Source organism: Flammeovirga yaeyamensis (assembly GCF_018736045.1).
GTDB lineage: Bacteria > Bacteroidota > Bacteroidia > Cytophagales > Flammeovirgaceae > Flammeovirga > Flammeovirga yaeyamensis.
Map to the genome: position 1 here is coordinate 4,380,117 of NZ_CP076132.1, position 57,671 is coordinate 4,437,787.

At 35.7% G+C, this 57,671-nt stretch carries 45 protein-coding genes and 1 tRNA gene (2 of these 46 cut by a window edge); 27 read left to right on the forward strand and 19 right to left on the reverse strand.

Annotated elements, in window-relative coordinates; all coding sequences use genetic code 11:
- Positions 1-971, reverse strand: partial view of a pyridoxal phosphate-dependent decarboxylase family protein gene (locus KMW28_RS17315; protein WP_169662890.1) — the 5' portion only. Its footprint begins 547 nt before the window's first position; only the first 971 of its 1,518 coding nucleotides appear in the window; the start codon lies at positions 969-971; its stop codon lies beyond the left edge, outside the window.
- A gap of 269 nt (positions 972-1,240) precedes the next feature.
- On the opposite strand from KMW28_RS17315, the gene KMW28_RS17320 reads away from it, so the two are divergent.
- The 8 genes from KMW28_RS17320 to creD all read left to right on the forward strand — a co-directional run bounded on the left by KMW28_RS17320 (position 1,241) and on the right by creD (position 10,462).
- On the forward strand, positions 1,241-3,589 hold the full coding sequence (locus KMW28_RS17320) for a TonB-dependent receptor (protein WP_169662891.1): 2,349 nt from the start codon (positions 1,241-1,243) through the stop codon (positions 3,587-3,589).
- A 15-nt stretch (positions 3,590-3,604) separates the two neighbouring features.
- Entirely contained in the window at positions 3,605-4,852 is a 1,248-nt protein-coding gene (locus tag KMW28_RS17325; RefSeq protein WP_169662892.1) for a DUF4374 domain-containing protein, read from the forward strand.
- Between the two features lie 201 nt (positions 4,853-5,053).
- Positions 5,054-6,214: a PepSY-associated TM helix domain-containing protein gene (locus KMW28_RS17330; RefSeq protein WP_169662893.1), complete on the forward strand. Its 1,161-nt coding sequence runs from the start codon at positions 5,054-5,056 to the stop codon at positions 6,212-6,214.
- A 261-nt stretch (positions 6,215-6,475) separates the two neighbouring features.
- Entirely contained in the window at positions 6,476-7,084 is a 609-nt protein-coding gene (locus tag KMW28_RS17335; RefSeq protein ID WP_169662894.1) for a hypothetical protein, read from the forward strand.
- A complete protein-coding gene (locus KMW28_RS17340; protein WP_169662895.1) occupies positions 7,084-7,374 on the forward strand; it encodes a winged helix-turn-helix domain-containing protein in 291 nt (96 codons plus the stop codon). The genes KMW28_RS17335 and KMW28_RS17340 overlap by 1 nt, the downstream gene beginning before the upstream one ends.
- Positions 7,375-7,471: 97 nt before the next feature.
- The gene (locus KMW28_RS17345; RefSeq protein ID WP_169662896.1) at positions 7,472-8,935 is read left to right on the forward strand and encodes a B12-binding domain-containing radical SAM protein; all 1,464 of its coding nucleotides are present in this window, start codon (positions 7,472-7,474) and stop codon (positions 8,933-8,935) included.
- Positions 8,936-8,947: 12 nt separating this feature from the next.
- Positions 8,948-9,076 carry a hypothetical protein gene (locus tag KMW28_RS28585; RefSeq protein ID WP_262899376.1) on the forward strand — a complete coding sequence of 43 codons (129 nt, stop codon included), beginning with the start codon at positions 8,948-8,950 and terminating at the stop codon, positions 9,074-9,076.
- 72 nt (positions 9,077-9,148) lie between these two features.
- Positions 9,149-10,462 (forward strand): cell envelope integrity protein CreD, encoded by a 1,314-nt coding sequence (gene creD, locus KMW28_RS17350; protein ID WP_244994467.1) that lies wholly within the window; start codon positions 9,149-9,151, stop codon positions 10,460-10,462.
- 108 nt (positions 10,463-10,570) lie between these two features.
- Here the strand turns inward: creD and KMW28_RS17355 are convergent, their stop codons facing one another.
- From KMW28_RS17355 to KMW28_RS17375, 5 genes are all read right to left on the reverse strand, one after another.
- Positions 10,571-12,649, reverse strand: a complete 2,079-nt coding sequence (locus KMW28_RS17355) for a L,D-transpeptidase (protein WP_169662898.1) — start codon at positions 12,647-12,649, stop codon at positions 10,571-10,573.
- Positions 12,650-12,970: 321 nt separating this feature from the next.
- Complete coding sequence (katG, locus tag KMW28_RS17360) at positions 12,971-15,160, reverse strand: catalase/peroxidase HPI (RefSeq protein ID WP_169662899.1); 2,190 nt, start codon at positions 15,158-15,160, stop codon at positions 12,971-12,973.
- A 181-nt stretch (positions 15,161-15,341) separates the two neighbouring features.
- Positions 15,342-16,214, reverse strand: a complete 873-nt coding sequence (locus KMW28_RS17365) for a helix-turn-helix domain-containing protein (RefSeq protein ID WP_169662900.1) — start codon at positions 16,212-16,214, stop codon at positions 15,342-15,344.
- A 222-nt stretch (positions 16,215-16,436) separates the two neighbouring features.
- The gene (locus KMW28_RS17370) at positions 16,437-16,952 is read right to left on the reverse strand and encodes a hypothetical protein (RefSeq protein WP_169662901.1); all 516 of its coding nucleotides are present in this window, start codon (positions 16,950-16,952) and stop codon (positions 16,437-16,439) included.
- Positions 16,953-16,955: 3 nt separating this feature from the next.
- Complete coding sequence (locus KMW28_RS17375) at positions 16,956-17,726, reverse strand: hypothetical protein (protein WP_169662902.1); 771 nt, start codon at positions 17,724-17,726, stop codon at positions 16,956-16,958.
- A 202-nt stretch (positions 17,727-17,928) separates the two neighbouring features.
- On the opposite strand from KMW28_RS17375, the gene KMW28_RS17380 reads away from it, so the two are divergent.
- A complete protein-coding gene (locus KMW28_RS17380) occupies positions 17,929-19,287 on the forward strand; it encodes a serine hydrolase domain-containing protein (RefSeq protein ID WP_169662903.1) in 1,359 nt (452 codons plus the stop codon).
- Positions 19,288-19,418: 131 nt separating this feature from the next.
- On the opposite strand, the gene KMW28_RS17385 is transcribed toward KMW28_RS17380, so the two are convergent.
- The 5 genes from KMW28_RS17385 to KMW28_RS17405 all read right to left on the reverse strand — a co-directional run bounded on the left by KMW28_RS17385 (position 19,419) and on the right by KMW28_RS17405 (position 26,894).
- Complete coding sequence (locus tag KMW28_RS17385; protein ID WP_169662904.1) at positions 19,419-20,789, reverse strand: histidine-type phosphatase; 1,371 nt, start codon at positions 20,787-20,789, stop codon at positions 19,419-19,421.
- A gap of 82 nt (positions 20,790-20,871) precedes the next feature.
- On the reverse strand, positions 20,872-22,305 hold the full coding sequence (locus KMW28_RS17390) for a hypothetical protein (protein WP_066212394.1): 1,434 nt from the start codon (positions 22,303-22,305) through the stop codon (positions 20,872-20,874).
- Positions 22,306-22,364: 59 nt separating this feature from the next.
- Positions 22,365-25,148 (reverse strand): TonB-dependent receptor, encoded by a 2,784-nt coding sequence (locus KMW28_RS17395; RefSeq protein WP_169662905.1) that lies wholly within the window; start codon positions 25,146-25,148, stop codon positions 22,365-22,367.
- A gap of 502 nt (positions 25,149-25,650) precedes the next feature.
- The gene (locus tag KMW28_RS17400; RefSeq protein ID WP_169662906.1) at positions 25,651-26,298 is read right to left on the reverse strand and encodes a peroxiredoxin-like family protein; all 648 of its coding nucleotides are present in this window, start codon (positions 26,296-26,298) and stop codon (positions 25,651-25,653) included.
- Between the two features lie 2 nt (positions 26,299-26,300).
- Positions 26,301-26,894, reverse strand: a complete 594-nt coding sequence (locus tag KMW28_RS17405) for an NAD(P)H-dependent oxidoreductase (RefSeq protein WP_169662907.1) — start codon at positions 26,892-26,894, stop codon at positions 26,301-26,303.
- Between the two features lie 106 nt (positions 26,895-27,000).
- On the opposite strand from KMW28_RS17405, the gene KMW28_RS17410 reads away from it, so the two are divergent.
- Positions 27,001-27,360, forward strand: a complete 360-nt coding sequence (locus KMW28_RS17410; RefSeq protein ID WP_169662908.1) for a winged helix-turn-helix transcriptional regulator — start codon at positions 27,001-27,003, stop codon at positions 27,358-27,360.
- Here KMW28_RS17410 and KMW28_RS17415 read toward each other — a convergent pair whose 3' ends face one another.
- A complete protein-coding gene (locus KMW28_RS17415) occupies positions 27,361-28,347 on the reverse strand; it encodes a helix-turn-helix transcriptional regulator (protein ID WP_169662909.1) in 987 nt (328 codons plus the stop codon).
- A 213-nt stretch (positions 28,348-28,560) separates the two neighbouring features.
- Between KMW28_RS17415 and KMW28_RS17420 the strand changes: the two genes are divergently transcribed.
- The 8 genes from KMW28_RS17420 to folE all read left to right on the forward strand — a co-directional run bounded on the left by KMW28_RS17420 (position 28,561) and on the right by folE (position 41,320).
- Positions 28,561-28,896: an antibiotic biosynthesis monooxygenase family protein gene (locus tag KMW28_RS17420; protein ID WP_169662910.1), complete on the forward strand. Its 336-nt coding sequence runs from the start codon at positions 28,561-28,563 to the stop codon at positions 28,894-28,896.
- A gap of 256 nt (positions 28,897-29,152) precedes the next feature.
- Positions 29,153-30,124 carry a linear amide C-N hydrolase gene (locus KMW28_RS17425; RefSeq protein ID WP_169662911.1) on the forward strand — a complete coding sequence of 324 codons (972 nt, stop codon included), beginning with the start codon at positions 29,153-29,155 and terminating at the stop codon, positions 30,122-30,124.
- A gap of 236 nt (positions 30,125-30,360) precedes the next feature.
- A complete protein-coding gene (locus KMW28_RS17430) occupies positions 30,361-31,335 on the forward strand; it encodes a linear amide C-N hydrolase (protein ID WP_169662912.1) in 975 nt (324 codons plus the stop codon).
- Between the two features lie 202 nt (positions 31,336-31,537).
- Entirely contained in the window at positions 31,538-32,932 is a 1,395-nt protein-coding gene (locus tag KMW28_RS17435; protein WP_169662913.1) for a glycoside hydrolase family 30 protein, read from the forward strand.
- A gap of 341 nt (positions 32,933-33,273) precedes the next feature.
- Positions 33,274-38,574, forward strand: coding sequence for an Ig-like domain-containing protein (locus KMW28_RS17440; RefSeq protein WP_169662914.1), 5,301 nt, complete (start codon positions 33,274-33,276; stop codon positions 38,572-38,574).
- 202 nt (positions 38,575-38,776) lie between these two features.
- Positions 38,777-39,976, forward strand: a complete 1,200-nt coding sequence (locus KMW28_RS17445; protein ID WP_169662915.1) for a hypothetical protein — start codon at positions 38,777-38,779, stop codon at positions 39,974-39,976.
- 237 nt (positions 39,977-40,213) lie between these two features.
- Complete coding sequence (hisI, locus tag KMW28_RS17450; protein WP_066212373.1) at positions 40,214-40,627, forward strand: phosphoribosyl-AMP cyclohydrolase; 414 nt, start codon at positions 40,214-40,216, stop codon at positions 40,625-40,627.
- Entirely contained in the window at positions 40,628-41,320 is a 693-nt protein-coding gene (folE, locus tag KMW28_RS17455; RefSeq protein WP_169662916.1) for a GTP cyclohydrolase I FolE, read from the forward strand.
- Positions 41,321-41,491: 171 nt separating this feature from the next.
- Here folE and KMW28_RS17460 read toward each other — a convergent pair whose 3' ends face one another.
- The 3 genes from KMW28_RS17460 to KMW28_RS17470 all read right to left on the reverse strand — a co-directional run bounded on the left by KMW28_RS17460 (position 41,492) and on the right by KMW28_RS17470 (position 43,922).
- Positions 41,492-42,208 (reverse strand): hypothetical protein, encoded by a 717-nt coding sequence (locus KMW28_RS17460; RefSeq protein WP_169662917.1) that lies wholly within the window; start codon positions 42,206-42,208, stop codon positions 41,492-41,494.
- Positions 42,209-42,411: 203 nt separating this feature from the next.
- Positions 42,412-43,644: a type II toxin-antitoxin system HipA family toxin gene (locus KMW28_RS17465; protein WP_169662918.1), complete on the reverse strand. Its 1,233-nt coding sequence runs from the start codon at positions 43,642-43,644 to the stop codon at positions 42,412-42,414.
- A complete protein-coding gene (locus KMW28_RS17470; RefSeq protein ID WP_169662919.1) occupies positions 43,641-43,922 on the reverse strand; it encodes a helix-turn-helix domain-containing protein in 282 nt (93 codons plus the stop codon). The genes KMW28_RS17465 and KMW28_RS17470 overlap by 4 nt, the downstream gene beginning before the upstream one ends.
- Before the next feature lie 435 nt (positions 43,923-44,357).
- Between KMW28_RS17470 and KMW28_RS17475 the strand changes: the two genes are divergently transcribed.
- From KMW28_RS17475 to KMW28_RS17500, 6 genes are all read left to right on the forward strand, one after another.
- Entirely contained in the window at positions 44,358-45,761 is a 1,404-nt protein-coding gene (locus KMW28_RS17475; protein ID WP_169662920.1) for an RtcB family protein, read from the forward strand.
- Between the two features lie 2 nt (positions 45,762-45,763).
- Positions 45,764-46,402 (forward strand): peptide chain release factor H, encoded by a 639-nt coding sequence (gene prfH / locus KMW28_RS17480; protein WP_169662921.1) that lies wholly within the window; start codon positions 45,764-45,766, stop codon positions 46,400-46,402.
- Between the two features lie 185 nt (positions 46,403-46,587).
- Positions 46,588-47,187, forward strand: coding sequence for a hypothetical protein (locus KMW28_RS17485; RefSeq protein WP_169662922.1), 600 nt, complete (start codon positions 46,588-46,590; stop codon positions 47,185-47,187).
- Between the two features lie 87 nt (positions 47,188-47,274).
- Positions 47,275-47,526 carry a hypothetical protein gene (locus KMW28_RS17490; RefSeq protein WP_169662923.1) on the forward strand — a complete coding sequence of 84 codons (252 nt, stop codon included), beginning with the start codon at positions 47,275-47,277 and terminating at the stop codon, positions 47,524-47,526.
- Between the two features lie 142 nt (positions 47,527-47,668).
- Positions 47,669-48,577 (forward strand): glycerophosphodiester phosphodiesterase, encoded by a 909-nt coding sequence (locus tag KMW28_RS17495; RefSeq protein WP_169662924.1) that lies wholly within the window; start codon positions 47,669-47,671, stop codon positions 48,575-48,577.
- A 565-nt stretch (positions 48,578-49,142) separates the two neighbouring features.
- A complete protein-coding gene (locus tag KMW28_RS17500; protein ID WP_169662925.1) occupies positions 49,143-50,801 on the forward strand; it encodes an alpha/beta hydrolase-fold protein in 1,659 nt (552 codons plus the stop codon).
- A gap of 5 nt (positions 50,802-50,806) precedes the next feature.
- On the opposite strand, the gene KMW28_RS17505 is transcribed toward KMW28_RS17500, so the two are convergent.
- Positions 50,807-51,637: an agmatine deiminase family protein gene (locus tag KMW28_RS17505; protein ID WP_169662926.1), complete on the reverse strand. Its 831-nt coding sequence runs from the start codon at positions 51,635-51,637 to the stop codon at positions 50,807-50,809.
- Positions 51,638-51,777: 140 nt separating this feature from the next.
- Here KMW28_RS17505 and KMW28_RS17510 point away from each other — a divergent pair, with 140 nt between their 5' ends.
- Positions 51,778-52,473, forward strand: coding sequence for a hypothetical protein (locus KMW28_RS17510; protein ID WP_169662927.1), 696 nt, complete (start codon positions 51,778-51,780; stop codon positions 52,471-52,473).
- 137 nt (positions 52,474-52,610) lie between these two features.
- Here KMW28_RS17510 and KMW28_RS17515 read toward each other — a convergent pair whose 3' ends face one another.
- Together KMW28_RS17515 and KMW28_RS17520 are read right to left on the reverse strand one after the other, a co-directional pair.
- The gene (locus tag KMW28_RS17515; protein ID WP_169662928.1) at positions 52,611-53,048 is read right to left on the reverse strand and encodes a PDDEXK nuclease domain-containing protein; all 438 of its coding nucleotides are present in this window, start codon (positions 53,046-53,048) and stop codon (positions 52,611-52,613) included.
- Positions 53,032-53,475, reverse strand: coding sequence for a DUF1016 N-terminal domain-containing protein (locus KMW28_RS17520; protein WP_262899386.1), 444 nt, complete (start codon positions 53,473-53,475; stop codon positions 53,032-53,034). Before KMW28_RS17520 ends, KMW28_RS17515 begins: the two co-directional genes overlap by 17 nt.
- Before the next feature lie 526 nt (positions 53,476-54,001).
- Here KMW28_RS17520 and KMW28_RS17525 point away from each other — a divergent pair.
- Positions 54,002-55,534, forward strand: a complete 1,533-nt coding sequence (locus tag KMW28_RS17525; protein WP_169662930.1) for a HEPN domain-containing protein — start codon at positions 54,002-54,004, stop codon at positions 55,532-55,534.
- Between the two features lie 250 nt (positions 55,535-55,784).
- Here the strand turns inward: KMW28_RS17525 and KMW28_RS17530 are convergent.
- A tRNA-Arg gene (locus KMW28_RS17530) sits at positions 55,785-55,857 on the reverse strand.
- 122 nt (positions 55,858-55,979) lie between these two features.
- Between KMW28_RS17530 and KMW28_RS17535 the strand changes: the two genes are divergently transcribed.
- On the forward strand, positions 55,980-57,671 hold the 5' portion of the coding sequence (locus tag KMW28_RS17535; RefSeq protein ID WP_169662931.1) for a DcaP family trimeric outer membrane transporter. It continues 54 nt past the right edge of the window; 1,692 of the gene's 1,746 nt are visible here — the first part of the coding sequence; its start codon is at positions 55,980-55,982; the stop codon falls past the right edge of the window.

The window sequence follows — 57,671 nt, forward strand, 5'->3', positions numbered from 1 at the left end:
GTTTGGAAGAAGGTTTTATGATAATCTACCGTTACAGAATCCGCTTTGTTTATTCCATCTAACATATATTTATATTCGCTAGACAGTAAAAGGCCTCCTCCAATTGCAGCATCAACATGTAGCCATATTTGATATCTCGAAGCGATGTCAGCAATTTGATGAATGGGGTCAATACTTCCATAATCCGTAGTACCGGCAGTGGCCACCACTCCAATGGGAAATTCACCACGGATTAATGTTTGAAGTATTGCTGACTCCAATTCATCTACTTTCATCTTAAAATTTTCATCAGTTGGTATGCTGATAACGGCATCTTGTCCTAAACCTAGAATAGCAGCACTCTTTTTTGTGCTAAAATGACTATGTTCAGAACAGAAGATCTTCAGTTTCTCTTTTGGTAGGCCTTCAATATCTATATCGTGATTTAGATTCTTATAGGTGAAAGCGTCTCTCATCAGCAAGGCGGCCATTAAATTTGACTGCGTTCCTCCACTAGTGAAAACCCCATCACCTTTTTCAAAACCAATTTCTTTAGCCGTCCAATCGATTAGTTTTTGCTCAATTAATGTCCCACCTGCACTTTGATCCCAAGTATCTAGAGATGAGTTTATCGCAGCAATAATCTGTTCCCCTACAAGAGAAGGTACAACTACGGGACAATTTAGATGTGCGATATATTTTGGTAGATGAAATGCTACCGCATGGTCGAGATACAGATGTTTTAGTTCATCCAATACCTCTTCCAATGGCTGCGGTTCATCATTCAGATTAATTTTTTCGAATAACGGTTTTAAATCGTTCGGCTGTACTCCGCTAAAAGGTTTTGTTCTATCTTTTAGAAAACCTAAAACCCTATCTGTTGCCTTCCCTATGTCTTGGATGTACCGTAATCGGCTTTCCGGATCTTGAGAGAACAAAAATGAGAGGTCTAGTTTTACAGTTTGTGTTTGTTCTGTTGCAGTATTAAACATAGTAGTTTAAAGTTATGAGGTGTCGTATATTATTTAGATTGATTTTAAATAACACTGCAATTTTAGAGCATAAAACTGATAGAATAACAACGAATTGAGATACAAAAACTACGAAACAGGAAATTAATATTTCGGATATCACAAAAAATACAATAGATAATTATGTATAACAATTTATAGAATTACTAAATCGGAAATACTTTTTACGAATTCGAAAAATTCGATAAATCTCTATTGTTAAGAATAATTCTAAATAAGAGATTTGCTGTATGAATTATCTCATCCAAGTTTGTCGAGGAGTTTTCGTGCTACTCATTATGATCTCTTCGACAAGTTATGCACAAGAAATAAAAGGAAGAATTCAAGATAAAGAAGGGAATCCTATCTCTTTTGCCACAGTAAAAGTTTTAGAAAAAAACATTGGGGCAATTACCAATGAAAATGGACAATTTTCTATTGATGGTTTACCGCTTCCTGCTACATATACATTTGAGGTAGCTTCTCTTGGTTATCTGACTACGACTAGTAAAAAGAAAGTAACATCAAATAGTCTGTTGAAATTCGTATTGAAGGAGGATGTGAATCAGCTTCAGGAAGTTCAAGTGACAGGGGAATCTCAAGCGCAGCAACATCAGAATGCAGGGTATGAAATATCAACTATTAATACCGACCAATTATTAAATCAATCGACTGATATCAATCAGATATTAAAAACGACTTCTGGGATAAATATTCGAGAAACAGGTGGCTTGGGTTCTGGTTTCAGTTTATCGTTGAATGGCTTAACGGGAAATCAGGTAAGGTATTATATCGATGGAGTGCCCATGGAAAGTTATGGTTCGGCACTCACTTTAAATAATTACCCAGTCAATCTGATAGAAGACATTGAGATTTACAAAGGAGTAGTACCTATCAATTTTGGTGCGGATGCTTTGGGTGGTTTGATCAATATTAAAACGCCAAATATTCATTCTACTTACCTCGATGCTAGTTATTCTGTCGGTTCATTTAATACACATCGATTGGCATTAAATGGTCAGTTTTCCGATCAAGAAAAAGGATATTTTGTTTCTGTGCAGTCGTTTTTTAATCACTCAGATAATGATTATCTGATGAAAAAAGCACCATTATACGACGATTTGGGTAATGCAAAGGGCGATATCGAAGCTAGAAGATTCAACGATCAATATACCTCGGGGATGATTACCGCAAAGACAGGTGTTTTTAATAAATCGTATGCGGATGAACTAACGCTAAGTCTGACTTACGCTGAGAATAAAAACAATATCCAACATCCACCGAATACTATTAATGTAGTTTTTGGTCATTTACACGAACGATCAAAAACGATGTTGGCCAATGCTCGATATAAAAAGGCTTTCGGGAAATTAAATGTAGATGCATTTATCAATGGCGGTCTTATTCAAAACTCTGCCATCGATACGGTTGGAAAAATTTATCGTTGGGATGGTTCATCAGTAGACCGAGATCCTTCTACGGGGAAAGGAGAATATTATCCTCAGAAATCACTTTTGGTAATTGATGATAAAGTGGTTCGAAGTAATATCAATTTAAGTTATGATTTAAACGACAATCATACTTTTGCTGTAAATGCCGGGCAAAACTATTTGCAAAGAGTAGGTGATGATAAAGTGAACCCGAATAATAAAACCTTTCGATCGCCAAATCATATTAATAAAACTACTTTAGGAGCCGCTTGGTTAGCGAAGACCAATAATGAGAAATTCGAATTTTCACTTTTTGCGAAACAATACCTTTACAACGGACAAATTGTAATTCAGGATTACGAAAACAACGATGTAACTACGGATATCGAAAATGGAGGAACTGGCTTTGGAGGTACTTTTACCTACAATGTCAATGACAATTTTAGACTAAAAACTTCTTACGAGAAAGCCTTTAGAATTCCAGAAGCTGCAGAGCTTTTAGGAGATGGTATTTTTATTCTTCCTAATCCGATTCTTGAGCCCGAGAAAAGCCATAATGCCAACATAGGTTTATCGTACGACAATCAGTTTTCACTTTGGTACTTTAAGGCAAATTCTAATTTATTCTATCGTAACTCAGAAGATTTTATTCGATTCAGGCCAATGGGACCTCAGGGTACTTACGAGAATATTTCTAATGTGAGAAGCATGGGAATGGAGCTTGGTTTGTACTCAGAATACAATCGAAAATTCTTTATCAGTACCAACTTCACCTATCAAGATATTACGGATCAAACTGCTTTGGACGAAGGATTACCTAATGTCAATTATCAAAGTAAAGTTCCGAATATACCTTACCTGTTTGGTAACCTAAGTCTAGGATATAACATCGTCCAAACGAGCAACAAAAAGCTGACAACCTCATGGACATCAAAATATGTACATCAATTTTTCTTGAACTGGGAAAGCAGTGGAGATCCGGCTGAAAAGTTAACCATCCCTACTCAGCTCACTCATGATTTAAATATTGAATACAGCTTCGAAAGAGGTAAATACAATACCACTCTTACAGTAAGTAACATTACTGATGCAGAGGTGTATGATAATTTCAAAATTCAAAAACCGGGTAGAGCCTTCTACCTGAAGTTTAGATATTATTTTAATCGTTAAAAATTCACTAGAACAATGAAACACAACTATTTTATCGGAATAATCTTGCTGTTAGTCGCTACGCTAACAAGTTGTAATGATGACAACAATAACACTACACCTGCACCAAAAGATGCTGGAATTACCATGGGATTTAAAGTAACAGGAACTCCTGAAACAGAATATGTTTTGACACAAAAAGACATTATGAACTCAGAAGTTACTGTTTCGGGAACTGGTACTGAAACACAAGGATGGAACTTCTTTTACAATGTAGGAAATACATTGTTCGTATCGGGTTACGATGAGGCAAAAACTTGTCAGGCATATACCGCAGATGCTGATGGTAATATTCAGAAAGGTGGATCTTTTGTCTATGATGATCCGATTCAGATGTTTGGTCATTCATCAGATAATACTTTGTTCTTTGGTATGGACAATTTTTATGGGGGTACATCATCAAAAACACTTTATATCGTAGATGTTGCTTCTGGACAAATCACTAAAAAAGTTACTGTAAATATCGACGAAAGAGAAGACGAAGGATTGACTGCCTGGGCGACTGCATTGGTTCAAAATGGCGATAAATTCTTCATCCCTTATCACTTGATTACAGCAGACGGAAATGTTGGAACACCTGAGATAAACACTGCTTATGTTGCTGTTTATAGCTATGATGCACTAATTAATGCTGGTAGCGAAGCTGTTTCTCCTGAGAAAATTATTACTGATACACGTACTTCTCATATTGGTACAAACGGTCATACTTCTTCTATTATCCGTACGGAAAGTGGCGATTTATATTCGTACTCTTCTGGTTTTGAAATGGCGGGTGTGTATCCTGCTGCGACTGTTCCTTCTGGTATTCTAAAAATTAATAATGGAGAAACAGACTTTGATGCAGATTATTTCATGAACATCAAAGAGTTGACAAATGGTGGATCTATTTTTTGGTTTGACTATGTTGGAAACAACAAAGCAATTGCAAGAATCTTAACTGAAGATACAGGTGGACCTTGGGCAGCTTACGGTAGAGATGTTTTCAATCAGAAATTAGTGATTATCGACCTTGTGGCCAAAACAGTCACTGATGTCGCTAATGTTCCACTTCATGCAAAACGTTATACTTCTCCAGTTGAAACAATCAACGGTAAAGTATATGTAAGTATCGAAACGGCTTCTGATGCTTATGTATATGAAGTAGATGTAGATAATGCTACAGCTACTAAAGGAGGGAAAATCGTGGGTAAAACGATTAAAGGATTTTTTGATTTAGTAAACTAAGCTGAGGCTTTGAACATGTAGTAAGATCTTTAGTCTTAGGAGTTTTTTTTGCGATGGGTTGAAACCCATCGTTGAGCATAATATTCGAATTAAAAATTTATGTTTTCCCAATCTTCAACAAGACAAAAAGTGATTAGCTACATTCTTTAACGAGGGGTTTAAAACCCCTCGTTTTTGCCAAAAAATATATTTAAACATTCTATGGAAAAGAAAAAGCTGAAAAAGGTATTTCGAAAAATTCATCTCTATTTAGGGTTTGCTACAGGTCTAGTCGTCTTCATTCTTGGAGTGACCGGTTGTGGTTGGGTTTTTCATGATGAGTTCAAAAACCTTTTTGATGATTATTCCAAAGTTCAGGTAGAAAACAAACCTTTTATTACACCATTACAAGCCAAAGAAAAAGCATTAACGGTCTACCCAGAACATCATATTCATGGCATTGCTTATAACCAACCCGATGAAGCTTTAGAAGTCATTTTCTACGAGGCTGACCCAGAATTTTATCGCTCAGTTTATCTCAATCCTTACAATGGAGCTGTACTTCACAAAGAAGACAACCTAAGTGGATTTTTCGCTTTTATGCTCAAAGGACATATGCGACTTTGGTTACCAAAAGACATTGGTCAGCCGATCACTTCTTACAGTACTTTACTTTTCTTATTCATCATAGTATCTGGTATAGTATTGTGGTGGCCTTCTTCTAAGAAACAAAGAAAGCAACGCTTCACATTCGATTGGAATGACAAGACAAAATGGAAAAGAAAGAACTACGATTTACACAGTGTCGTCGGTTTCTACAGTTCATTTTTTGTCTTTCTGATCGCTTTCACCGGAGTTGGCATTGGCTTAGGTTGGGTCGCATTTATTACTTATAAAGTGATAGGTGGTGAAAAATCACTTTACTTCTTACAACCCAATAATCAAACAGAAATTGCACTAAAACTAGAAGATCCAAACAATGCACTTCACAAAGTATTTGATATCACCAAAGAGAAATTCCCCGATTACAAAACGGTGGAAGTCCATCTTCCTGAATCCGATTCACTTTCTATTCTTGTCGAAGTACTTTATGGAGAAGGACAGTTTCATGATGTCGATTACCTCTTCTTCGATCAGAAAACAGCCGAACTAATCCCCACTGAAAGTATCTATGGCACTTATGCAGATGCCGACTTCTCTGATCTCGTCCTTCGAATGAACTACGACATTCATGTAGGAACAATTTTCGGTTTACCTGGGAAAATCCTTGCCTTCCTCATTAGTCTTTTGGTTACTACTTTTCCTATAACAGGAGGGGTGATTTGGTATGGAAAGAATTATGGGAAGAAATCGAAGTCTAGGGAATTGGTAATGAAAAATTAAAAATGAAAAACGTAGTTAGTGGGGCTAAGGTTGGAATGTAAAATAAATCTTTTTTGGCCCTCATTTCCATTATTATAATGAGTTTTTAAAAAGTGAAAAGCGAAGAGTGAAAAGTGAAGAACGTAGTTAGTGGGGCTAATTATGGAGTTAAAAAGGAGTCTTTCTTTGGCCCTCGCGTTAGCTCAACATCTCAAGTTTTTCATTTTTCATTTTTAACTTTTAATTTATTTCACTTACTTTGAGTTACAAAGTACTTTTCAAATGGAGAATCAACAAGAATATATCAACGACCTTAAGGAGATCAAAGACATCATGAATCGTTCTACTCGATTTATGTCTTTGAGTGGTTTATCTGGCGTAAGTGCAGGAATTTGTGCATTAATTGGGGCTTATTTTGCTTATGAGCATCTGTATAAGATTGGCTATGAGCGAAACGAATTGGCAACGATTAATGTCAATTATCTTATTTTAATTGGTGCACTTACTTTTGTTTCTGCTGTGGTTTCCTCTTTTTTCTTTACGCATATTGAGGCAAAGAAAAATGGACAGAAGCTGTGGGATATGCAGGTAAAACGACTTGTAGGTAGTTTCTTGATTCCTCTGGGAACTGGAGGTATTTTAACCTTAATTCTCGTAGCAAAGGGTTTTGTAGGGTTGGCCGCTCCGCTGACGTTAATCTTTTACGGATTAGCTTTAGTTAACGGAAGCAAGTACACATTTTCTGATATAAAAAGCTTAGGAATTCTCGAAATTGTATTAGGTTTGTTGGCTACTCAATTTATAGGTTTTGGTATCTATTTTTGGGCTGTCGGATTCGGTGTATTGCACATCGCTTACGGGATATACATGTACTTTACAAATAACAGATAGTGAAAGACTTATTAAATAATTTAGATAAAGCTTTCGAAAATAAGGTTCGAATGGGGATTATGGCCGCTCTTGTTGTCAATGAGTACTTGGACTTTAATTCCCTAAAAGAACTACTGGGTGTGACGGATGGCAATTTGGCCTCACACCTTAAAAACTTGGAGAAAGTGGAATATGTCTCTGTCAAAAAAGAGTTTTTAAACCGTAAACCCAATACAAAATATTCGGCCACTGATATGGGGAAAATTGCCTTTAAAAAGCATATCAAGGCTATTGAAGATTTATTGAAATAATTTTTTTATTCATTCACTTTGAAATACAAAGTACTTTCAAAAAAATATAATTACATGAAGCTCTTACAAATGTTGCAAATCAAAAAATAGAAATACTATGAAAGTAAAAATGATCTTACCTGCTTTAGCGGAAGCAGAAAGTCCTTTCTGGAGACCTATCAAATACTCTCTATTTCCACCATTGGGTTTGGCCACTTTAGCCGCTTATTTATCGGATGATGACGAAATTGATTTACAGGACCAACATGTAGAAACATTAGATTTAAATGATTCTCCAGATTTAGTGATCATACAAGTGTATATCACCAATGCTTATCGTGCTTATAAAATAGCCGATCATTATAGAACAAAAGGAGCTTATGTGTTATTGGGTGGGCTACATGTCACTTCCCTACCAGAAGAAGCAGCACCACATGCTGATACTATTTTCTTGGGTCCTGGTGAAGAAACATTCCCTCAATTTCTCAAGGACTTTAAGAATAAGCGACCCCAAAAAAGATATAGTTCCTCTATAAGAACGCTGGAAACCATCCCTCCCATTCGAAGAGATTTAATTAAAAGAGAACGCTACCTAGTGCCTAACTCTATTGTGGTTACTCGAGGGTGTCCGCATCATTGCGACTTCTGTTATAAAGATGCTTTTTTCCAAGGTGGAAAAGGGTTTTATACCCAACGAGTGGATGATGCACTTTCCGAAATCGATCGACTTCCTGGTAAGCATTTGTACTTTCTCGACGATCATCTTTTAGGAAATGCCAAGTTTGCTACCCAACTTTTTGATGGCATGAAAGGTATGAATCGTGTCTTCCAAGGAGCAGCCACTGTCGATTCAATTCTTAGAGGCAATTTGATAGAAAAAGCAGCAGAAGCGGGTTTACGAAGTGTTTTTGTTGGTTTTGAAACCTTTTCCCCAGAAAACTTAAAGCAAAGTAATAAAAAACAGAACCTTCAAAAAGATTATATCAAAGCAGTAAATCGTCTGCATTCCTTGGGCATAATGATTAACGGAAGTTTCGTTTTTGGTTTGGACGATGATGATCAGGATGTTTTTAAACGTACAGTGGATTGGGGTGTTGAAAATGGAATCACCACTTCGACCTATCATGTGCTTACTCCTTATCCGGGAACAAAACTATTTTCTGATATGGAATCCCAAGGAAGAATAATGAGCAGAAATTGGGACTTATATGATACTCGAAATGTAGTGTACAAAACCAACAAATTAACGGCACAAGAATTAAAAGATGGGTACGATTGGGCTTATAAAGAATTCTATTCATGGTCGAATATTTACACAGCTAGCATGAGTCACGATTCTATTAAACACAAGGTAAAACATCTCATGTACAGTGGAGGGTGGAAAAAATTTGAGCCACTTTGGAACTTCATTATTAAATCAAGAAGTCTCAATAATATGCTTCCTCTCCTTGAATCAATTTTATCGAAAGTCAATTATTCTAAAGCAGATGATGAGACTGTAAAGAGTATCATTCAAGCAGAAAAGAAAATCAATGCTCGACCTATTATCAAAAAGTTAAATGAGGAGTATAAAGCCTCTTAAACATCAAATACCATGAAGTTATACATGCATCTCGTTTTCTATTTAGTCTATCAGTCCTTCTATTTTATCGAAAGAAAATACCTAAGGCTAAAATCTAGAATCATCAATAAAAGCATCGACTTATTATTGAAAACGCTTTAATCTAAAAAATTTATTCAATCACTTTGAAATTCAAAGTACTTTTAAAATCACAAAATGGAACATATAGATAAAATGAAAAACTCGAACTTTAATCCGGTTATGGTCAAATTAGCTATCATTATAGTCATGATACTCTTGCTTTTGATCCCAGTTTCCATGATCAAATCGATCATCACTGAAAGGGAATCACAAAATGAATTGGTGACCGAACATGTTTCTTCCAAGTGGGCGGATAAACAAGAAATTAAAGGACCCATTCTAACCATTCCTGTTTCTTTTCAGACCATAGATAAAGAAGGTCAACTCTTCAATTATGAGAAAAATTGGTACATCCTTCCGGATCAATTAAATATTAAAGGAGACGTTTCTTCTAAGTCGCTAGAGAAAAGTATTTACGAGGTGATCGTCTATGGTTCTATCATTGAATTAGATGGACATTTTGATCTGAAAAAGAACTTAAATGAACCTCAAATTAAAGAAATACATTATGACAATGCCTTTCTTACCATCGGAGTATCTGATTTAAAAGGGATTAAAAATCAATTAAAACTACACTGGAATGATGAGGCTATTTTAGCTCAACCGGGTAGTCAGATTCAAGGTGTAGTTAAGAAAGGGGTGACTGTTCCTGTAAAAATTCAACAGGGAGAGAATTACAATTTCAAACTAAAAATGGATCTTCAGGGTAGTCAGAATCTCTCTTTTATTCCTTTGGGAGCCACGACCAATGTTGACATTACCTCCAATTGGACAGCACCTAGTTTTGTTGGAAACTTCCTTCCGGATAACAGAGAAATCAGCAGCGAAGGATTTACTGCTTCATGGAAGGTGCTTCAATTGAATAGAAATTTCCCTCAGGAATGGTTGGACGATAGAGCCAATAATCATCAATTGTATATGGATCAATCACGTTTTGGAATGGACTTGATTGTGCCTTTGGACGACTACCAAAAAGCCATGCGTTCTTCTAAATATGGAATCATGACGATCGCCCTGACTTTCCTTATTTTCTTCCTCGTGGAGATCATGAATAAAACGAGAATCCACCCTTTGCAATATGCTATGGTTGGCTTGGCCTTATGTCTATTTTATATCCTTTTAGTTTCCATTTCAGAACACAGTAATTTCAATTTTGCTTTTGGTATTTCTAGTGTTGGTATTATTGGTATGATTTCCCTTTACTCCCTCACCCTATTTAAAAACAAGAAACTAAGCTTAATGCTCTCGCTTATTCTAATTGGTATTTATTGTTTCCTATTCACTACGCTACAAATGGTGGATTATGCTTTACTGTTAGGTGGAATTGGTCTAACAATAATACTAGGTGCAACCATGTTCTATACCCGAAAAATCAACTGGTACCAATTACAAATTGACACGAATTAAGTAGTTGTACAAGAGCTTAATAACAAAAAAGACCAAGAATATTTCCTGATCTTTTTTAACTCTATTCATCTTACAGGGAGGTGGCAAATTTTGTCACCTCCTATTTCTTTAATCAGACAATACTGCATAATCTCCATCTACCTCAGTGGTAATCATATAAGTATTCGATTGCCATTTAAACTGACTGTAATACGATTCTGCTAACAACAATATTCCCCTCATCATATCTCTTTTGGGTTGATGTGCACTTTCCATTCCCATCTTGATATAATTTTCAGACGATCTTGAAAACTCAAACAGGTACCAAAGGCCCTGTTCATCCAATATATTAAGTGTCTTTGATAACCCATACTTACTTAACAGGTCGCCCTCAATCTTGCTTTCATTCAACGATGCATTCTCATGTAACCTTAGCTGAATATGATACAATTCTTCTTCTCCTAAAGCATATAGATACGATTGTACAAGTAAGGCATCGTAATAATCGGGCACATCAGAATTTTCGAAAATACCGTGTTCCCTTTGGTTCACAAATTCTTTCATCCAACTCAAATGTTCTAATTCTTCTATCATTTCCGGATGATGCACAATCACCGAATCCAACACTTCCATATAGTGCAATACCCGTTTTCTTTCATCAGAAATAGAATAAAAATTAAACAATTCAGATCGGGTTTTCTCAGAGAAATAATGATCGGTATATTCTTGTTCTGTAATCTCTAAGATGTTCTCTAAAGAGTCGGTGTCCATTTCTTTTTGCTTCATAGAATATGCCAACGTTCCGGTAAGCACCCTTCGAAACTCTTGCATCCTCGACTGAAAATAGACATCTAAAAACTCGGGTGAATAGGCGCCATAAAACGAGCTATGCATGGATTCTTTTAAAGAATTGACATACTGACCTTTTAATCCAAATCGGTTCTGAAAAATTGCTTTCGACTCGTGTAAATCATTCTGCATGATTGGAATCCAATATTTCATGGCTGATTCTGGGAAAGGAACTGTCATGGTAATCGAAACTTTCACCTGACTGTTCTTCACCTTCGTCATTTTATGGGCTAACTGATGTGAAACCTTAGGCAGTATATGTTGGAATAACCTTTTGTTGAGTTTCATGGAATCCATCAAGTTCCAACGGTTCAATTGTATGGTCTGTATTCTATAAATCGATTCTAAGTCCATAGGATCAAAACCAGGAATATCTATAGGTTGAGGTTCGTACAAAGCAGCGGCATCTAAAAACACATCAATGCTTTGTTGGCTTTCCAAGATCTCTTTAAACAGAAAAGAAAATATATTGGATACACGAATACAGCCTCCAGACAACTCATAGCCCAATTGATCTTCTCTATTGGTTCCATGAATGTATATCAAGCGCTTGCTTGAGTTACTGTTGTCGATATAATTTAAATTCTCTCTGTGGTTACGTAAATAATCTCTTGCCGATAAATCGATGTATTCATTTCCATCATTCTTACCTATCAAACCAAATTGATTGGAAGTGATGAACGCTCGCTCAATTTTAGTCGATTTTCTATACAGGTATTTCACCTCTCCTTTATAGGATTGCCCTTTGATTTTATGGAACACTTTATAGAATGGTGAGGTAATGGTTTTGGCTTGCCATCCATCTAAATCATAATGATTCACCACCTCAAAATAGCCCAATGGACTTTTTTCTGATTCGTTCTTAAAACCGATACCTTTCCACGCAGAAGAAATGTCTACTTCTACCAACGTACCCGTTTTCATATCTACCAAATAACCTTTTTGACCGCCTACATTCGAGCGAGATAAATTCCCGACAAAGGCAAACTGTTTTTCTTCGGTGGATTTTGATCTTAAGTACTTTAAAGCTTTGCTTAATTTCTGATGCACCAACTCATAGTCTGTCGTATTTTGTTCTTTTGACAACACACGCATACTGCATTTCATCTGCACCAAAAGATCTTTTTGATGTTCAGACAGGCGGGCATAAGAAGAAAGGACATCGTTAATAATATGTTCCGTATGCCCCTTTAGTTCTTCGGGCATATACATTTCCAATTCTTTAAGTTTAGACACAACGTCGAGTGAGTAGACTTTTTTAGCAATTTCTACTTTGGATGGTCGTTCTGAATTGGCAAACACTACATTACTTATTAAAAATAGGGTAGTGAGGATTTTAATAGATCGCAGTGAGTACATAGCTAATCAGGGTAAAATCAGTTACAAGTTTTTGGGATAATTGTTGAATCTTGAGCTTTAATTTATCATCTAGAATTTAAAAAAAATGATTTAAAATCAAATGAATTGCATTGGTTTTAGAGTCTCAATATCAATTTGTTACAACATAATATTAGATAATTAAAGAAAAGAAAATCAGTTCTTTATAATTAACTTATCACCTTAACACAAAAGAGAAAAAAATAGTTGACTCATTCTCAGAATTAACATTTCAGAAAATAAAAAAGCCATCCTAATTCAATCATTAAGATGGCTTAATTTATAAATCTATAGCTGATGAAATTATAATCCTAAATGAATTACTTTCGTCCAAACTTTAAGGAAATCGTTGATAAATTTATCTTCCGCATCTGCAGAGCCATATACTTCTGCTAGTGCTCTCAACTCTGAGTTTGATCCAAAGATAAGATCTACGATTGTGGCTGAACGAACGATTTTATGTTGAGTTCTATCATAACCTAAAAACACGTTTTCATCTTCTTTGTCTTTCTGCCAAATGATGTTCATGTCTAATAAGTTTTTAAAGAAATCATTGCTAAGAGTATCTTCTTTTGAAGTAAAAACACCATGCTTTTTACCTCCATGAATGACACCCATAGAACGTAAACCACCCAATAAAACTGTCATTTCTGGAGGCGTTAAAGTCAGCAAATTAGCTTTATCCAATAACAGATTCTCTGGAGAAGCAGGTACTTCTGGATTATAATAATTAATGAAAGCATCGGCACCCGGTTCCATTAAAGAAATCATATCCACCTCCGTATGTTCTTGAAGTGCATCAGTTCTTCCCGGACAGAAATCGATTTTTACAGATTTACCAGCATTACTTGCTGCTTTTTCAATTCCTGCATTACCTGCAATTACAATTAAATCGGCCAAAGATACTTTTTTGCCACTGCCATTAAATTGTTCTTGAATCTCTTTTAGCTTTCCTAGAACTTTATCTAATTGTTCCGGCTGATGAACTGCCCAATCTTTTTGAGGTGCTAAAGCGATTCTTGCTCCATTCGTTCCTCCTCTCTTATCAGATCCTCTATAGGTAGCAGCAGACGACCAAGCCGTACTGATTAATTCAGATAGGCTCAAGCCAGATGATAAAATTTGAGATTTTAATGATGCAATATCCTCTTCTTTCACTAAATCATGATCTACAGTGGGTACTGGATCTTGCCAAATTAAATCATCACTTGGTACTTCAGGTCCCAAATAATTTGATTTTGGCCCCATGTCTCTATGTGTCAATTTAAACCAAGCTTTAGCAAAAGCATCGGCAAATTCTAATGGATATTCATGGAATCTTTTAGAAATTTTCTCGTAGGCAGGATCGAACTTCAGCGACAAATCTGTAGTCAACATGGTAGGTTTGTGTTTAACTCCTTGCTCGTGGGCATCAGGCATTACTTCCTCTGCATCTTTCGCTACCCACATGTTTGCCCCTGCCGGGCTTTTGGTTAATTCCCAATCGTACTTAAACAAGTTATCGAAGAAATAGTAACTCCATTTAGTTGGTGTTTGTGTCCAAATCACTTCAATACCACTGGTAATGGCATCTTTTCCTATACCCGAACCAAACGTACTTTTCCAACCTAAACCTTGCTCTTCTACTGCTGCTGCTTCTGGTTCAGGACCCACATTGGCTGCATCGCCGGCACCATGACATTTACCAAAAGTATGTCCACCAGCAATTAAAGCTACAGTTTCTTCATCGTTCATCCCCATACGTGCAAAGGTCTCACGAATATCTTTTGCAGCAGCTAATGGATCTGGATTTCCGCCTGGACCTTCTGGGTTGACGTAAATCAATCCCATTTCCACCGCAGCCAAAGGATTGTCTAAATCTTTTGATGGATTATCATATCGCTTTTTATCGGTTAACCATTCTGTTTCTTCTCCCCAGAATACATCAATTTCTGGTTCCCACACATCTTCACGGCCTCCTCCAAAACCAAAAGTTTTAAAACCCATAGATTCCAGGGCAACATTTCCTGCTAAGATCATCAGATCAGCCCAAGAAATCTTTTGGCCATATTTCTGTTTCACAGGCCAAAGTAACCTTCTCGCTTTGTCCAAATTGGCATTATCAGGCCAACTATTCAATGGAGCAAAACGTTGCTGTCCTGCACCTGCTCCTCCTCTACCATCTCCAATACGATAGGTACCTGCACTGTGCCAAGCCATACGAATAAAGAAAGGACCGTAATGACCAAAATCAGCTGGCCACCACTCTTGGGAATCTGTCATTACCTCATGAAGATCTTTCTTCAAGGCATCGTAATCTAGGCTTTCGAAAGCTTCTTTATAATTGAAGCCTTCATCCATGGGATTCGATAAAGAGGAATGTTGTCTAAGGATACTTAATTTTAATTGATTTGGCCACCAATCTGCATTCTGTGTGCCTCCACCTCCGTGGGCTTCTTTGCTAGATGTAGAATGAAATGGGCATTCGCCTGAGCTTTGTGAATTGTGTTCCATGTTAATTAGATAAAATGTTTATTTATGGGGTTATGTTGATGTTTACTTCTTTGATAATAGGATGATTGACTTTTGTATCAGGGTGCTTACATCAACAATATAAATACAAATACTGTAAATGCAAAGGAGGGTATTAAACAGAAAAAACGACTTATAAATAATGGGATAATACTTATAAATTTCAGGATTTTACCATCATATTTCTAAACTCAGTTGGAGTGAGATCAGTATGTTTTTTGAAATAATTAGTAAAGTTGGAAGTTTCATCAAATCCTAACTGAAAGGCAATTTCCTTAATGGATAAATCTGTATATGACAACAGTCTTTTTAGTTCTAATACAATCCGTTCATCTAATAGTTGTTTTGGTGTTTTCAAAGTGGTTTCTTTCACTGCTAACGATATTTTCTTAGGATCTTCCGTTAGCTCACGAAATACATCACTCACCTTTGTTTTATAACTGATTTTTTCTTCTAATGTTTTATTAAACTTCATGCTAAGACCAACCAATTCAGATTGTTGGAACTTTACAAATCTTCTTTTTTCTTGCTCTATTTTTAAAATAATGGTTTTCAATAAAGCTCTTAAACTCTCTTCGTATTCGAATACCTCCTTATTCTGAAAAGTCTGATAACAGATTTCGACCAACTGATTGATCTCCGGGGTACTATCAAGTAAAAAGGGTTGGATAAGTGTGTTGAAAGTAAGGAAGTCGTACAAATATTTCTGATCCACCTTTTCATGTACCAGAAAATTTGATGTAAATACAATCACATATCCTTTTATGTTTTGCTGCTTTTTAAAGGATTGAATCTGACCAATGATCAATGGAACAATAGAGTTCTTTTTTAATTTTAAATGATTGAAATCTACTTCGTGATCTCCACCTCCTTCGGTCACCAAAATAAATTGATGAAAATCCAGTCGATGCGGATGGAATAGCTTTTCTCCTACTTTATCAAATACATCTTCTATAGGTTCAATATTAAATTCGATGTCTTTGTACCATTGCTTTTTATAATAATGCTTCTGTATTTCCTTTGGATGATTCGTCATTATTAGGTGATAGTTTTTCTAGTGAATTAGTTGGTTAACCTGATGTAGCAAAGATCTATAAAAAGAAAATACTGCTTGGGAATTGAAATCACTTAACTAAAGAATTTTCCAAATTCGTAATTAATTTTCTGATATAAACCGATAGAAATAATATATAAAAAGTCATCGAATCTAAGAAACGATGACTTCACAATAGCTTATAAATGACGCAATTTCACGTCTTTAGTTAATAGGGACGGAAAAGCTAAATCCGGCAGATATACTCTGTTCCTTCCCTTGAAAATCGTGAATATACCCTACTCTCGGACAGATATAACCTAAGTTTCCTACAGGAATAAAATACATGACAAAGGCATCTACATAATCGTTACCTAGTTTAAATGTATCACCTTTTAGAATGTCTTTGGAATAACCACCTCCGAGGCCCCATTGTCTATTTTTGCCAAATAGGTAAGTACCATAAAAAGCGACAGAGCTTTTAAAACTGTCGTTTACTTGAGTACCGCTCTCTAGTTTTGCATATTCTTTTTCCCAGTCGCCAATCACCGACATACCAATCATAAATCGATCGGAAACATAGTGATTATAGTCTGCACTCATTACAAATGAATGAGCGTTTCTTTGTAGCACTCCGGATCCAGAAGTGGTGATCGATAAATACCCTTTAGGGTGATCTTGAGCCAATGAGTTAAAGGCTACAGCCCCTAAAATAAATAGTGTGATAAATAAGTTTTTCATGTTTTAAAAAAAGATAGTTGTTCCTATTCGTACTGTATTACCATATTTTTCGTGAGCCATATGGAAAAGCTGTAATTGTACTTTCTTACTGATGAAATAGTTGAATTGTGTCTCTAAAGCAGTAGAGACCTCTGGGTTTCTGAAATCGGGCATCTGCCAGATTGGAGTGATTCTCATGAAGCTTTTATCACCAAATTTAATGGGTGTGATAACTTGGAAACTAGCTCCATGACTTACGGCCCCCGTAGTCATATGATGTCGGTATTGATAAGAAACAATAGGGAAAAACTGTATCCAATCCGTAGCAATAACACCTACTAAAACACCTGGAGAGATCATCCATCGATCACTTCCAATACCTGTCTGACCTGGCACAAAAACATCTACAGAGTAACCAAATGCTCCTAATGTTTTTTCATAATTCTTATGTGTCACATGGAAAAATCGAGCTCTTACATCTCCAATTCCATAAGATCGTTGTCCTGTTTCTTTATTTTCGGTAGAGAAGACGGGCAATTCTACACTATATAGAATATTGCTTCCTACGGTGCCATTGTAAATTAGTCGAGCACCTACCCTGCCGTCTTCATTAGATTCTACCACCGCATTTAACCTTCGGTAGAGATTGGTAGGTTTTGAGTTATCTATCTTTTCTTCCTCTTGAGCGTAGCTTTTATTTTGTAACAATAATAAAGGAATAAAAAGAAATAAAAGTGTGGTAGGCCAACGCCTACTTCCATAGGCATGCCTAGGGTTGATGTTAAATAAGATCATATTTGTATTCGTTTTTTCGTACCTCACTTTTACAAGGGATGATAATAATGTAAAACCCTATTAACGGCATCAAAAAAATTTAAACTCAAACAATCTTCCTTAAGACATTTACAATTTTGTAAAAAATTATCCCTCGATATAGGGGTTTCATTTTGCTTTTGCCCTACTAAGGGTGAATCATCAATTACAAAAAAGTACGAATATGAAAAAGCACGTAAAATCTATCGGTTTCATTGCATCAGCAGTTACTTCATTATTTATTCTTAATGCTAGCTTTAAAGGTGTTGATCCAAAAGTAGAAACTAAACCAACACTTCAATACGAAAAATATGCTACCGCTAAGGAAATTGGTTTAATGGAAGGTTTTCCTACAGCAGTAGAAAAACAAGTCACAAAAAAGAATGCTTTATTAACTCCCCCATACAATAGATGGTCGTATTTACATATGAGAGAAATCTACCCTTCAGCTCCAATTAAAGCCGCAGAAAAAGGTGTCGATTTAAAATCGAATATTGATATGAGCTTAGATGATATCCAAGTCATTCACCCTGAAACTGAAGAGCACATTTCTATGGATACTTTCCTAAAACACACCTATACAGATGCCCTAGTGGTGGTAAAGGGTGATCAAATTGTCTACGAAAGATACGATAACGAAATGCATCCCAATCAACCTCATCAAATGATGTCGGTAACCAAATCTTTTGGTGGATTGTTAGGTTTAATGGCTGTTGAGGAAGGTAAACTATCGGAACAAGATTTAGTCTTCGATTATATTCCAGAGTTAAAGAAAGCTTCTGCTTTTTCTGAGGCTACTTTTCAACATGTGTTGGATATGACCAACTCTATGGATTTCACAGAAGATTATGCTGATCCTTACTCAGGCATCCGTCAGTATGGAGCTGTTTTGGGTTGGACAGAAAAAGTAGATGGAGTTGAATACAAAGATAATTTATACGATTACTTAGAGACGCTTCAAATTCACAATGGTTTACCTCATGGTAAAGAGTTTCATTACAACACGCCTAAAACGGATGTGGTCAACTGGGTAACGAACCGTGTAAACAATCAATCGTTTCAAGAAGCAATGCATGATCAATTATGGTCGAAAGTAGGTACTGAAGGCGATACCTATGTGTTGTTAGACAACAATGCTACTTTAGTTGCCGGAGGTGGTTTAAACGCTACTCCATATAACTTGGCTCGTTTTGCAACGATGATGATTAACGATGGTAAATTTAACGGTCAACAAGTAGTTGCTCCATCAATCATCAAAAAATTGCAGGAAGGCGGTAACATCAAAGCGTTTGATAACGGTTCGGAATCTCATGATCTTGTGATGCCAAAAGGCGAATGGAGTTATAGAGCTCAGTGGTGGATCAAACATACAAAAGGTCAGGAAGCAGTAATGGCAATCGGTATTCACGGTCAATGGATATACCTTGATATCGAACACCAAATTGCCATTATCAAACAATCTTCTCAACCTATATCTAAAGATGATGTCTTGAATGCGATGGACTTGAATGGTTTTTATGCTATCGTCAATCACTTAAAATAATACACATTCACTATAACTTTAATAGAAGAAAGAAGGCTGATACAAAATTGTATCAGCCTCTTTAGTTAAAAAAAACTATACCTAGACGGTATAACGCTAAAAAAACCAAGATCTAAAAACAGCTAATTTCATTATAGCTGAAGTAACATCTTTTTATAATTGGTGTCTTTGTAGTCCACATCATAATTAGCTACCAATGTTTTTACATAGTCGCTATAGTCTTTCCATAGAAAAGTACCTTTCGATTTCGAATCGATTGGTAATGAAGCCGGTTGTTCGTTGAATCGAAGGTGAATATATTTCTCACCATCAATCTCTAAGACAAACCATTGAATATTGGTTCCCATCGATGCCCATTTCGAAGCTCTCCAACTTCCTTTTTTCAACTCGTCTTGCGCTTCGTTACAGTCATTGATATTCAATAAAGTGATTAACGGCAAAGTCGTTTCTGCATGAGCAAAATTTAAATATCCACTTTTATTTTGTTCTCCATTTACCGCCTTTTCTAGCTCCAATGTAACTTTCGATAAAAGTGATACCGCATTGGAATAACTCATCGACTCCCCTTCGAAACCCGGTCCTTTTTGATAAAAAGCTTTTATATCTGCCAAATAAGATAAAGTCGACTTTTCTGATATCGTAAAGATGTTATCTAATTTTGGCTGCAATTGTGGTGTAAAAGCTTTGGAGATTTTATAACATTCAAATAAGCTGTTGATAAAATCTTTTGAGTGATACATAGTGTAACCACCTTCTGTTGGAATCGGCTCAAAATCCTCGCTTTTTAAATGTAAGACAAATTCTTTATCAAATAGTTTGTTCAGAATTCTGTCTTCCATTTCTTGCATACTTTTACTATTCCATACCTCGTTGTACTGAGCCTCCCATCCTTTTTCTTTTAAATACATCGAATAACTTGGCGTTGATTTATGGAAGCGTAATAAATAATCCGACCCTTTTTTGCCATTATACAATTCGATATTTAAACTATTCTTTTTATTCAAGCCACTTAAAAAATTGTCTCTAGAATCTTGCGTTCTTTCTTTGTAAGTGGCATTGGCTTGTATGTCTCTGTTTTCATCAAAGAATTGAGGATTGAGCTGATACATACGTTCGCCCATACCTTTCAATTCATTCTTACCTGTCGTAGTCAATAATCCGTAGTTCCCTTTTTGAAGTTCAATCAATTTATTGATTTGAACATACAACACTCTTCCTTCTCGAGTGAGGGAATTTTGTTTTTTAGCTTGCTTTAGTAAAGTCCAAACGGCAATATCATCTTTCTGAGAGCTCATAAACCTAGAACCATGTCTGTTTACTGTACTCACAAATAATAACTTGCTATTGTATGGCAGAGGGGTAATTTTTTCTGGTGATAGGTACTGCTGCTTAGAACCTAAATAGGGATTAAATTGATCTGTTTCTTGATAGGCAATATGTTTCTGACACGAAAACAATAAACCAATAATAAATAGTGTAAGTAAGGAAGTCTTTTGTTTCATTCTCATTTCAGGTTTAAAACTGCCCATACCAAAAGATATGGGCAGATATTATCATAATACTAAAAACTTGAAAATATGTCTCTTAGTTTGATCCAAATGCACCCACTGTTGCTGATGGTTGAGGACGATTTACTGTCACTTCACCAACTTGAGTAACTACTTGAGGAATCAATAAAGTTTCGTCGTCTGTTCCGAAATCAACACCTGGAGAAGTTGACTTTAAACGGAAGTCCATCTGTTTGTAATCCAATTCTTGTGAAGGAGTACCATCTACATTTGGAGTTACATCTGCAAACTCTGCAAATTGAGGATCTTCTAATTCGTCTGTCCACTCGTTTACACCTGCTTCTGTAAAGAAGTTACAAGTACCTTTGAATACTCTCCAGAATGTTTCATGACCTACGTGAGTATCATCTTCCTCTCCGTCGTATGGTTGGATACCGTGGTGAGGTAAGTAACCATTACCTTGTGTAGCGTTAGACTCTACATGACCGAAGTAGTAGTTACCTTTTACGATTGTATTTTCACCTGCGATATCTGTAGATGGATCTACTTTAGTACCAAATTTAGAGTTAACAATAAGGTTGTTTAAGATACGACCTTTGGCATTTTTCTCGATGTTGATCGATCCGCCTCTTTCGCCATCACGTCTCCATCCACAGTATGCCATTGTATTGTTATACATATTTACGTTTGTCTGAGAGTCTGAACCTGTTGGCTTAGAGTTGTTGATTTTGATACCGTTTGTTGCTGCTGAGTACATCAAGTTGAAACCACAGTCACCTACAGTACCTTGCTTGAAGTTAAATGCTTCGTCTTCTGTTGTACCTGCATAAGCTACCGTGTTATGGAATAAGGCAATCTGACCTCTTTCGATATAAATGGCATCTCCACCTGAGTGCTCTACAGTACAGTTCTCCATATACAACTTACCTTTGTTGTTGTTGAAGAATACTGAATATCCCAACTCACCTGGCTCTAATTTATCTACTCTTACTGCTTCTGAGTTTTCGTTCATTGGACCACCTGCGTATTGGATTGTTACGTAAGTCATACCAATTTCTTGATCAGGACGCTCGCTACCTTCTGGTACCTCTGCACCGTTAATACCACCCCAGTTTACAGTACCGTACTGGAAGAATTCTGGTTGTGCTTCAGGTAATGTGAAAAGGATTGGGGCTGCTTCTGTACCCCATGCAAACATATTACCGTGGATAACGATTTCTGGGTTATTGTAAGGGCTTACCCAAACTGTAACACCTTCTTCGATCGTTAATGTCGTACCCGGTCTCATGTTTAGGTTAGCTTCTAACCAATACTCGTTTCCTTTTTCTAAAGTAAGGTCTTCTTCCATATTACCACCAATTCGGATAGATCCTTCTGGCTGACCTTCGTTAATTGGTCTATCTGTATCATTTCCTGATTCAACTTCTTCTTTGTTACAAGAAGTAGCGAAGAATGCACCTGATACAAGCATTGTTAATGCTAATAATCTTAGTAATAAATTACGTTTCATGATTTTGGTTTTAATATTTAATTAAGTTGTAGTTCAATAATGGTTGCTTCTGTTGAAGCTTAAAAATTATATTTAAGACCCACTAAAAATTGGCGTCTGTAAAAATCTTGACGGACTAACACATTGTCTCCTTCGTTCCCTTGTTTAGGATAGAAAGACTGTGCGTAAGTTATCGGCTGACGAATCTCTACCTCATAAGCATTGTCTAATAAGTTGTACACTTTTAGGTAGATCAACGTGCTTTTATTGATTCTCTTCTCTGCTGAGAAGTCCATTTGGAAGAATCCTTTTTGCCACATATCGTTTCCGTAGAATGCCGATAAACTGTGGATTCTATCGCCTGTATACACAGTAGCCAATTGCATATCGATACCTTTTTCTGAATTCTTATATAAGAAGGATAAGTTCGCGATATGTGCTGCCTGACCTTGCAACGGACGGTCTTCTAAAGCCGACTTGATAACGATGTCTGAAGTTTCATCACCTGGTATTTCTCTCTCGTAGTAGGCCTTTTCTGTAGTTACTCTGGAGTGAGTGTAGGTGTAGTTGGCACTAATACCGAACTTGTTAAAGTACTTCACCACATCAATCTCAATACCCATATTTTCAGCATCACCATAATTATCTGGCATAATGTATCCCGCTTCTCTGTTTAAAGAGTATTCAATTGGATTGTGTAACTTTTTGTAGAAACCACCGATCATAAACTTGTCCATTCCTCTTGGGAAAAATTCGTAACGAAGGTCGAGGTTATGACCGATGGTTCTTTCTACATTTGGATTACCCATTTCCGTCCAATCGTCTTCTGTATCTCCATTCTGAATTGGTACAAACTCAGAGAAACCAGGTCGTATTACCGATTTAAAATAGGACGCTCTTAAGTTAGCTTTCGGGTTGAGCATATATTTGAAATGTAAACTTGGTAGGAAGTCAACATATGTCTGACTCATTTCGTCCAAGCCTGCATCTGCTAGATCATTTGTCGGCTGAGGCAAGAAATATCCAATGTCGGTATGTTCCATACGAACACCACCCACTACCTCTAGCTTCTGATCGAAGTTTAATTTAAACTGACCATACGCTGCCGTGATATTTTCGTGAGATGTATATCGGTTTGGAGAGTAGTTTACCCCTGTAGGGTTTTCCAAAATCCAGTTAACATCTGTGATATCGTTCCAGTCTTCTCCTTTTACTAAAGCACTGTTCCCTGCGTTAAAACGGTAATTTTCAAAATCGTTACTTCTGTTTTTGAACCTTACCAAACCACCTGCTTTAAATTCTGAATCGTACACAAAGTTCAATTCAGGAGAGAAAGTAAAGTTGGTATAAAAAGCCAAGTCCTGATCGTCGTTATAATCCCATCTTCTGGTAAGGGCCGATCTACCTGCAATACGTTCTGGAGCATGTTCCCAATTTGTCATACTTCCCGATCGAGTAAACTTTGCGTTATCAGGAACATTGTTCGATGCTTTAGAGTACACTGCCGACCAATCTGCTTTCATCCAAGTATTCAAATGGTGAGTACCTTTCAGCGTAGAGTTAAAGATCTGTTGGATAGTCGAACGGTAACGAGTAATGTAACTCATTTCTCCTGCATTACCATTAATCGGATCGTAGCTACCCCAAGTACGTGTTCTTGTTACATCACGCACCTGATCGTTACTTAAATACACATAAGCATTGTACCAATCGATGTTGTGATTTGCATTGATTCTATAATCCATTTTTGCATGCAAACCTGCTCTTCTTTGCAATTGATAGTAATTTCTATCTTCCATATTATCCAAAGAAGTCGAACCATCTGATAACATACCCGTACTAAACCAAGTACTGTTAGATCCTCTTGCTGTTTGTTGATAGCTACCTGCAACGATAACTCCAATTTTATCATCAGCAAATCGGTTACCTATTGATAAGCCACCTACAATATTAGGAACATAGTTCTTATAATTATTCACTAAATGATTCACAGAAAAATCACCTGCTTGAGCGTTATTCACTCCATTCCAACTTGGTGGTGTGTTCATGTTACCTGAAGTATTCCAAGACATAAACGGATTACCATCACCAAATAAAAAGTTATTACCAATAGAAAGGTTTAGTTGTCCTGAGTAACTTTCTGGAGCGTCTTTCATCTCCATATTAATTACACCACCTACGGCATCACCTTCCATATCTGGAGTTAATGCTTTGGTCACTTCCAAGCGATCTAAAAGGTCTGAAGGAAATAAATCTAATGGCACATAACGGTTTTTATTATCTGGAGAAGGGATTTTCACACCATTCACCAATGTATAATTATAACGTTTGTCCATACCACGAACAATGGCAAACTGACCATCGCCAGAATTGTTTCTTTCTAAAGATACACCTGCTACACGCTGCACTACATTGGCCACGTTTAAATCTGGAGATAATTCGATATCCTGAGCGGACATCACAGTCATTACTTGAGACGACATTTGTTCTGTGGCACGAGCACTTTCAGAAGTTTTACGCTCTCTTGCACCATAAACAACTGCTTCATCTAATTGGACAGCGTCTAACTCAAGTATTAACTCTAATGAGACTGTTTCATTATTTACAGCTACTTCTCTTTGGAGTGTTTTATACCCCATGTATTGTATCTGTATAATATAGTTTCCATTGTCTACATTATTCATACTAAACTTTCCATCCATGCCTACTACCGATTGAGTATGACTTGGTTCGAGTGTTACTACAGCACCAATTAATGGCTCTCCATCCGCTCCGAATGCCGATCCTTTAATTACTCCTGCTAGTGTGTTCAAAGAAAAGTAAGTGATGAATAGCAACGATAGTAGTACTATTCTTTTCATCATTAATTAGTTGGTTGGTTTTGTTTTTTAGCATTGCAAAAGTAGGCACCATAAATCACATGAATTTTAGTAGAAAATGAATCTTAGATGAAAAATCAACACCATTCTACACAATGTTCTCAACATAGAATTAAGTTTGTTAATGTTAAAACGTCTATTCGTTATAGGTAAGTTGCTGATTTCAGGAGGGATTGTATATTACGGTATGTTATGGGTATGTTAAGGTGTTAATATAAGGGGGAGTTAGGAGTGAGGAATTAGGAAGTAGGAGATTCTGAATTGACGCTGGGATTTGAAAGTAAGAGGGAAAATGTAAGAGGTAAGGGCTTCTATCTTGCCCGAATTCATTCGGGTAAGAGATCCACTTTAAAAACCCATGGTTTCAACCATGGGGAAAAGTAAGGGACGAGGAAAAGTATGGTACAACGTATATATCTTTCCATACAAAAAAAAAGCACCGAACTCTCGCCCGATGCTTCTTACTCTATCACGATGATCAATTCATCTATATTGTTTTCAACACTCCTTCCAATACTTCTGGATCAGGACGTTTAGTGTAATCAATTGAATACTCAGCGTATTTGATGATACCGTCTGTGCCGATGATGAATCTTGCAGGGACAGGTAGTGTCCAAGAATCATCACCATTATAAGATGGAAGATGAATGTTGAAGGTATTATCATATAAATCTTTCAGAGCACCTTCCATTGTCCAACGAAGACCAAATTCGGCAGCTACATCATTTCCTTTATCAGATAGTAGGTCGAAATCCAAACGTTGACGATCGATGATCTCTTGGTTTTTCTCTGCTATCTGAGGTGAAATGCTGATCAGCTTTGCATTGTACTTCTCTAATTCTTTTTGATAACGTTTTAGATATCCTAAATCGGTGTTACAGTAAGGACACCATACCCCTCTGTAGAAAGTAACAACAGCGGGACCGTCTTTAATTAGTTCTGATAAAGCAACTAGTTTACCATCTTGGTTGGGAAGAGAAAATTCCGGTGCTTTATCACCTTCTTTAAGAATTTGCTCTCCAATACCTGAAGCAATGAGATCAGCTGTTGCTTGGTGCATTACTGATGTGAATTCTGAAGGCATTTTACCTTCAATTTGATCTTTTAAGCGGGCTAATGCGTCTGAAAGTTTCATAATTAGATTTTTGAAATGAATTCTTGTTGAATATGTTGTTCGAAACGTGCTAAATCATTATCGATTTCTGGGTTCTTCATGACATCGTAACTGAAAAATGTCTTTAAAGGTTTTAAACCAAACCATTTAAAGTTAAGATGCATTGGTAGTAGTAAATCGTCTTCGCTAATACCATCAAAGAATGTTTCGCTTTTATTATTGAAAGCCTCTTTTGGAGCATTGGCTGATACTGAAATCATGTACTTGCCATCAAGTAAGCCTCCCAATCCATAATTTTTCTTTGGCGCTTCTTCTTTACGACCATCACCATTTGATAATTTACCCATCATTCCGGCTGTAAATACATCGTCCATATATTTCTTGAAAGACCATGTAACACCCATCCAGTTTAAAGGTGTCTGAAGAAACACAACATCTGCCCAAAGGAATTTCTCAACTTCCTCTTCAACATCATATGCTTCTTGAGCATTGGTCATCTTTACCTCAAACTCTTCTCCCTCAAACATTGATACTGCTTTATCGATAAACGTTTTTGTCAATTTCCCCTCCGAAAATGGGTAATATTGATGACCGTTAATAACTAATACTTTCTTCATTTTTTCTTTTGTTTTATATTTGTTACGCAAAGAGACTAATATTAGTTTAAAAAAGAAACTATTAGTTGATTTACTCGTAAAAATAGTGGTAACAAAAAGGTAACCTATGGCCAGAAAGATTATAGAAAACCCCAATATGTGCTCATTAGTGTTTGCAATGAACCTAATTGGAGGAAAATGGAAACCGATCATCATTTACTTATTAGCCAACGGTAGTATGCGATTTGGTAAGTTATTGATGTTTATTCCTAGTATCTCTAAAAAGGTACTTACAGACCAATTAAAGGAATTAGTCGAAGATGGGTTGATCATTAGAGAAGAGTTTAAAGAATTGCCTCCAAGAGTAGAATATTCTCTTTCAGAAAAAGGTGAAGGGCTGCTTCCTATATTAAAATCCCTAAGCGAATGGACTGTAGATACTTTTGAAGAAGAGGGTTTCGAAAAGTGTCGTATTGTGACGTTATAATCAACTCAAATAATCCATATGCTTCCCTTTTAATGCTGAAGGTGCATATCCAAAGTGATTTTTAAAGGAAGAACTCATATGCCCAACATGACTGAAATTAAGATCTATGGCAATTTCTGTAAGGCTCTTATTTGTGTAGACAATTTGTCTATGGGCTTCTTCCAATTTCTGCTGATTATAGAATTGAAGAATGGGTTTATCGAATATCGATTTAAATAGACGGTTAAGTTTGGAAACGCTCATACCGTATTTATCACTTAACTCTGTGAGGTTCGGAATTACTGTAAAGTCAGATAGATGCGTATCTCTCAATTCTAACATCAGCTTTAAATCTTCTGGATGAATACTGCTTTTAAATTTATCTGCATCATTTTCAATCTTACCTTTTAGCAATTCGACAATCTCCATCGCTTTAGTAAAAAAGAAGGTATGCTTTCTATGTTTTTTATCTAAGTTTTTGATTAATGCCCTTACTCTACTTTCAATCTCTGCATTCTGAGAATAGTAATTGATCCATGGACTATCGTTCTCAAAAAGTTCTTTTAGTTTATATTTTTTATTGCCTGCAAACTTTCTGAAGAAGTTTAACGAAAAACGAATTGAAACCCATTGACTCCATTCTCCAGCTGGAAATTCAAAATCGTGTATTTGGGTGGAGTTCAAAATTAATATACCCGCATTATTAAATTTCTTAACTGTTCCATTACTTTTATAAGTAGCCCCTAATCCTAAACGAATAGTGATGGTTTTTTCTTTTGATAAACTAGAGTGTCTAGTCGTTATTGACCGATCAGACTCCATTCCCAAAATGGCAATAATAAACTCATTTAAGAATTCGAAAGAATAGGCTTCTATTTTACACCAATCGGTTTTAATCTTAAGTTCTTGTCCATCCCAAGTTCCACCTAATTCTTTAGCAAACTGTGCATAAGCATCGTGAGGATGTGCTCCATGTGGATCAAAAACATATTTTTCTTTATCCTTCATTCTGATTGATATTGAGCTTAAGAGTTTATTATAACAATGTGATTATTCTAATTTAAGAAACTCAAAAAAACTCTTCAAATATATTTATTGGTACAAGTAAATATTTGATTTAAAGAATTTGATCAGAATGTGTAAACGGTGTACCAAATCTTACTAATCATTCCTTATTCCAATCTTTAGTTTTGTGGCATAATCATTTAAATAAATAATATTATGGTGAACGAAAAACTAATTAATTTCTGGTCAAAGTTAGAAGTAAAAGTATTGAATGCCTCCGCAAAAGAAGTGGCAGATTATCATACACAGCATCGTGCTATTGAAGAATGTGCCGATACTATTGATGGTTTCCAATACGGTGAATTAATGCTTTCTGTAAATGATGATTCCAAACTAATCGTTATCTGCGGTTGGAATTCGGAAGAAGACTTTGATGAATGGTTGGCAAGTCCAGTAAGAAAAAGACAGACAGAAGACTTAGCAAAACGATTCGATATCATTACCAACGAAAGTAAGTACGATAGCTTTCATCAGGTAAGTCTTAAAAAGTAATATTTTTAGTGTGTTTAAGTAAATCAGTTTTATCCACTGATAAGATCAAGGTGAGTTTTCACTTTGGTCTTTTTTTATATCAAAAAATCGACAGGATTTTAAGTTAACGAAAACGTACAACCTAATGCACAATTCGTGAAACTAGTTCGATATTAAACCAACTACTTTTGTCATGTAATCAATGAGAAAACAATCTTTGCTGCTTGACTTAGCGATTACAAAAATTAATTATTTATCATTTAAAAATAGTACAATTATGTGTTCAAGAATTATTTATGAAACTGGTAACCAAGAGTATATTACAGGACGTGGAATGGACTGGAACGATCCCAACGCACAAACTTCTTTGTGGGTTTTCCCAAGAAACATGAAAAGAGATGGTGACGCCGACGAACATTCAATCCAATGGACTTCAAAGTACGGTTCTATTGTCGCTAGTTTCTACGACATCGCTTCATCTGACGGTATGAACGAAAAAGGATTTATTGTAAATGCTCTTTACTTAGCAGAATCTGAATATGGTGATGTCACAAAAAGTTATAAACCAACACTTTCAGTTGGTGCATGGGTGCAATATTTCTTAGATAACTATGCTTCAGTAGCTGAGGCGGTAGAAGCAATGCAAGATGCTCCTTTTATTATTTCTGCTCCATTATTACCTAACGGAAGAGGAGCAACAGTACATTTATCATTATCTGATTCAACTGGTGATTCTGCCATTCTTGAATACTTAAACAATGGAGAATTAGTGATTCATCATAGTAGAGATTACAAAGTAATGACTAACTCACCAGTATATTCTGAGCAAATAGCCATCAATAAATATTGGGAGCTTATTGGTGGTAGCAAAATGTTGCCGGGTACAATTAGTGCCGCTGACCGTTTTGTAAGATTAAACTACTCGTTGGAATCTTCTCCAAAATATACTGATAAAGATATGGCGACAGCTTCTGTAATTTCACAAATGAGATCTATTGGTGTTCCTCTAGGTATGGAAGACCCTGAGCATCCAAATATCTCTGCCACACTTTGGAGAACAATTGCAGATAATCAAACCAACAGATATTACTTCGAATCTGCTGTGAAACCTTCTATCTTCTGGGTTGACTTGGATAACATCGATTTCGAAAACACTGAGGTGAAAGCTTTAGATTGTTGTTCTGATGCCATTTATGCAGGCGAAGTATCGGAAAGCTTTACTCCAAAAGCAGCATTTCCATTTCTATAATAGAATGTAAGATTTTTATTACATCCTTCTTTCACCCCATTGATGAGTTTTCATTAATGGGGTCTTTTTTTGATGAAAAACGAGTTGCCGATATTTTGTAACTACTTGCTCAAATCTTGAAAATAGTTTGACATCAAACCACCTACTTTTGTATTGTAATCAATCGGAAATAAAGAAAATTACTAAAACTCCACGATTACAAAAATTAATTATTTATCATTCAAAATATTACTATTATGTGTTCAAGAATTATTTATGAAACAGGAAATCAAGAATTTATTGTAGGTCGTGGAATGGACTGGAACGATCCAACAGCACAAACATCTTTATGGATCTACCCTAGAGGTATGAAAAAAGATGGTGGTGTTGGAGAGAATCCTATTCATTGGACATCAAAATATGGATCGATAGCCACTAGTTTTTATAATGCTGGAGCTGCCGACGGAATGAATGAAGCAGGTTTGACAGCAAATATTCTTTACTTAGCAGAATCTAATTATGGTGATGTTGCCACAAGTACTAAACCAACACTTTCTGTAGGTGCTTGGGGACAATACTTCTTAGATAACTTTGCGACAGTAGAAGAAGCTGTAGAAGCTATGCAAGATGTTCCTTTTATTATCTCTGCTCCAATGTTACCAAACGGTAGAGGGGCAACGGTTCACTTATCGATATCAGACCGTTCGGGCGACTCGGCAATTCTTGAATTTTTAGATGGCGAATTGGTGATCAACCACAGTAGAGAATACAGAGTAATGACCAACTCTCCGATTTACTCGGAACAAATCGCAATCGATAAATATTGGAAACTAATTGGAGGTAGTAAAATGCTTCCAGGTACGATTAACGCTGCCGACCGTTTTGTTCGATTGAGCTATGCATTAGAATCATCGCCAAAATATACAGATCATGATATGGCCACTGCATCCGTTATGTCTCAGATGAGAGCAATCGGTGTGCCTTTAGGAATGGAAGATCCCGACCGTCCGAATATTTCTGCCACACTTTGGAGAACAATTTCGGATAATCAAACCAATAGATATTATTTCGAATCGGCTTTAAAACCCTCTATTTTCTGGGTGGATCTCGATAAAGTTGATTTCTCAGAAAATGCAGAAGTGAAAGCTTTGGATTGTGATACAGATGCAATTTATGCAGGCGAAGTATCTAAACATTTCACAAAAGCGACTCCACTTCCTTTCATAAAATAAATTTTCGTAAGTGCATTACTACCTTCTACTCCCCACATCAGATGTTTTCTGGGTGGGGATTTTCTATATTTGATGAGGTCTAAATCTTCCCAAATAGAAGGGAGAAATTCCCATGCTAACTGATGACGAATTCAAAATCTATCATTCCACCAACTTTTTGATGATTTTCGATACTAGATGATTTACAAAAAGTATAAATGAAATGAACAAAAAAATAATAGTACTTATCCTCGCATTTTACTCTTCTCTGGTATCGGCACAAGACCTCAATTCTTTGGAGATGTATTATGTGACTTTAGAACACGGAACAGCCAAACCCCTCCAAAACCTTGAGGTAAAAGACACAGATCAAAAAGTAAAATGGGGACACGAGATTACGATTTATCCCGAAATTGAATATCAAACGATCGAGGGTATTGGAGGTGCTTTTAATGAAATCGGTGGGGAAGCATTATCGAGTTTATCAGAAGAACAACAACAAGAAGTGATGGAAAACCTCTTTCATCCTAACAATGCAGGATTCACTTTTTGTCGTACTGCTATTGGATCAAGTGATTTCGGATTGGATGCCTACAGCTATTCCAACACTACCAACGATCTTGAGATGAAAGATTTCTCCATCGAAAGAGATCAAAAATATGTGCTTCCGTATATCAAAAAAGCACTTGATGTTCAACCGGACTTATTACTTTTCGCCTCACCTTGGTCACCTCCGGCTTGGATGAAAACCAATGCGTCGATGACCGGTCTGACCAAAGCACCGAATCACCTGAAAGAAGATAAAAAAGTATATCAGGCGTATGCCAACTACTTTGTGAAATACATCAAGAGTTATCAACAGGCAGGGGTGAATATCGATCGAATTTGTGTACAAAACGAGAACGATGCCAACACTAAATATCCTAGTTGTGTGATGCCTCCTCAACAAATGATAGAGTTATCCACAAAATACATCTTACCTACTTTCAAAAAGGAAAAAGTAAAAACCAAAGTGTTTGCGGGTACATTTAGAACGGCTGAACAATTGGATTTAATCGAATTCCTTACTTTAAAAGAGGCCGATAAGTTGGCAGGCGTGGGTATCCAATACACAAATCCATCGGTAATGACTGATGCCATTAAAATGAATCCTTCTTTAAAGATGTTCCATACCGAAGGGCATTGTTACAATGGTAAAAACAGTACGGAAGAAGCAGGTCATCGTTTAGAGGAAGTGGCGAAATACATTAACAGTGGCGTTTCCAACTTCTGTTATTGGAATATGATTTTGAATGAAACAACAGAAAGTGGGTGGGATTGGCCTCAAAACTCTCTGATCAATATCGATAGAAAACAAAAAACTGTTCGATACAATCCGGACTATAATGCGATGTACATTATCAGTAAGTTTATCCAACCGGGAGATGTTCGAGTGGCATCAAATAGTCAGCGACCAATGATTACTGTAAAAGATAAATCGGGGAATATGAAGGTGATCATTCAGAATACAGATCAGCAAGAAGCAGTCTATAGAATTCATATCAATGGAAAAACAAAGAAGGTCATTTTACCTCAGCAAAGTATCGTGGCTATGGTGATTTCAAATCAGAAAGTCTGATAGATTTCAACAAAATAGATAGTGAATTATGTTAAAAGTGAGTTTTTTTAAATGATTGTAAATAAAATCACTTTTTAGAACAACGAATACAACACACTCATTTTAAGTGTGTTGTATTTTTTTATTTAAATGATAACCACCCAAATAGCCTTTTTGGTTCAGCATCTTACTTTACCTATGTTTGAATTGCGACTCAGTATTCAATCTATACTCAGTCTGTCAAATGAATGGATTATTACATTGACTAACACTCTATCGACTCGTGCACAAGACGTAGAAAGTAGGCAATCAATAATAACTGTCCCTATTCAGTTTTTTTGAAACCAACTTTTACATTTAAGATGAAAAAAACAACTACAAAGCTAATAGTTGTTCTATGGACATTATTGACTTTTTCTCTTCCACTAAATACTTATGCTCAATTTGTTGGTGTCGGAAATGGAAGTTATACAACTACATTCCCCGGTACCGATGCGGCTGGCAGAAATGCCTATCCCGCTGGAACGCCTCAATTAAGCGAAAATGCTTTAGGAAAACCTGTCCCTACGAACGATTGGTGGTCGACTTTATTACAAAGTGATCACGCAAACAACTTATTCAATTATCCTTTGGCGATGAAAACCACCAACGAAGGTTTGGTCGTTACTTACATTCCATGGGGAGTCCTTGATGATGTTGCTCCAATTACTGTTGGAGTAGAAAATCTAAATGCCACTAAAACCACTATTGCCGATCATTCTGATTGGACCGTTACTATGGACTGGAATGATGGCACAAGACATTTCCAAGCCGTATCGGGTATAGGTATGCCGTTTGTCTATTTTGATAAACAAGATACTGATGTCGCTCAAGTAGATATCAGTGAGGGTACCGTTACTGTAACCGACGAAATTATTACAGTGGAAAATGCTCGTAATGGAGCTAGTTTCGTTATTTACGCACCATCAGGTAGTGTTTGGGAGCAAAACGGTACCACATATACTTCCACATTAAACGGAAAAAATTATTGGTCTTTAATCATGTTGCCTCAATCGACAAGCAACGTGGCTGCAGCTGCAACTACTTACCAAAAGTACGCCTACGTATTCCCTACGAATACCACTGCAGATTGGACATATAACGAATCAACTTCCATCCTATCCACAGTGTACAATGTGGAAGTCGACGTAAAAGAAGGTACAGATGACGCCATGCTTTTAGGGTTATTGCCTCACCAATGGGATAACTTGTCGGCTTCCTCATTACAACCCAACGATGTGACTTATACTTCGGTGAGAGGTACTCTAAAAATGTTGGAAGGAAACACATTCACTACGGAAAACACTTTCCACGGTATTCTACCCAACCTTCCGTATGTAACGAATTACAGCGATAGTTTTGATCCTTCGGCTTTAAATCAGAAAGTCGAAGCATTGAAGAACGAATCCTTATCTTCTTGGACCGATTCCTATAACGAAGGTCAGGTCATGAACCGCTTGATTCAGACCGCAAGAATCGCCGATCAAACTGGAAACATTGAAGCCAGAGATTTAATGATTGCCACTGTAAAAGAACGATTGGAAGATTGGTTAACTGCAGAAAGCGGAGAGGTGGCCTTCTTGTTCTATTACAATAGCGATTGGACCGCAATGTTGGGCTACCCTGCCGGTCATGGTCAAGATTCCAACTTAAACGATCACCATTTCCATTGGGGATATTTTATCCATGCAGCAGCTTTTATGGAGCAATACGAACCTGGTTGGGCCGCACAATATGGAGACATGATCAACTTGTTAGTACGAGATGCATCATCACCTAATCGAGACGATGATACGTTCCCTTACTTAAGAAACTTCAGTCCGTATGCAGGACACTGTTGGGCCAACGGATTTGCATCATTCCCTCAAGGCAACGATCAAGAATCAACTTCAGAAAGTATGCAATTCCACTCTTCATTGATCCATTGGGGAGAAATATCAGGCAATAAAGAAATAAGAGATTTAGGTATCTATTTATACACGACAGAACAGGCGGCGGTAGAAGAATACTGGTTCGATATGTACGAAAGAAATTTCAAACCCGACCAACAGTACAGCTTGGTGTCTAGAGTTTGGGGAAATAGCTACGATAATGGAACATTCTGGACGGCCGACATTGCTGCTTCTTACAATATTGAATTATACCCAATTCATGGTGGATCGTTGTATCTAGGACATAACGTGGCTTATGTAGAAAAGCTATGGGCAGAGATGACTCAAAATACTCAGGTTTTGGATAAAGTGGACAATCCTAACCTTTGGTATGATGTGATGTGGAGTTATCTGGCTTTTTCTGACCCCGCAAAAGCTATCGAATTATACGACGACCACCCGGGTAGAAACATTAAATTTGGTGTATCTGATGCTCAAACTTATCATTGGTTACATGCCATGAATGCTCTAGGTAAAGTAGATATTTCCATTACTGCCGACTCTCCTTTAGCAGCTGCTTTTAATAAGGATGGGAACAAGACTTATGTAGCACACAACTACAGCAATACAGAACAGACGGTGACTTTCTCGGATGGTTATCAGTTAGTGGTTCCGGCAGGGAAAATGGCGACTAATAAGGATATATCGATTGAAGGAACGATCACTTCAAGTTTCTCTCAAGCACCTGTAGGTGGATCAGTTGATCTAACAGTTGAAGTAAAAGACATCACTCCCACTAAAGTAGAAATTTACAACGGAAGCACTTTACTTGGTAGCATCGATACGGCTCCTTTCACCGCTAAAGCGGAGAATCTAACGGCAGGGCAAAATCAGTTTTATGCTAAGATGTATGATGGAGATAAATTTGATGTCACCAACATTGTTTCGGTAACAGCTGGTTTCCAAGTAGCTTTTGGTGATGGTACTCCAGAACTTCCAGGCACGATTGAAGCCGGTCATTACGACGTTTTCGAAGGCGGTTTAGGTCAAGGCATCACTTACCAAGACAACACCACTTTCAATGAAGGAAATTATAGAAAAGACGAATATGTTGATAACGTTTTAGACAATACGGAAGGAGCAACAGTAGGCTGGACCAACGGTGGAGAATGGTTAGAATACACTGTTCAGGTAACAGCTTCTGGATTGTACGACTTATCGTATCGCTACGCATCGGGGATTGGAGAAGGCGGAGGTCCTTTTAAACTATTATCCGATGGAGAAATAATCGTAGACAATATTTTAGTAAGTTCAACTGGTGACTGGGGAGCATGGCAAACCGCAACTGTCAACAATGTTCCCCTTACCGCCGGAAAACATATACTTCGCTTAGCCTTTGACAATGGAGGTTTCAATATTGGTAAAATGACATTTGCCAAGACGGGAGAATTACCTTACAGTCAACCATTCGCAGATGCGGGAGACGATCGTGTGATTGCATTAGCCGATGGGGCCGTAGTCTTGGATGGATCGAACAGTTACGATCCCGACAATGGAGCATTAACCTATACTTGGGTTCAATTGTACGGACCAACAGTAGCGACAATTCAAGAAACATCAAGTATCTCTCCTACTTTAGGAAATCTAATTGGTGGAGAATACTTATTCGAATTAAGCGTGAGCAATGGAGAATATACGGGGAAAGATCAAGTAAAAATTACCGTAACAGAGGATGGTAAAATTCCTCCAAAAGTATCCATCACTTCACCAGAAAATCAATCGACAGTTTACATTGGCAACGAGGTCATCATCCAAACGAATCCTACCGATCAGGATGGAACGATCGCCAAAGTCGAGTTCTTTGTAGACGATCAGTCGATAGGATCAGTGACTCAAGCTCCATTTGAATTGGCTTGGAATCCTACTGAAGAAAAAATATACAGTATTCACGTTGTAGCCACAGATAATGACGATAAAACGGCTGAATCAACAGTGATTACTTTAGAGTCAAAATCAATTCCTTCGTGTAGAGGGACAAGTGTTAATGGCGATTATGATTATCAGTTTTCAGAAGATGCCTCAAATCCAACGCTTACTTTTATTCCTAATCAAGTAGGTATGGGAGCATCGGTTTGTATTTTATATCTATCTGTTGATGGTGGCGGATACGGAGGCTATTCTGTAACTGCTGATGTTCCTTTCCAAGTGAATGCTGCGGAAGGTCAAACGGTATCGTTCTATTACACTTACTCTCATCCGGAAGGAGGAGAAAGAAATACATCGGAAGATCCAAATACCTATGTGATTGGTACTTGTGATAATAGTGAAGTTGAAAACACTTATCCGTCCGTAGAAATCACTTCTCCAAAAGATGGAGACATGTTAGTAGAAGGCACTGAAATTACTATTTCTGCGGATGCTTCTGATGCTGATGGTACTGTTGCACAAGTTGAGTTCTTTGTGGATAATAGTTCTATTGGAGTCGTTTCACAAGCACCTTACGAAGTAAATTGGACGGTAGCCACAGGAGGTTCACAGCTCAAAGCCGTAGCTACTGATAATGATGGTAACAGAACCACTTCAAAAGTAATTTCTATTATTGGTCGATCTGCGACATCATGTTTAGAAGGAGAAGTAAGTAATGGTCACTTTAGATATATTGTATCGGATGCATCGAGTAATCCTACCCTAACGTTCGTTCCGAATATCGCTGGACTTGGTGATGTGATCTTGATTCTACATTACAAAACAACAGAAGAAGGCGTTTACCCTGGTCACCTTGCAAAACCTAACGAGCCTTTCGAATTGAATGCTCCGAATGGAAGTACTGTCACTTTCTACTATACCTATTCTCATCCTGAAGGAGGAGAAAGAAACACTGTAGATGATATTCAGTCTTTCGTGGTAGGCGATTGTGCAAGTGAAGCAGAAAACGAACTTCCGACAGTTTCTATTGCAACATCAGATAGTGAGACTGCTTATGATGTAAACACAGAAATTACTTTTGTAGCCTCAGCCTCTGATACAGACGGAACAATTGCTCAAGTAGAGTTCTTCGTCAATAATGCATCGATCGGAAGCTTGACTGAAGCACCTTATGAAATGAAATGGATGTCGGGCACAGCTGATACCTACACGGTAAAAGCTGTGGCGACCGACAATGATGGTGGTGAGGCATCTGATGAAATGAATATTCAATTGAACGAAGTGATTCCTGAAAACGAATTGCCAACAATTACATTGAGTACCTCGGACAATGCAACTTCCTACACAGTAAATGATGAGATTACATTTGAAACTGCTGTAGCAGATACAGATGGAACGATTACTAAAGTGGAATTCTTCATCAATAACGAATCGATTAGAAGCGTATCAGAAGCTCCGTTTGAAATGAAATGGTCTTCGGCAACATCAGGTGAGTATGTGGTGAAAGCAATGGTAACCGATAATGATGGTGGCACAGCTTCAGATGAAATAAATATCACTTTAGTAGAAGATACACCAACTTCACTATCCACAGATCATTACCAAGTGAACTACTTCCCTAACCCTGTTACAAATAGTTTAACTATTGATTTGCCTACCGCTCAACAAACTGTGATTATCAGAAATGTTGAAGGAAAAGAAATGGCAACGATGACCTTAGGTTTGGGACAATCTCAAATAGATGTATCGCATTTAAAATCTGGAATATATTTCATCTCTGTAATTGGAGGTGACTATACAAACAGCTTCAAGATTATCAAACAGTAATAAGTCATTGAAATAAGCTGATCGACAAACACTCTCTTAATTTTTTTAGGAGAGTGTTTTTTATTTATCAAAAGATATATTAAGATTTATTTAAACCTCTCCCCTATTAACAAAGACTCAGTTTCAGTAAATTGAAATCAAAAGATAACTAAAGCAAGGCAAGGTATACTACCTATCTTTCTTCCAATAACTCCAATTAACAATGAGAACTCACAACATTAACAAACTATTATTCCGTGTACATATTTTCGTAATGAGTAGCCTGTTTCTATTCTTCATGCTTAGCTGTAATGAAGATTTTGATATCGAAATACCTAGTACAAAATATATTGAGATTAATGACTCCACACGTTTCAGCATGTCGCATTTTCAACATTCTTTAGAGAAACTATTTAATGTGCACGACCTTTGGGAAATTAAATATGATCATCAATTAAAGGATGGAAACGTCGAGAAAAGTTATTTGTCGTACACGAATTATAATGGCTTTGCCGACTCTGTGATTGTATTTAATCATATAAAAAATAGTCAGGGAGTCATTACGCATTCAGAAGTTACAGCCGTGAATGTAATAGACGAATACTATATGTATTATTTTGATGATCATGACCCAGTGAAAGATCTGGAAACAATTCTAAACTTTAGAATCGACTATGCTTATAATTTCAATGGTAAAATAACTTCTGTTGTTGTTACGAAAGAAGATGAAACTTCGACTCAGTTAAATTATACAATTGATGAACGTGGAGGGTATCAAGCTAGAACAGGTGAAAGTATTCATATTGGTACTTTTTTCCATCAAAAAGGTGATCCATTTTATTATTTCAGATACGCTCCTGATACATCAGATTATGTTTACGACGCTGAAGGAAACCTAATATTAAAATCTTCGGGTACTTTTCCTAGTATCGAAAAGAAGCACTATATCTACAAGGACGGTTATCTAAAGACAAAGTACGAAGGCACTCAAGCCAATCCAGCCTTCAAACATTGTTTTGTGTATAAAGATCATTTCTCCAACTTCCAATTTAAAGAATGCGATGAGTTTCAATTCGTCTACAATAAAGAAGAAAATAAGTTTGATCAACTGATTGAATTCGATGATTTAGCTGATCTCAATACACAAACACCAATAAGTAAAATTGAAAAGTCAATCTGGGTTTTAGATAGTGTGCCAGTTCAAACCTATAGTGTTTATTCTACCTCTGGTGAGCAATTGTTCAATATCCATAAGACGGGGTACAAAGTCACAGATGAAGACGGAAATGTGATTGAAAGTGTTGACGATACTTATACCGATAAGAACAACAATAAAATTGATAAAAATAAAGTAGCTCAACTATATACAGGCAAAAAATTAGACTTTATTCTTTCCGATGAATTTGTAGATTTTTTCCAGTAAAAAGTAAATAGCATTTATGCTTTAAAGCTCTACTCAAGAAGCAATGTCTTGAATAGAGCTTTATTATTTGCTTACAAAACGAAAGTAACATTCTACAAAATGCTCAAAGTATTCTCTATTTATTTTGAATTAATCAAATTGATTTTTCATTTTTGCAACACCATCGCATTAAAATAAAATACGTAGATAACCCTATGTATTGCAATAGAAAAGAGGTTGAATCAATTATCCAAGAGCATGGAAAACAATTTTAAGATAGAATTAGAAGAAGGCTTATCGGCACAACTTCAATTTGATAAAAGAGGTGGATTACTGCCTGTGATTGTTCAGGAAAAATCTACTGGACAAATATTAATGTTAGGTTACGCCAATCAAGAAGCATTTGATAAAACACTTCGTACTCAGAAAGCTACTTTTTGGTCCACATCGAGACAAGAATTATGGACCAAAGGGGAAACCTCTGGCAACTATCTCAAAATTGAAAATATTATGGTGGATTGCGATCAAGATGCCATCATTTATCAAGTGGAATTAATGGGAAGTGGCGTTTGCCATACTTTCGATAAAAATGGAGAAAATCGTAAAGCCTGTTTCTACAGAAATTATGATCAAGAAGAAAATAAATTGTCATTTATAGAAGGGATGGAGTAAATGAAAAAGGAAGAAAAACGAAGAATAGAATCAGAGGGAGATAATCATATCATGACGAGTGTTGACACTCCAATGCTACCCGATGCATTTAATAAATCAGATGAAGAAAAAATCGAGATTATTCAGGAGTATTTTGCGGGTATAATGAAAACATTAGGCTTGAACTTATCAGACAATAGTCTGAAAGGAACGCCTTACCGTTTTGCTAAAATGTACGTGAAAGAATTATTCGCTGGCCTTGATCCTAAAAATAAACCGAACCTTTCCGTTTTCGATAACAAATATCAGTATAATAAAATGCTGGTAGAAAAGAACATTACCTTCTCTTCTGCTTGCGAACATCACTTCTTACCTATCGTTGGAAAAGCACATGTAGGCTATATTTCTTCGGGGAAAGTGATTGGTATTTCCAAGATTAATCGTATCGTTGAATATTACGGAAAACGTCCACAGGTACAAGAACGCATGACGCTTCAAATCTATAACGAACTAAAAGATGCACTACAAACAGACAGTGTTATCGTAGTAGTTGATGCCGAACATTTATGTGTTTCTTCTCGTGGTGTAAAAGACAAAACAAGCTCGACGGTAACGTTGGAGTATGGCGGGGAGTTTAATGATTTGTCCCTTAGAAATGAGTTTTTAAAACTTGTTGGAAATGAAAAGTTAAAAATGAAAAACGTGGTTAGTTAAACTATTCGTGGGAAGTTCGTGTACCTCTTTGAGTAAAACGAGCGTTAACTTAACATTTCACGTTTTTCATTCTTCATTTTTAACTTTTAATTTCCTAAATAAAATAAGGCTGTCTCAAATATCCATTTATTAGGATGTTAAGACAGCCTCATTTTTTATTTAAATAACGTTCTACGCTATATTATTTAAGTCGATTACTTCGAAGTTTTTGGCTACAAAATAATCGTCTGTTCCAAGTTCTGTATTAATAACAATACCTCCTAATAAAGTGATTTTATCTACATGAAACTCCGACTTACAAGCTTTAATGTACTCATGAATTTGCTTATCAATAATTTCATAAGTCACTTCAGTAATGGCTTTTGCCTGATCGCTACTTTCTAAAATTCTTTCTCTGTAAGGCAAGAGGTTTTCCTCTAACAACATTTGCTGTATATCATCGTCTGCTCTAACAGGCTTATAATTTTCGTCTTGTAGTCGATTTAAAGCCAACATCAAAGCACCACAAGAATTTCCTTTTTCTTCCATACGAGGTCTGTACATCTTTCCTGTCTCTCCCTCTAACGTAATTCCGATGTGTGGTCCATAAAAAATAAAAGCACTACCACCGTCAGGTACGTGATGAGCAAATGCAGTCATCCCAGTTTTTCCTACAAACGGAATTCCACCTAATCCACCCATATTAAATGGACCAAAAAGCACATTAAAGAAAGTGGTTGATGGAACATTAATATCGTCAGAACACACCGATGTTGCCATTAATACTTTCGAAATATCTAAGTGATGTTCCAGTTGCATCTTCCCTAAATAATGGATAGAGGTATCTTTAGCATCTTTCGCATTTGGGAAATGTTTTTGGACAATTTCATCGTACAGTCTTTGTTTCATAATAATGGATTTCGTAATGATTTTTCTTAGTGAATATGAATTTACCAAAAAGGATGGAATATCAAAATTTATGCAACATTGTCGCAAAAGCATCTTTAGATAATACAATATGGTAGAAGAGGAGTATTTGATGTTTAAAGAAATGAAAAAGTAGCTAATAAATTAGCTATTATTACTGTATTTAGGGTATTTTAGTTAATATATTAGCTATCAATCAATTTGATTATCGATTTCTGTATTTTATTTTTTGAACCTGATGAAACAGAATATTTGTCAGCATAATTACTCCACTTTTCAACTACTGATTTCACCTCATCAATTATATTCTCAGCCTCTTGTATATTAAAGTGTGCTGCTAACTTCAAAAGATCTTTTGATGTAGGATGCTGACTTTCACCTGCAACCATTGTACTATGAAAACCATGTGATGAGGTGGAGTATGTTAAATCATATGCCGGAGCAAATTTCCATTGTCCGTCTTTATTCATCAAGAATGCAAAGTTTTTACTGTGATCGTCTCTATTGTGCGTAAACACATTGAAACAAGCCAATCGGAATACTCTATTATAAGCTGCTACATCCCTCTCCAACTGAAAAGCACAATCTAATAAATGTCCATAATCCATATTACTTAATCGGAAATTATCGTGCATTATTCCACTAGCCGAATGCATGTGCAAACGTTGATTTTGTCCAATTCTATCAAATCGTTTGGTTCCAAAATACGCTTTCCCAGATGCACCATAAAACAACTTACATTCACTCATTTCAATGCCACAATCCAATGCCATTTTATAATATGCATATTCAATATTCGCAATATCGTTGGCATCAAAAGAGGAAGGAAATTTAATGATCCAATGCTCGTCATTTTCCTTTAACTTATTTCCTGAAGATAATGTATTTGTGATAGGGTTATGAATGACATTCACTTTCGGTCGAGCCCCTCCAGAAGATCCACCTAGATCAAATAATTCATCGATCACTTCCTCAGAAGTACCTTCCAAAACTTTTTCTGATTGATGAAATAACTCATCCAATCTAATATTTGAATATTCTTCCTCTTCCCCTAACTCAGGTTGATAAACTAAAGCTCCAGCACCAAAACTTCCAACATAAGCCAAGCGATCCAGTAAAGTAATATCATTAATATTGATCCCTTTTGTTGTCAACATTCTATCCAACAATAACCTCCCCCAACCGTCAGGTAGTGAATCATTGAATACCCCTGCCATTCCATCAAAAGGAAATGAAGACATATCCACAATACTATCCGTTAAAGGTAACTTGAATGGAGATAATTGAAGTTGGTATTTTTTTAATGCTGTATGATATTTAAAGTAGAATTTTTGATTTTGGGTAACAATCTCCCCTACATCTAAGATATTCTCCTTATCAAAGGAAAGTTGAACTCTAATTTTGTCGATCTTTTTCATTTTACATCATCACTAAATAGGTTCATAATATCATTCAGATCTTCTTTTTCTAGAAGTACCTGATTAAACTCATCTAAACGATTTAAAACATGAGCAAGCTTTAGTAAAGATTCCAAAGAAATTTGTCCTGTTCGCTCAAATCGCTTCAAACTTCCCAAAGAAACTCCAGACCTTTTGGCCATTTCTTCTTGTGAAATTTTCATGCTTTTTCGAAGATCTTTATGTCGATCTGCAATTTTTTTGATGACGGAATTGGGGGTATCGTTTAATGAATACATAGCTAATATATTATCTATTATAATATAAATATACATAAAACAGATAATATATTAACCATGAAAATCCCATTAAATTTTAATTTATCATCTACATTAACCCACTCTCTAATGAAGAAAAAATTTGTATTTAAGATTTTTTTTCATTTACATTTGTGCTTGTAAACACAACTCACTCTAAAACTAAAAAGGAGGGTATCACGATGTTGGTCTTAAAATTACATATCGAATCATAGACTGAGATTCAAAAATTTCTTGATATTTTGAATCCCGCCATCTTTATCAAAAAGCATGGCCTAATCTCTATATCAGTCTAACAATCATTTTTATTTCATTTTAGAATAATCAGGTTAATTTTTAATCTGTGTCACTGTATTCTATTGTTATCACTTTTTTAAGTAATACAATATTCAGTGATTGATTTGTATATCAAATAATATGGGCCAACAGAAACTGAAGGGTAAACACCTTCGTGCCATTCAATATGCTTCGAATAAGGCAATAAGTCTTGCTGTGCAAATAATGGCGAAGCATTATAAACATACCTCAATGCAAGATCAGTTAGTGTTGCTTGAGGACATCAAAAATAATTATTCAAAATACTTAGCGGATGAGGTGCTATCGCCGATTGCTAAAGTATTTCAACCAGAAATTAATGTAAAAAGACAGCAGGTGGAACTACTTGCTGAAGCCAAAGATTTTAATGTATTCGGTCGAAAACATATAAGCAGTAATGCCTACCAACAAATGCGTTGGGCAATGAAATTACCTGTAGTACATAGCGGGGCAATGATGCCCGATGCACACCAAGGTTATGGATTACCCATTGGCGGTGTTTTAGCAACAAACAATGTAGTTATTCCTTATGGTGTTGGAGTAGACATCGGTTGCCGAATGAGTCTAACAATTTATCCAATCCAACCTAATTTCTTGAAACGCTATGAATATCAAATAAAGCAAGCGTTGAAAGAATATACCAATTTCGGAACGGGTGGGGAATTAGGTATCCCTCAGGAACATGAGATTTTAGATCGTGATACCTTCTCTGCAACTTCCTTATTAAAGCAATTACATGGGAGAGCAAGTAGACAACTAGGTACTTCGGGGTCTGGAAATCACTTTGTAGAATTTGGTACTGTGACACTCCCATCAGAAAATCCATTCCAATTGGAAGCAGGTGAATATGTGGGCTTACTAGCCCATTCAGGATCGAGAGGTTTAGGGGCAACAATAGCAAATCATTATACAAAAATTGCCAAAGAAAAATGTCTTTTGCCCTCTCCTACTCAAAATTTGGCTTGGTTGGATTTAAACACTCAGGAAGGTCAGGAATACTGGCTTTCGATGAACTTGGCAGGTGATTATGCAAAGGCTTGTCATGATCAGATTCACCATCACTTGGCCAAAGCTTTAGGAATTAAAGCAGTGGCTAAGGTGGAGAACCATCACAATTTTGCTTGGAAAGAAATGCAGGCAGATGGTACAGAATGCATAGTGCATCGTAAAGGGGCGACTCCTGCAGGAAAAGGTGTTTTGGGAATCATTCCTGGTTCGATGACGGCGAATGGGTATATCGTTCAAGGTAAAGGTGAAAATGCTTCTCTTCAATCGGCATCACATGGTGCAGGACGACAGTTTTCTCGATCTAAAACCAAGGAGAAAATAACGGGAAGTCAGTTAAAGAAAATCCTTCAGAAAGAACAAGTCACCCTTATTGGAGGAAGTATAGATGAAGCACCCATCGCTTATAAAAACATTGAGGAAGTCATGAGTAGTCAGACTCACCTTGTGGATGTGGTAGGTACCTTTTCTCCTAAAATTGTTCGAATGGATAAAGCTTAATCATGATGAAAAATAGTAATTCAGAATTATATATTCAGATCACCTCAGGAAGAGGTCCGGCGGAATGTTGTTGGGTAGTCGCTAAGCTTTTGAAAGAAGTTTTGGACGATTTAAAATCAAAAAATATAGAACATCAAGTGCTTTCTCGAATGGATGGACCTTTGCATCATACGTTGAGTTCAGTGATCATAAAAGCAAAAGGTAAGTATTTGGAAAATCAATTAAAGGAATGGCGTGGTACAATACAGTGGATTGGTAAAAGTCCTTACCGGAAATTCCATAAACGCAAAAATTGGTTTGTAGCTATCGACTTCTTTGCTGAAAGAGAAGTTGAAAAGTTGAATGCTAAAGACCTGCAATTCCAAACGTTTAGAGGTTCTGGTCCTGGAGGTCAACATCGAAACAAAGTGGAAACAGCAGTTCGTGTGATTCATGTGCCTAGTGGAATTAGTGTGGAAGTTTCTGATGGAAAATCGCAGCATCAGAACAAGCAAAAAGCGTTGGAGAAGATGAAAGAAAAGTTTGAAATCTTACGCTTAGAAAACACTAAAGAAAAGCTGGAACAACAATGGATGAATCACTTGGCTTTAGAAAGAGGTAACGCCGTGAAAGTTTATAAAGGACCACATTTCAAACAATAAGTAATCAGTAAACAACTAATAATCATGTTTTTAAAATTAAAAATCAAAAAGTAATGACGTATAGACAACATCCAAATCCATTGAGTCTAACACCTCATTAAACAGGAAGCAAAGTACTGATTTGATGAGGATTGGACTCCCCTGCCATCATTGGCAATATCTAAAAGTCCAAATCACAAATCGTTATGCAAACCGAAATATTAGAACTTGTTCTGGCATCTGTTGATGTTGAACAAAAGTATTTTTCATATAAAAAAGAGGAATATGTGCGTCATTTATTAGAGATGGTAATATCAAAAAACCTCCATTCAAAATCTTTAATTAAGAATAGTTCATTTGATTTTTTATTGAATAAACCTGCCTTTCATCGGCTCACTGCAAAAAGCGGAAAAGCGCAATATTCAAAGGATCAATTCATTTATTCAGATGATCTAAAGCATTTTAAAATCACATTGGGGCGATGGGGTGAATTCGAAAATCATCGTAATGATGACTGGTACCAAACCTCATTACCTGGTGAAAACTTAGTGATACAACTCAATTTTGATTTAGACCATGAGTTGATCTACAGGAAGTTTTTTGACATTGATGACTGGCATCCTTTTACCATGTCTTGTCATCCTATTTCAGAAAAATATTCTACAATGGCTTGGTCTAGACTTGATTTTAATCTAGACACGGGAGAAGCATTTATAGAAGAAATACAAAATGATTGGTTGAGAGATGCTTTAGATACACATAGAAAAATCAAATCAATTCCAGAGAAAAGACAGAAGAATCATTAGATCACAGACTTTGTCAGCTTAGATGATTTAGACCTTTACATCGATGCTTTAAAACAGTACAATACGTATTGGTCAGAAGCTATGCTGATGTGTTCTGTCCAATTTCTATTAGAAGAAATTGGAGTTACAAAGATCTATTACCATACTTTCGAGAGTGGAAATTATTTTAAAAAGTTAGAAAATTGTCCACCTCCAAAGTCTCTATATACCAAGCTTCCTAAAAAGTTTGGGTTTAAAAAGACGAAACAACTTCCTCAGTTTTGGAAGAAAGAACATTTCATGAAAAAGAGAATTCGAAAGTTTGATGGAGAAGTGTTTTGTTTTGATTTTTCAGCATAAAAAAAACGACTGTCTCCTTTCTATTTTAAAAGTGAGGCAGTCTATTTCAATATTAATTTTACATCAACAAGGTCCCCATCTGCAATATTCATCAATTCTTCTTTCTACTTTTACATCAACTTAAACCTTTTGACTAAACTCCATGAAAAACGTATTCCCTTATCTTTTGATCCTCCTTACCGTATTCGGTTGTCAGAAAAAACAACAGCAGACCATCGATTTACAAGGTCATAGAGGCTGTAGAGGCATTTATCCTGAAAACACGAATGAAGCATTTTTAAAGGCCTTAGAAATTGGAGTAACTACTTTGGAAATGGATGTGGTGATCTCAAAAGATAAGAAAGTAGTGGTGTCTCATGAGCCGTTTTTCTCTCACGAAATAGCGATTTCCCCACAAGGAGCTACAATTACAAAAGGCACGGAACACGACCACAATATTTATGCGCTCAACTACGACGATATCAAAAAATATGATGTCGGATCGAGACCTCATGATCGTTTCCCACATCAAAAAAAGTTTGTGACTTACAAACCCTTATTAAGTGAGGTGATCGAAAACGCTGAAGCATATGCGAAAGAACATCAACTGAAAAAACCTTATTATAATATTGAAATCAAAAGGCAACCAAAGTATGATTCTATCTACCACCCCGGTGTTGAAGAATTTGCTCAGTTGGTGATGGATGAAATCAAAAAGTATCCATTTAAAGAGCGTATTTTCATTCAATCTTTTGATGTGGAATCTTTACAAGAAGTTCGAAAAATTGCTCCTGAATACAAAACTGTCTATTTGATAGAAAACGAGAAATCATTCGAAGAAAACATGAACACGTTGGGTTATACCCCAGAAGTATATAGTCCGTATTTCGAATTGGTTGATCAAGAATTGGTCGAAAAATGCAAAGCGAAAAATATGCTGATTATTCCTTGGACAGTGAATGAAACTCAGGACATGGAAGCTATGATTAATCTAAAAGTAGATGGCATTATTTCGGATTATCCTGGGAGATTGAAGGAAGTGTTGGAAGAACATGGTATATTAATAATTTAATAAACTAATATTCTACCAAATAATGGACTTAGAAATAAGAGATATTTTAACGGGCTTTCTAATACTATCAATCATTTACATATTTACAGGATTACGGGCCCAACTACTCTGGAAAATTTTACGTGATAAAGGAATTGTATATACTAGTGAGGAAGATTTTCTAAGGACTTTACTTCTCCCTTATAGTTCGTCGACTGAAATTTTAAGTACATTATTTTGGTGCTTTAACATATACATACCTCTCCCTTTGTATTTTAATATATCAAAATATAAATGGTACTATATATTGTTTAATATAATACAAGTGATGTTGTTGGGGCTGTATATATTTTTTATAGGAATTTTTCTATTCTAACTAAATTTCAAGCTATAAAAGAATATCTTCATTTTTTTGAAGAAGATGATTGTTTATAAATGTAGATGGTATTATTTCAAAGTTTGTAGTTTCTATAAACTTTACTAGCTTACACCCTCATTATCAATAAATATAAAAAGTATTTCAGTTTATTATTTTTTTGATTTATATACCTCAAAACAACTATCTAACATTTTAAGAACTTTGAAAATGAAAAAATTAACTTCAATCCTGTTCATTCTATTACTACCTACATTGTTGATTGGTCAATCTTCCACAACAATTACCGTTTCAGTGCCTAATGCTTCTGATGAAGTGTACATTACCGGGAATCAAAAAAGCTTGGGCGATTGGAAACCCAATAAAGTAATGTTGAATAAAGTAGCTGATCTCAAAAGAGAAATTCAACTTGAACTCACTTTTCCTATCGAATTTAAACTGACAAGAGGGAATTGGGAATCAGAAGCGATTGTCGAAGATATTGAGCAATTCAGTAATATCATTATTTCAGAACATCAGGATCAGCTCCACCTAACTGTAGAAAGGTGGTCGGACGAAAAGATGACCAAAGGAAGATATTCACTTAAATATGATGTGGAATACCTAACCTCCAAACATTACCCTGGAGAAGAAAGACCATTAAGAATATTTTTACCCAAAGGATACAACTCCAATAAAAAATATCCTGTGGTATATGTATTAGATGGTGAAGCCCTTTTCGATCCTACCATTGGTAGTATTTCTATACTTCAGGCCAATACAAATATGGGGAGCAATGTGATTCCTGAATGTATTGTGGTAGGTATCGATAATATAGATCGAGGTAGAGATCTAAGTCCGAACTGGGGCATGGATAAGAACCTACCTGTAAGTGAATTCACTACAGAAGGTGATCTTTTTTACCAATGTGTTTTAGAAGAAATAGTACCATATATAAGTAATAGATATTCCGTATCCGGACATAATACATTGATTGGTCATTCGGATGCAGGAAATTTTGTCACTAAGGTTTATCTAAAAGATCAAGACGTTTTTGATGGGATCATCGCTTTATCTGTCAATGATTTTCAGAGTTATTTTCAGCAAAACTTTTTAAAGCATAAAAAAGAAAACAAGGACTACTTTATTGGTTATGGAAACAAAGACGATGAGTTTAATGTTTTCGGGGCTTACTTGGAACAACAGAAAGATTTAAGTGAGAATATACTTTCGAAAAAATACAATGCAGACCATATTGCCCTGCCAAATTCAAGTCTTTTTGACGCCATTAAATTTATCTTCAGAGACTTTAAAAACTATGATACCCTCATCAAAAAAGAGTACAATGAGTCATTTACTTACAAAAAATTTGAGCAAACATATGAAGAAGGCCTTATCAAAAAATATGGTATTGCTCAGCCGATAGCATATGATGTAATCTATTTACTCAATCAGGCACACGTTCAAAATAACGTCTTCGTTTTCAATAAAATTTTAGATGAATTAGAACAATCTCACTTTCTTCAGTTACAAGTGATGTTCTTTTATGCAAATGACTTCAATCAAAAAGATAGAGCAAAAAAATACCTATATCAGATGCTCGAAAGTAAGGACGTGAATGATAAAATGATTTTTTATGCAAACCTCTATCAATACAAAGAATTCTTTATTGATAAGCTAAACAAACCGAATGAGTTTATCGATTTTGTTGAGGCTGCAAAAAAGAAATGGCCTGAGTATACATTAGAATACAATTATACCATCCTTAAAACTGTAAAAGAGCAAAATATTAAGTTTGATAAGTACCAAAAGTATCTAAAGTTCTGTCAGAAAAACTTTTATGAGAACCGATACTTTAAGCAAGAAGATTTGAAAGAGTTAGGGGATTGATTCCCCTAATTCACCCAAGTGATACAATTTATTAAACCTCCTTCTTTTACTACGGAGTTGATATTAATCGGCTCAATAATCTTATTCGGATATAGTTCTTTGATGACTTCTAAGGCTTCTGCGTCTTTGTTGCCTTCGACTTCGAAGATGGGGAACAAAATGATGTTGTCGATGACTAAAAAGTTGGTATAAATTCCAATAGCACTCATTGAGTCTTTAGGCTTATCATCTTCTTCAAACCAAGGCATCATTGTATATTTCCATTTTAATTCATTCATTATTTTTTTAAAAGAAGCCACTACATATTCATCGTCATTACTAAAGTCATTGACCACAACTTCCCCTGTTTTTATCACTCTAAAATGACCATCAACATGACCAGTAGTGTCAATATCTTTTTTTTGATCTTTGACAAAATAAGGCTTTGCTTTGAGGGTTAAAGTCAACTCTTCAATTACTTGTTCTCTCGACCACTTAGGGTTTTCAGAAAAGACTCTTTCTGTTAAAAATACGATTCCATCGTGAAGTTCTACATTACCTCCATCAACATTTAAATCAGAATAAATGGCAGCAATTCTATTTACCCTATTCACCTCCTGAGGTTTTGATTTTAGTTTAGTATAATTTTTTAAATAACTCGGCATGTATTTAAACTGAACCAAAGTTCCATCATTTGATTTTATAGGCATGTAATCTCTACACCAGATATCTTTAGTTTCTAATAAAAATCTATAAGAGATACTATGCTTATTGAGCACCTTTTTGATGGTTTGCCAAGCTTGAGGATAGTCTTTTTCTAACTTTTCAGAAAAGTGAACTGTGGGAAAAGTATTCATTGTTTCATTCGATTTTAGGTAAATAGTTTGTTTAATATTTGATAGCATTAATGTATGATAAACATTTTTGAGTCTTCTATATTCTTTATTAATTTTAAAATTAACATTTCAAACTGACTTATCATTAAAGCAAATTCAAAATGAAACAAACTTCTTTATTATTTACCTTATTGATCATCATTTTTTATTCTTGTAATAATAATGAAACTTCTGTTGAGTATTTATACCCTACTGATATAGGCAATAATTGGTCTTACAAACATGAAAGATATATATCTGATTCTTTAATCTTTGATCAAGACATCACAATAGAAGTGATTGGTAGGAAAGAAATAAATGGTTACGATTGTTTGATTTTTGAAGAGCAAAATGAAACTAAAAAAGGAGAACGTTATTATACTTTTTCAGAAAATAAATTCCTGTTTGTAGGACGTAACTATTATGGATTTAGCCCAATTTTCCACCTACCTAATCATCAAAGTAACCTTAGGATTGAAAATGAATTATTCCCTGCTGATTCTTGCCCTGTAGTTTATGATTATCCTTTAGTTAATAATAAGACTTGGGAAGTAATTAATCATTCAAACTTGGAGGTAAAAAGAATAAAAAAAGTGATTGGTGATACGAGTATTACAGTTCCGGCAGGTACCTTCCTATGTAAACATATTCATACAACTGACAATATGGGAGGTGCATTTCATGAATTTATAAATAAGGAAATCGGTTTAGTCAAAAAAGAGTTTTTGTATACAAATATTCTAACCGATTATTATGGTGATATTGTTTATAATAAAAAATATAGATTTATTGATGTTTTAGAAGAATATAACTTCTAATTAAGCATTGATTAGTTACAACAGCTTCTTCAACGTCTCTGCATCAGGTAAAGCTTCTTTGAATTTTTGAGGAAGTGTTTCTGATGTTATGAAAGTAGATACACCCATTGGTTTTGATAAATCTCTAAAGCTGTATTCTACTTTTTTATTTTTTTTTCTTTACAGAGTATAATCCCTATTGATGAATTTTCGTGAGGTTGTTTCACCAAATCATCTAAAGCCGATAAATAGAAATTCATTTTCCCAACATATTCGGGCTTGAACTTTCCTTTTTTCAATTCAAAAGCGACCAAAGCCTGTAAACTTCTGTGATAAAAAAGTAAGTCTATAAAATATTCATCCTCCTCAACCACTAACCTGTATTGATTTCCCATAAAGGTAAAATCAGCCCCTAAAGACATTAAAAACTTTCTGATGTTCTGAACAATTTCTCCTTCCAAAACCCTTTCGTCAATTTCATCATCTGCATCTTCCACATTTACAAAATCTAATAAGTACTGATCTTTAAATGATCTTAATGCTTTATTAGACAATTCTTGAGTCATGGTTTGCTCAAAATTATTGGGTAGTTTCATTTTGTAAATGGGATTGATTCTTTATTTCAGTACGAAGATGACGAACAGACCAAAAGTTTTGAGCTGTTTTGTGGATGTAGTACCATTTTGCTTTGTCATCTCCAATACTTAAGATTTCAAAATGTTTTGAAAATGATATAGATAAAAATACTTTTAAATCTACTTCACTCAATTGGTTCGACAGTGTCGAACTAATTGCATTTTCTTTATTTTCCAATTTGGTCGTCAGTGACGACCGAATTGAAGGTGATATATTCCATTTATTAAAAAAACGACGCATCTTCTTAATATTCTCTGCAGAAAACCCTCTTAAACCAGATACTTCTTGCTGAAGCTTAGAAGAAATATCCTCCAATACTTTTGCTCCCCATTTATTATTTTGAAACTCTATCTCTACCAATTCCCCAATACTAAAATATAGACGTATCTTTTATATTCATTTGTACTGAAGAATTTAGTTTTTAAAAAGTAAGATAAGGTAATAAGAAAGTTGTTTTGATTAAAGTACATCAAAATTAAATTTCTATTTCATTGTTGATAATTAACGAATGTAATTTTGTACATTGTTTACATAAGAAAACTGAACTAGATAATGAAGGAAGTATCAATTAATAAGACTTTACAAAAAGTATCTAACCAATTAGATATAATCAAACATGAGTTTTAAATTCATAATTAAGAATAAACCTAATATACTTTTCTTATCCAGACGTAGATTAAAATGAAATCAAATTGGAGGTTACTAAATACGGCAGTTTATATAACCCTTTTGTATTAGGAGTAAAAACAGGTAACTACAGAAAGGTTTATTTTTTTTCAGTACAGTATGTGTATTGTTTCTTCAGAAAAAATTGAAATAGTATAAAGCTTTGGAAAAGGAGCAGTTTAATAAGTTTCAAAAGAAATTGAGGAAGGAGAATTGAATTATATTATTTCTTATAAGAAAACTAAATATGTTACAAAGGGACTTAGAAATTTTAAGACATTACTTAGGAGTAGACCTATTAAGATATACTATTAATTATCCTAATCTTCAAGAAGGTGATAATTTAGAAAAACTGGACTTGAATAATCATCAAGAAATTGTTTTAGAGAGGTTATCTTCTTTAATCAGAAAAATCAGGCTTGATTATATTGATAATAAAGGGATTGGAGATGGTGTAGAACACCAATTACATCGTATAAACCCTACTTTATTTGTTAACTTTAGGAAATTATGTGGAGGAGAAGATTATAAATCAAAATGGGAAAATGATGCTGTAATGCAATTTCTTTTTTTAGCAGCACGTAAAAATTATCCAATCCTTTTAATTAACAACCAAAGTGCATTCAAACAGCAACCTATATTTAGTGATAGTCAGGCATCATATGAGGAATTTATCAGAATTGTTAAAGATGATATTCTAAATAATTTAACTAATGGTAAGGAAGGGTTTGATTATAGATTTCAATTTACAACACAATGTGGTTTTAAATCATTAAAGCAAGTATCATCAGCTTATAATACAATCATCATAAGATCATTTATGAACTGTTGTAATGAAATGTTTTATGATTTTGATTCATTAATGACTGAAATTGAAAAAAGTATTTCACTACTACGAGATTTAGCAAGAAAAAAAGAGGTTGAATTTAAATCTTATGTATGCTTAAGAGGAATATCGTTTTTAAATTTTAAAGAGCTTAACTTAAGGAATGCACAATTAAAACAACTACCATCTTTATCAGCCTTAGGTATTCACACAAAAAGTGTAGGTGTAAAACATACAACTCATATATCAGGAGGAATATTGAAGGTTATTCATAATACCAGAATTGAAGCATTAGATAGTGATGTTAGTAACGGATTAACTAATGATCAACATGACCATCAAAATAAAATTGTAGATGCATTTAAATTTGCATTAATCTTTGCTTATAATGAAACTGATGGTATTTCCGCATGTATTTTTGAATCTGGTTTTCCATTACTTGATTTAGAGTATATATCAAATAGAGACCGTCCTAAGAAGTATTATAGGGTTAAATCTGAGGATATCCCCAAAATTATAGAATGGTTTGATCTATTTTATAATAATGATATTAAAAGCCTAGAAATTACTTTGAAAAGACTTGAGTCTGCCATATTTGCTAATAAGACTCCTGAAGATTCAATTGTAGACGCTTTTATTGCATGGGAAAGCATGTTTAGTGGTCGCGGTGACACAACAATTAAAGTTACAGGATCAATAGCTAAATTCTTAAAGAATGATTTTACTGAGCGAGAAAATCTTTATAAAGAACTGAAAAAGCTTTATAACTTAAGAAGTGAAATTGTTCATGGTAAACCAAAGAAGAGTAAAGAGTTAGAAAAAGAAAATATCCGTTTTGTTAGAAAAAGGATAATATCAATTGGTATTGAATGTTTGTCTAAACTTCTAAAAGACGAAGATTTATTAAAATTAGACCCGGAAAAGAGAGTAAATAAAGTACTATTAATGAATTGATATACTAATTATTTTATTCTTATCTAATTTAAATATTGGACCAATTCTTAACGAAAGAAAATGGTAGAAGAAATTCTTAAAAATGCTAGATTGTATGCTGAAGGCAAAAGATTATTTACCTCAGAAAATTAGTTTGTAAGCTCCAACAAAAAATGCAACCCCATCAACAAACCAATTGCCAACTAAGATTGCATTTTCGAAATAAGGAAATCCCTTCCCTCTTACTTCTTACCTCTTCCCTTATACTGAGTAGCCCCACCGGGAATCGAACCCAGATCTCAAGCGCCGGAAGCTTACGTACTAATCCGTTGTACTATGGAGCCATTTTTTAAGATTTTGCGAATATACCATTTGTAGCGCAATCTATCAACCTCAAAATTTTCTATTTAAGAATAATATGATGTATTTTTATTAAATCTTTCGTCTTCGAACTATAACTCTTTACATGACGTCTGCTTCAATAAAATACTTTTTCATTTTTTCACTCTTACTTTTTACTTCTTCGGTCTCCGCCCAATGGATGAATGCCGAAGTGAATAAAGATGTCTATTTACGTGATTATGCTGATCAAAACTCCAGAATTATCATGTCGATGGAAAAGGGGCGTCAGGTGTTGGCTTTACCTATTGGTGAAGAAATGTATATCCGAATTTGGGATTTTCAGACGGGCAAGAGAGGATACGCCTATCGCGGGTTCATCACTTTGCAAGATACTTTGATAAAGGCCGAGATTACTGAATTGTCGAATGCTGGAACGCTACATCGAGGAGGAACAACCCTACATATAGAAAACGAACATCCACAAAATATCAATGTGGAAATCGATCAGATTCCTTACCATCTTCAGCCTTATCAGGAAATTACTTTAAGAATTAAGAAAGGGAAACACGGACTGTGGATCAGTCGAGATGGTGCCTACCCTTTTTGGGGAAATATCGAATTAGCCGATTCTGCTGAATATGTATTTAAAGTGGGTTCTGTTGATGAAACACTCACTGCTCACCTTACTCCAATTATCACCACTCAAGATACGGTTCGCATGGAATATCATCATGTAGACACCGTAAATGTTACTCCTAAAGTGAGGATTGATACAGCCAAAATTGTTGAAAATAAACACCCTCAGGATTTAGAAAGAGCCAAGTCGAAAGTAGGACTTAGAGGCTTTGTTCAACTCAACGGAATATTTGATTTTAACGGACTGTCTGATGTCGATCGATTTATTCCTGTAGAAATCCCTGTTGGTGATATGAGAAACACTACCGATAGAGGTTTCTACCTAGGAGCTAGACAATCAAGGATCGGTTTTTCATCTCGAATAAAAGCCAAGACAGGCTACCTCAATCTATACGTAGAAGGTGATTTTGCTGGAGGGGAAACCAACCAAATGTTTTTCCGATTAAGGCAAGCATACGCCGATTATGGCTACCTCACCGTCGGACAAACATGGTCTACTTTTTCCGACTTAGAAGCCACTCCACTTACGGTCGATCGAGAAGGACCTAACAGTTCCGTACTCATCCGACAAGGGATGATTCGGTACGAGAAAAAAGTGGGAGAAGGTGATAACGAATTTGCCGTTTCTGTAGAAACTCCCACCATAGGATTTTCAGACTCCGTTTACATCAGCGAACGGCAACCTGTTCCTGATGTGATCTCAAGATATAAACTCACTTATAAAGATGGACACTTTCAGATAGCCGGGTTGTTCAGAGTGTTATCCTACAACAATAACATGAACTCAATATCTCATAATGTCGGCTTTGGTCTCAACATTAGTGGCAAAAGAGAATTAGGTAGCGAAGATAACCTTCTCTACTTCCAAGGCATCTTTGGAAAAGGTATCAGCCGATATGTAAGAGGATTTAGAAATCACAATTATGATGCTTTCGAAAGTCCTAACGGAGATATCTTTATTCCTCAAACAGCCGGAGGATACCTCTCTCTAGAACATCATTGGTCAAAAAAATTATTTAGTAACATCACAGGGGGAATCACTTGGCTGCAAACTGCAGAGTGGCAACCCGAAGATAGTTATCAAGCAAGTTACTATGGATCACTGAATAGCTATTGGTTTGCATTCGACAGAATGCAACTCGGCGTTGGCTACATCTACGGAGTAAGGAGGAATAAGAAT

Coding starts and splice junctions, on each gene's coding strand:
- KMW28_RS17395 (WP_169662905.1), bottom strand. CDS start 25,148: ATGATGAAAAGAATAGTACTACTATCGTTGCTATTCATCACTTACTTT.
- KMW28_RS17445 (WP_169662915.1), top strand. CDS start 38,777: ATGAGAACTCACAACATTAACAAACTATTATTCCGTGTACATATTTTC.
- KMW28_RS17370 (WP_169662901.1), bottom strand. CDS start 16,952: ATGAAAAACTTATTTATCACACTATTTATTTTAGGGGCTGTAGCCTTT.
- KMW28_RS17375 (WP_169662902.1), bottom strand. CDS start 17,726: ATGATCTTATTTAACATCAACCCTAGGCATGCCTATGGAAGTAGGCGT.
- KMW28_RS17485 (WP_169662922.1), top strand. CDS start 46,588: ATGCAAACCGAAATATTAGAACTTGTTCTGGCATCTGTTGATGTTGAA.
- KMW28_RS17405 (WP_169662907.1), bottom strand. CDS start 26,894: ATGAAGAAAGTATTAGTTATTAACGGTCATCAATATTACCCATTTTCG.
- KMW28_RS17490 (WP_169662923.1), top strand. CDS start 47,275: ATGTGTTCTGTCCAATTTCTATTAGAAGAAATTGGAGTTACAAAGATC.
- KMW28_RS17420 (WP_169662910.1), top strand. CDS start 28,561: ATGGTGAACGAAAAACTAATTAATTTCTGGTCAAAGTTAGAAGTAAAA.
- katG (WP_169662899.1), bottom strand. CDS start 15,160: ATGGAACACAATTCACAAAGCTCAGGCGAATGCCCATTTCATTCTACA.
- KMW28_RS17515 (WP_169662928.1), bottom strand. CDS start 53,048: ATGAAACTACCCAATAATTTTGAGCAAACCATGACTCAAGAATTGTCT.
- KMW28_RS17335 (WP_169662894.1), top strand. CDS start 6,476: ATGGAGAATCAACAAGAATATATCAACGACCTTAAGGAGATCAAAGAC.
- KMW28_RS17505 (WP_169662926.1), bottom strand. CDS start 51,637: ATGAATACTTTTCCCACAGTTCACTTTTCTGAAAAGTTAGAAAAAGAC.
- creD (WP_244994467.1), top strand. CDS start 9,149: ATGAAAAACTCGAACTTTAATCCGGTTATGGTCAAATTAGCTATCATT.
- KMW28_RS17460 (WP_169662917.1), bottom strand. CDS start 42,208: ATGAAACAAAGACTGTACGATGAAATTGTCCAAAAACATTTCCCAAAT.
- KMW28_RS17355 (WP_169662898.1), bottom strand. CDS start 12,649: ATGTACTCACTGCGATCTATTAAAATCCTCACTACCCTATTTTTAATA.
- KMW28_RS17415 (WP_169662909.1), bottom strand. CDS start 28,347: ATGAAGGATAAAGAAAAATATGTTTTTGATCCACATGGAGCACATCCT.
- KMW28_RS17495 (WP_169662924.1), top strand. CDS start 47,669: ATGAAAAACGTATTCCCTTATCTTTTGATCCTCCTTACCGTATTCGGT.
- KMW28_RS17470 (WP_169662919.1), bottom strand. CDS start 43,922: ATGTATTCATTAAACGATACCCCCAATTCCGTCATCAAAAAAATTGCA.
- KMW28_RS17320 (WP_169662891.1), top strand. CDS start 1,241: ATGAATTATCTCATCCAAGTTTGTCGAGGAGTTTTCGTGCTACTCATT.
- KMW28_RS17500 (WP_169662925.1), top strand. CDS start 49,143: ATGAAAAAATTAACTTCAATCCTGTTCATTCTATTACTACCTACATTG.
- KMW28_RS17430 (WP_169662912.1), top strand. CDS start 30,361: ATGTGTTCAAGAATTATTTATGAAACAGGAAATCAAGAATTTATTGTA.
- KMW28_RS17400 (WP_169662906.1), bottom strand. CDS start 26,298: ATGAAACTTTCAGACGCATTAGCCCGCTTAAAAGATCAAATTGAAGGT.
- KMW28_RS17475 (WP_169662920.1), top strand. CDS start 44,358: ATGGGCCAACAGAAACTGAAGGGTAAACACCTTCGTGCCATTCAATAT.
- prfH (WP_169662921.1), top strand. CDS start 45,764: ATGATGAAAAATAGTAATTCAGAATTATATATTCAGATCACCTCAGGA.
- KMW28_RS17425 (WP_169662911.1), top strand. CDS start 29,153: ATGTGTTCAAGAATTATTTATGAAACTGGTAACCAAGAGTATATTACA.
- KMW28_RS28585 (WP_262899376.1), top strand. CDS start 8,948: ATGAAGTTATACATGCATCTCGTTTTCTATTTAGTCTATCAGTCCTTC.
- KMW28_RS17390 (WP_066212394.1), bottom strand. CDS start 22,305: ATGAAACGTAATTTATTACTAAGATTATTAGCATTAACAATGCTTGTA.
- KMW28_RS17325 (WP_169662892.1), top strand. CDS start 3,605: ATGAAACACAACTATTTTATCGGAATAATCTTGCTGTTAGTCGCTACG.
- KMW28_RS17510 (WP_169662927.1), top strand. CDS start 51,778: ATGAAACAAACTTCTTTATTATTTACCTTATTGATCATCATTTTTTAT.
- KMW28_RS17385 (WP_169662904.1), bottom strand. CDS start 20,789: ATGAAACAAAAGACTTCCTTACTTACACTATTTATTATTGGTTTATTG.
- KMW28_RS17410 (WP_169662908.1), top strand. CDS start 27,001: ATGGCCAGAAAGATTATAGAAAACCCCAATATGTGCTCATTAGTGTTT.
- KMW28_RS17365 (WP_169662900.1), bottom strand. CDS start 16,214: ATGACGAATCATCCAAAGGAAATACAGAAGCATTATTATAAAAAGCAA.
- KMW28_RS17435 (WP_169662913.1), top strand. CDS start 31,538: ATGAACAAAAAAATAATAGTACTTATCCTCGCATTTTACTCTTCTCTG.
- KMW28_RS17380 (WP_169662903.1), top strand. CDS start 17,929: ATGAAAAAGCACGTAAAATCTATCGGTTTCATTGCATCAGCAGTTACT.
- hisI (WP_066212373.1), top strand. CDS start 40,214: ATGGAAAACAATTTTAAGATAGAATTAGAAGAAGGCTTATCGGCACAA.
- KMW28_RS17345 (WP_169662896.1), top strand. CDS start 7,472: ATGAAAGTAAAAATGATCTTACCTGCTTTAGCGGAAGCAGAAAGTCCT.
- KMW28_RS17465 (WP_169662918.1), bottom strand. CDS start 43,644: ATGAAAAAGATCGACAAAATTAGAGTTCAACTTTCCTTTGATAAGGAG.
- folE (WP_169662916.1), top strand. CDS start 40,628: ATGAAAAAGGAAGAAAAACGAAGAATAGAATCAGAGGGAGATAATCAT.
- KMW28_RS17440 (WP_169662914.1), top strand. CDS start 33,274: ATGAAAAAAACAACTACAAAGCTAATAGTTGTTCTATGGACATTATTG.
- KMW28_RS17525 (WP_169662930.1), top strand. CDS start 54,002: ATGTTACAAAGGGACTTAGAAATTTTAAGACATTACTTAGGAGTAGAC.
- KMW28_RS17330 (WP_169662893.1), top strand. CDS start 5,054: ATGGAAAAGAAAAAGCTGAAAAAGGTATTTCGAAAAATTCATCTCTAT.